42 protein-coding genes and 3 pseudogenes (1 of these 45 running past the window's edge) are annotated in these 57671 nt (G+C 69.1%); 16 read left to right on the top strand and 29 right to left on the bottom strand.

Annotated features, from left to right (window positions below; all coding sequences use genetic code 11):
• From LXN57_RS38365 to LXN57_RS38340, 6 genes are all read right to left on the bottom strand, one after another.
• Window positions 1–823, bottom strand: partial view of an MFS transporter gene (locus LXN57_RS38365; protein ID WP_251803128.1) — the 5' portion only. Its footprint begins 575 nt before the window's first position; 823 of the gene's 1398 nt are visible here — the first part of the coding sequence; it begins with the start codon at window positions 821–823; its stop codon lies beyond the left edge, outside the window.
• The gene (locus tag LXN57_RS38360) at window positions 820–1566 is read right to left on the bottom strand and encodes a YoaK family protein (protein WP_251803127.1); all 747 of its coding nucleotides are present in this window, start codon (window positions 1564–1566) and stop codon (window positions 820–822) included. The genes LXN57_RS38365 and LXN57_RS38360 overlap by 4 nt, the downstream gene beginning before the upstream one ends.
• Window positions 1563–3341 carry a gamma-glutamyltransferase family protein gene (locus LXN57_RS38355; protein WP_251803126.1) on the bottom strand — a complete coding sequence of 593 codons (1779 nt, stop codon included), beginning with the start codon at window positions 3339–3341 and terminating at the stop codon, window positions 1563–1565. The genes LXN57_RS38360 and LXN57_RS38355 overlap by 4 nt, the downstream gene beginning before the upstream one ends.
• A gap of 19 nt (window positions 3342–3360) precedes the next feature.
• Complete coding sequence (locus LXN57_RS38350) at window positions 3361–4470, bottom strand: DUF3500 domain-containing protein (RefSeq protein WP_251803125.1); 1110 nt, start codon at window positions 4468–4470, stop codon at window positions 3361–3363.
• Between the two features lie 628 nt (window positions 4471–5098).
• On the bottom strand, window positions 5099–7351 hold the full coding sequence (locus LXN57_RS38345) for an ABC transporter permease (protein ID WP_251803124.1): 2253 nt from the start codon (window positions 7349–7351) through the stop codon (window positions 5099–5101).
• Window positions 7351–8151, bottom strand: coding sequence for an ABC transporter ATP-binding protein (locus LXN57_RS38340; RefSeq protein ID WP_251803164.1), 801 nt, complete (start codon window positions 8149–8151; stop codon window positions 7351–7353). Before LXN57_RS38340 ends, LXN57_RS38345 begins: the two co-directional genes overlap by 1 nt.
• 194 nt (window positions 8152–8345) lie before the next feature.
• On the opposite strand from LXN57_RS38340, the gene LXN57_RS38335 reads away from it, so the two are divergent.
• Together LXN57_RS38335 and LXN57_RS38330 are read left to right on the top strand one after the other, a co-directional pair.
• The gene (locus LXN57_RS38335) at window positions 8346–9575 is read left to right on the top strand and encodes a sensor histidine kinase (RefSeq protein WP_251803123.1); all 1230 of its coding nucleotides are present in this window, start codon (window positions 8346–8348) and stop codon (window positions 9573–9575) included.
• Entirely contained in the window at window positions 9572–10294 is a 723-nt protein-coding gene (locus tag LXN57_RS38330; protein ID WP_251803122.1) for a response regulator, read from the top strand. The genes LXN57_RS38335 and LXN57_RS38330 overlap by 4 nt, the downstream gene beginning before the upstream one ends.
• 121 nt (window positions 10295–10415) lie before the next feature.
• Here LXN57_RS38330 and LXN57_RS38325 read toward each other — a convergent pair.
• From LXN57_RS38325 to LXN57_RS38310, 4 genes and pseudogenes are all read right to left on the bottom strand, one after another.
• A pseudogene (locus LXN57_RS38325) lies at window positions 10416–10535 on the bottom strand (IS6 family transposase); the annotation flags it as partial.
• Between the two features lie 3 nt (window positions 10536–10538).
• Window positions 10539–11156, bottom strand: a complete 618-nt coding sequence (locus LXN57_RS38320; protein WP_251803121.1) for a TetR/AcrR family transcriptional regulator — start codon at window positions 11154–11156, stop codon at window positions 10539–10541.
• A gap of 110 nt (window positions 11157–11266) precedes the next feature.
• Window positions 11267–12415, bottom strand: coding sequence for a pyridoxal phosphate-dependent aminotransferase (locus tag LXN57_RS38315; protein WP_251803120.1), 1149 nt, complete (start codon window positions 12413–12415; stop codon window positions 11267–11269).
• Window positions 12412–13053, bottom strand: coding sequence for an RraA family protein (locus tag LXN57_RS38310; protein WP_251803119.1), 642 nt, complete (start codon window positions 13051–13053; stop codon window positions 12412–12414). The genes LXN57_RS38315 and LXN57_RS38310 overlap by 4 nt, the downstream gene beginning before the upstream one ends.
• A 168-nt stretch (window positions 13054–13221) precedes the next feature.
• Here LXN57_RS38310 and LXN57_RS38305 point away from each other — a divergent pair, with 168 nt between their 5' ends.
• Window positions 13222–13722 carry a hypothetical protein gene (locus LXN57_RS38305; RefSeq protein ID WP_251803118.1) on the top strand — a complete coding sequence of 167 codons (501 nt, stop codon included), beginning with the start codon at window positions 13222–13224 and terminating at the stop codon, window positions 13720–13722.
• Window positions 13723–14109: 387 nt separating this feature from the next.
• Here the strand turns inward: LXN57_RS38305 and LXN57_RS38300 are convergent, their stop codons facing one another.
• The gene (locus tag LXN57_RS38300; RefSeq protein ID WP_285904717.1) at window positions 14110–15051 is read right to left on the bottom strand and encodes an AraC family transcriptional regulator; all 942 of its coding nucleotides are present in this window, start codon (window positions 15049–15051) and stop codon (window positions 14110–14112) included.
• A 78-nt stretch (window positions 15052–15129) separates the two neighbouring features.
• Here LXN57_RS38300 and LXN57_RS38295 point away from each other — a divergent pair, with 78 nt between their 5' ends.
• Entirely contained in the window at window positions 15130–15807 is a 678-nt protein-coding gene (locus LXN57_RS38295; RefSeq protein ID WP_251803116.1) for an NADPH-dependent F420 reductase, read from the top strand.
• Window positions 15804–16748, top strand: a complete 945-nt coding sequence (locus LXN57_RS38290) for a quinone oxidoreductase family protein (RefSeq protein WP_251803115.1) — start codon at window positions 15804–15806, stop codon at window positions 16746–16748. The genes LXN57_RS38295 and LXN57_RS38290 overlap by 4 nt, the downstream gene beginning before the upstream one ends.
• A gap of 494 nt (window positions 16749–17242) precedes the next feature.
• Here LXN57_RS38290 and LXN57_RS38285 read toward each other — a convergent pair whose 3' ends face one another.
• The 7 genes from LXN57_RS38285 to LXN57_RS38260 form a co-directional block, all read right to left on the bottom strand.
• Complete coding sequence (locus LXN57_RS38285) at window positions 17243–22954, bottom strand: NACHT domain-containing protein (RefSeq protein ID WP_251803114.1); 5712 nt, start codon at window positions 22952–22954, stop codon at window positions 17243–17245.
• Window positions 22955–23120: 166 nt separating this feature from the next.
• Window positions 23121–23816, bottom strand: a complete 696-nt coding sequence (locus LXN57_RS38280; RefSeq protein ID WP_251803113.1) for a transposase family protein — start codon at window positions 23814–23816, stop codon at window positions 23121–23123.
• A gap of 404 nt (window positions 23817–24220) precedes the next feature.
• A complete protein-coding gene (locus LXN57_RS38275) occupies window positions 24221–24442 on the bottom strand; it encodes a hypothetical protein (protein ID WP_251803112.1) in 222 nt (73 codons plus the stop codon).
• Between the two features lie 79 nt (window positions 24443–24521).
• Window positions 24522–25136, bottom strand: coding sequence for a DoxX family membrane protein (locus LXN57_RS38270; protein ID WP_251803111.1), 615 nt, complete (start codon window positions 25134–25136; stop codon window positions 24522–24524).
• A 109-nt stretch (window positions 25137–25245) separates the two neighbouring features.
• Window positions 25246–25737 (bottom strand): ANTAR domain-containing protein, encoded by a 492-nt coding sequence (locus LXN57_RS48425; RefSeq protein WP_369077298.1) that lies wholly within the window; start codon window positions 25735–25737, stop codon window positions 25246–25248.
• The gene (locus tag LXN57_RS38265) at window positions 25683–25925 is read right to left on the bottom strand and encodes a hypothetical protein (RefSeq protein ID WP_251803110.1); all 243 of its coding nucleotides are present in this window, start codon (window positions 25923–25925) and stop codon (window positions 25683–25685) included. The genes LXN57_RS48425 and LXN57_RS38265 overlap by 55 nt, the downstream gene beginning before the upstream one ends.
• Window positions 25926–26608: 683 nt before the next feature.
• A complete protein-coding gene (locus LXN57_RS38260; RefSeq protein ID WP_251803109.1) occupies window positions 26609–27268 on the bottom strand; it encodes a TetR/AcrR family transcriptional regulator in 660 nt (219 codons plus the stop codon).
• A gap of 223 nt (window positions 27269–27491) precedes the next feature.
• On the opposite strand from LXN57_RS38260, the gene LXN57_RS38255 reads away from it, so the two are divergent.
• The gene (locus tag LXN57_RS38255; RefSeq protein WP_251803108.1) at window positions 27492–30272 is read left to right on the top strand and encodes a TIM barrel protein; all 2781 of its coding nucleotides are present in this window, start codon (window positions 27492–27494) and stop codon (window positions 30270–30272) included.
• Window positions 30273–30393: 121 nt separating this feature from the next.
• Here LXN57_RS38255 and LXN57_RS38250 read toward each other — a convergent pair whose 3' ends face one another.
• Both LXN57_RS38250 and LXN57_RS38245 read right to left on the bottom strand, forming a co-directional pair.
• Complete coding sequence (locus LXN57_RS38250) at window positions 30394–31206, bottom strand: citryl-CoA lyase (RefSeq protein WP_251803107.1); 813 nt, start codon at window positions 31204–31206, stop codon at window positions 30394–30396.
• A complete protein-coding gene (locus tag LXN57_RS38245; RefSeq protein WP_251803106.1) occupies window positions 31203–32381 on the bottom strand; it encodes a CaiB/BaiF CoA transferase family protein in 1179 nt (392 codons plus the stop codon). Before LXN57_RS38245 ends, LXN57_RS38250 begins: the two co-directional genes overlap by 4 nt.
• A gap of 193 nt (window positions 32382–32574) precedes the next feature.
• Here LXN57_RS38245 and LXN57_RS38240 point away from each other — a divergent pair, with 193 nt between their 5' ends.
• From LXN57_RS38240 to LXN57_RS38225, 4 genes are read left to right on the top strand one after another with little or no spacing between them, the layout of a single operon-like run.
• Complete coding sequence (locus tag LXN57_RS38240; protein ID WP_251803105.1) at window positions 32575–34065, top strand: aldehyde dehydrogenase family protein; 1491 nt, start codon at window positions 32575–32577, stop codon at window positions 34063–34065.
• Window positions 34062–35819 carry a thiamine pyrophosphate-binding protein gene (locus tag LXN57_RS38235; RefSeq protein ID WP_251803104.1) on the top strand — a complete coding sequence of 586 codons (1758 nt, stop codon included), beginning with the start codon at window positions 34062–34064 and terminating at the stop codon, window positions 35817–35819. Before LXN57_RS38240 ends, LXN57_RS38235 begins: the two co-directional genes overlap by 4 nt.
• 50 nt (window positions 35820–35869) lie before the next feature.
• Entirely contained in the window at window positions 35870–36328 is a 459-nt protein-coding gene (locus tag LXN57_RS38230; protein WP_251803103.1) for a type II 3-dehydroquinate dehydratase, read from the top strand.
• Window positions 36319–37368 (top strand): Gfo/Idh/MocA family protein, encoded by a 1050-nt coding sequence (locus LXN57_RS38225; protein WP_251803102.1) that lies wholly within the window; start codon window positions 36319–36321, stop codon window positions 37366–37368. Before LXN57_RS38230 ends, LXN57_RS38225 begins: the two co-directional genes overlap by 10 nt.
• A 14-nt stretch (window positions 37369–37382) precedes the next feature.
• On the opposite strand, the gene LXN57_RS38220 is transcribed toward LXN57_RS38225, so the two are convergent.
• Window positions 37383–38192, bottom strand: coding sequence for an IclR family transcriptional regulator (locus LXN57_RS38220; RefSeq protein WP_251803101.1), 810 nt, complete (start codon window positions 38190–38192; stop codon window positions 37383–37385).
• A 427-nt stretch (window positions 38193–38619) separates the two neighbouring features.
• Here LXN57_RS38220 and LXN57_RS38215 point away from each other — a divergent pair, with 427 nt between their 5' ends.
• The 4 genes from LXN57_RS38215 to LXN57_RS38200 are packed head-to-tail and all read left to right on the top strand — an operon-like array spanning window position 38620 to window position 42465.
• Entirely contained in the window at window positions 38620–39180 is a 561-nt protein-coding gene (locus LXN57_RS38215) for a TRAP transporter small permease (protein ID WP_251803100.1), read from the top strand.
• On the top strand, window positions 39177–40457 hold the full coding sequence (locus tag LXN57_RS38210) for a TRAP transporter large permease (protein ID WP_251803099.1): 1281 nt from the start codon (window positions 39177–39179) through the stop codon (window positions 40455–40457). The genes LXN57_RS38215 and LXN57_RS38210 overlap by 4 nt, the downstream gene beginning before the upstream one ends.
• Before the next feature lie 38 nt (window positions 40458–40495).
• Window positions 40496–41530, top strand: coding sequence for a TRAP transporter substrate-binding protein DctP (gene dctP / locus LXN57_RS38205; RefSeq protein WP_251803098.1), 1035 nt, complete (start codon window positions 40496–40498; stop codon window positions 41528–41530).
• 59 nt (window positions 41531–41589) lie between these two features.
• On the top strand, window positions 41590–42465 hold the full coding sequence (locus LXN57_RS38200) for a shikimate dehydrogenase (protein WP_251803097.1): 876 nt from the start codon (window positions 41590–41592) through the stop codon (window positions 42463–42465).
• 28 nt (window positions 42466–42493) lie between these two features.
• Here the strand turns inward: LXN57_RS38200 and LXN57_RS38195 are convergent, their stop codons facing one another.
• The 3 genes from LXN57_RS38195 to LXN57_RS38185 all read right to left on the bottom strand — a co-directional run bounded on the left by LXN57_RS38195 (window position 42494) and on the right by LXN57_RS38185 (window position 48250).
• A complete protein-coding gene (locus LXN57_RS38195) occupies window positions 42494–44395 on the bottom strand; it encodes an alpha/beta hydrolase family protein (RefSeq protein ID WP_251803096.1) in 1902 nt (633 codons plus the stop codon).
• Window positions 44396–44490: 95 nt separating this feature from the next.
• Complete coding sequence (locus LXN57_RS38190) at window positions 44491–47166, bottom strand: outer membrane protein assembly factor BamB family protein (protein ID WP_251803095.1); 2676 nt, start codon at window positions 47164–47166, stop codon at window positions 44491–44493.
• Window positions 47167–47185: 19 nt separating this feature from the next.
• Window positions 47186–48250: a ThuA domain-containing protein gene (locus LXN57_RS38185; RefSeq protein ID WP_251803094.1), complete on the bottom strand. Its 1065-nt coding sequence runs from the start codon at window positions 48248–48250 to the stop codon at window positions 47186–47188.
• A 1572-nt stretch (window positions 48251–49822) separates the two neighbouring features.
• On the opposite strand from LXN57_RS38185, the gene LXN57_RS38180 reads away from it, so the two are divergent.
• Window positions 49823–50056: a hypothetical protein gene (locus LXN57_RS38180; protein ID WP_251803093.1), complete on the top strand. Its 234-nt coding sequence runs from the start codon at window positions 49823–49825 to the stop codon at window positions 50054–50056.
• Between the two features lie 682 nt (window positions 50057–50738).
• On the opposite strand, the gene LXN57_RS38175 is transcribed toward LXN57_RS38180, so the two are convergent.
• The 5 genes and pseudogenes from LXN57_RS38175 to LXN57_RS38155 all read right to left on the bottom strand — a co-directional run bounded on the left by LXN57_RS38175 (window position 50739) and on the right by LXN57_RS38155 (window position 56828).
• The gene (locus LXN57_RS38175) at window positions 50739–51590 is read right to left on the bottom strand and encodes a universal stress protein (RefSeq protein WP_251803092.1); all 852 of its coding nucleotides are present in this window, start codon (window positions 51588–51590) and stop codon (window positions 50739–50741) included.
• Between the two features lie 58 nt (window positions 51591–51648).
• Window positions 51649–54288: a cation-translocating P-type ATPase gene (locus LXN57_RS38170; RefSeq protein ID WP_251803091.1), complete on the bottom strand. Its 2640-nt coding sequence runs from the start codon at window positions 54286–54288 to the stop codon at window positions 51649–51651.
• Window positions 54289–54335: 47 nt separating this feature from the next.
• The gene (locus LXN57_RS38165; protein ID WP_251803090.1) at window positions 54336–55337 is read right to left on the bottom strand and encodes an Acg family FMN-binding oxidoreductase; all 1002 of its coding nucleotides are present in this window, start codon (window positions 55335–55337) and stop codon (window positions 54336–54338) included.
• A gap of 43 nt (window positions 55338–55380) precedes the next feature.
• Window positions 55381–55998, bottom strand: a pseudogene (locus LXN57_RS38160) (phosphoketolase family protein); the annotation flags it as partial.
• Window positions 55995–56828 carry a slipin family protein gene (locus tag LXN57_RS38155; protein ID WP_251803089.1) on the bottom strand — a complete coding sequence of 278 codons (834 nt, stop codon included), beginning with the start codon at window positions 56826–56828 and terminating at the stop codon, window positions 55995–55997. The gene LXN57_RS38155 and the pseudogene LXN57_RS38160, both read right to left, overlap by 4 nt.
• Window positions 56829–57270: 442 nt before the next feature.
• Here LXN57_RS38155 and LXN57_RS38150 point away from each other — a divergent pair.
• Window positions 57271–57671 (top strand): annotated as a pseudogene (locus LXN57_RS38150) (hypothetical protein); the annotation flags it as partial.

Raw genomic sequence — 57671 nt, 5'->3', positions numbered from 1 at the left:
CCACATAGGAGCGCCAAATCGTCGGCCGGGCCAGCAGGCGCAGGTCGAACATCGGCGTGGCCGTGCGGCGCTCGACGGCAACCCAGCCGGTCACGAAGACGGTCAGGAGCACGACGACGCCGATGAGCAGGAGGGGCTGGGAGCCCATGTCGGGCGCCGTCGCGAGCCCGGCCATGAAGGTCAGCACGATGCCGCTCAGCAGCAGCATGCCGGGCCAGTCGATCCTGGCGTCGGTCCGGCTCGGTTGATCGTCCGGCAACAGCCGGTGGACGAGTACGGTCGCCGCGACGATCGCCATGGTCGGGATCGCGAACATCCAGTGCCGCGACAGCCCTTCGGCGATGGGACCGGCGATCAGCGTCCCCAGCATGCCGCCGCCGACGAAGAATCCGCTGACCACGCCGATGGCCACCGGGGACCGGTCGGCTGGGAGGAGCTTGCGCATCAGGATGAAGGAGAGCGGCATCGCGCCCACCATCGCGCCCTCCAAGGCCTGTCCGGCCAGCAGCACCGGGAGGTTCGGCGCGAGTGAGGACACCAGGCCGCCGGCCGTCACCACCACCATCAGCCAGATCATCACCCGTTTCCCGCCGTGGCGGTCGCCGAGGACGCCGGCGATGGGCGCGGTGAGGGCGCCGGTGATGAGCATCGCGATGCTCAGCAGCGCGCCTTGGGCGGGATCGATCGACAGCTCGCGCTGCAACAGCGGGAGCGTCGGTGACACCACCGATTCGAGCGTGCCGACGGCGCCGGCCAGGATACCTACGGCAGCGACGGCGGAGTTGCCGACGATGCGAAGCGGAGGAGCCGCGGGTGCGGTCATGGACGTCCTGCCTTCTTTCGGGGAATCTCGGCCGTGATCACGCCGAGGCCCGGGACGGCCGACCCGGTCGTGCTCGCCGGGTGGCCGGCGGAGCGGGCGCAGGTGTGGCCGAGGACGGTCACCGCCAGCACGACCAGGGCTGCGGCTGCCACCGCGAGACCTTCGTGCACCTGGCACAGTGCCGCGCCGGTGACCGCTCCGAGGGCGATGAGGGTGACGGCGGCGCCTCGGCGCAGTGCCGGTTGACCGCGGCGGCCGCCCAGCCGCGAGTCCGCCGCGAGGCTGGTCAGCGTGGACGTGACAACCACGGTGGTGACGTCCTTGACGGCCAGATGGCGTGCCGTTGCCGCCTGTACGCCCATGGCCAGTGCCAGCAACGACGCCATCGTCGCGCGGGAGACCGCGGTGCCCGCCCCGAGCAGGGCCAGGCCGAGCGCCGTGCCGGCCAGAACCACTCCCACGACACTGAGCAGACCCGTGCATCGGCGGCTCCAGCCGGGGCTGGCGATGCGCAGCACGCGCCCGGCCACGGCGGCGCCGACCAGGAAGAACACCAGCGCCAGGACAGGCCCGAGCACGGGCAGATCTGTCTCGCCGGTGGCCGCCATGCCCAGGATGACCACGTTGCCCGTCATGTTGCCCGCGAACACCTTGTCCAAGCTCAGGTACCCGACCGCGTCGACGACGCCGGTCGTGAAGGTGAGGGCGAGCATCAGGCCCACCGGCGTGACGAGCCGTCTCATCGGCCCGCCGCGTAACCCTGGGCGCCGCGCGGGTTCGCCCCTGCCTGCAGGAGGCCGCTGTGCGGATCACGGGTGACCACGGACAGCCGGCCGAGGCTCCACGGTCCGGAGACGGTCACGTCGTGGCCGCGTTCGCGCAGTGCGTCGATGACCGCTCGGCCCGCTCGCTCCTCGATCACCAGTCCGCCCGGCGTCCAGGTCCGCGGCCAGAACGAGCTCGGCATCGCGGTGGTGTGGAACGCGGGCGCGTCGATCGCCTCCTGCGGGTCCATCCCCAGGGCGAGGGTGCGTACGAGGTAGAGCAGTTGCCATTGGTCCTGCTGGTCGCCGCCCGGTGTGCCGAGCGCGGCGACGGGACTGCCGTCCCGCAGCAGCAGCGTCGGCGACAGAGTCGTCCGCGGCCGCCGACCCGGCGCCAGGCGCGTCGGGGCGGCCGGGTCCAGCCATGTCATCTGGAGCCGCGTGCCGAGCGCGAAACCGAGTTCCGGCACCGCCGGGGAGGACTGCAGCCACCCGCCCGACGGGGTGGCGGAGATGATGTTGCCCCAGCGGTCGACGATGTCGATGTGACAGGTGTCGCCGCGGGTCTCGCCGGTCTCTTGCACGGTCGGTTCGCCCACGCCCTCGGTCCGGACCGAGGGCTGCCGGGCGATCAACGGCGGAGCGTACGGTGTGACGCCGATGTCACCGGGCCGGAACGCGGTCGATGCGGCCGGGCCGATCAGGCCGGCGCGCTCCTTGCTGTACCGGGAGGACAGCAGCCGGCGCGCCACGGCCTCCGCTTCCGCCGGATCCCGATGCCCGTAGAACGCCTCCCGGTCGGCCATCGCCAGCTTCAAAGCCTCGATGATCGTGTGGACTCCTCCGGCGGTCGACGGATCGATCTGTGCGTCGTCGAAGTGGTCGAGAATGGTGAGGGCCTGCAGCAGCACGGGACCCTGGGACCACAGACCCGCCTTCGCCACCGTGACACCCCGGAACTCCGCGGTGACCGGGGGCTCGACCGACGGCCTGAAGTCGGCGAAGTCGGCGGCGCTGAGCACGCCGGCGTGGTCGGTGCCCGAGGAGTGCCGATGCGGCGTCGCCGCGAACTCGGCCACGGTGGTGGCCACGAAGCCGGTTCGCCAGGCGCGCCGGGCGGCGTCGATCCGGGCGATCCGGGTGTCGCCGGCGCCCTCTGCGCAAAGCCGGCGCAGGGTCCGTGCGTAGACCGGGTTGACGACACTATCGTGCGGTTGCGGGACTCGCCCTTCGGGCATCCACAGCGCGTACGACGTCGGCCAGTGCGTCCGGAAAAGATCCTCGACTGTGGCCAGGACGCGTGCCAATTGGGGTACGGCCGGAACTCCGTGCTCCGCGTAGTCGATCGCGTAGGCCAGGATGTCGGTGAACTCCCAGGTACCGAACTCGGCGAGCAGCCACAGCCAGGAGTCGACGGCGCCCGGGACTGCGGCGGCCAGGGCGCCCGCGCCCGGGACATGGTCGAGTCCTTCGGCCCGGAAGTGCTCTATCGTCGCTGCCCGCGGAGCGTGGCCCTGTCCGGCCAGCACCAGCGGGGACGTTCCCGCCGCGGTTGCGAAGACGGCGACGAGATCGCCGCCCGGCCCGTTGAGATGGGGTTCGGCCACGTGCAGCACGAAGGCGCCAGCGGTCGCCGCGTCGAACGCATTGCCGCCCCGCTCCAGCACGGACTGGGCCGTGGCGGAGGCCAGCCAGTGCGTCGACGCGCACATGCCGAAGGATCCCCGCAGCGTGGGCCGGGTCTTGTCGGCCATGTACGTCACCTCCCGTTCCTCATCGCGCGTGGTGGGCGGCGTGATGGGCGGCCAGGACGTCGCCGCCGAAGTCTGTCTCCGGGTCCCGCCACACCGCGTGCGCGTGGTTGACCCCGCGATGGACGTTGGTCCACTCGATGAGGAGCCGCGGGCCCTGCAGGCGGTAGTAGTGCGGCTGGCCCGCCGTGGTCGAGCCGGCCCAGGCGAGGTGCACGGCGTCCAACGCCCCCGGGTCGTCGTAGCGGGACAATGGCGAGACCCCGTCCTGGACGCGATCGAGGTACGTGCCGAGCAGTGCCCGCAACAGTCCTCGCTGAGCGGTGTCGAGCTCGGTGCCCGGCACGCCCTTGGGCGTGGGGGCGATGGACAGCGCCCTCTGGTCGGCATCCTCGAGGCCGGTGGCCGGTTCGTCGGCACGGTCCGGGACGTGCTGGCCGGGGCGCCAGAGTTCGCGGCGCTTCACCACGTGGTCGCCGATCCGGGTGCTGTTGCCCGCCACGACATCGTTCGGGGCGCGCGCCAGCAGCACCGCCCGGGCGGGGTCGGGGCGCAGGGAGCGGACCAGCTCGCGGGCCAGGTCCTCGGCCGTCCCCAGCGGACGCAGCGTCGCCCCGCCCAGGAGCGGGGAAACGGCCGGGTCGGCACCGAGGAAGCACGGCGTGGTCGCGACGACGCGCCCGTCGACCACGAGGTAGTTGAGCGAGACGTGGTGGCCGCCGAACCGCCATCCCCACGGTTGGGTTCCGCCGGGCTCGCCGAAGACCCGCAGGTAGTACATGCCCGGGTCGCGGGTGCGTTCCCGGCCCCAGCGCACCGAGAAGCCCTCGACGCGGTCGAGTATGTTCTCCAGGCCGAGCACGGCGGCGACGGTGGTGTACCCGGCTTCGGACAGTCCACTCGCGACAAGCCGCATCACCAGCCGGTGCTGGACGGGGCGCTGCTGGTGGAAGGTGAGCCCGCCGTGATCGGTGGGCGTGTAGAACCAGCGGGTACGTTCAGCCTCGGCCACGCCGCCGGCGCCCGGCGGCGGTCCGACCGCCACCGTGCGCTGATCCGCGTCCAAGGAGTCCAGCCACGCCTGGGCTGCCTCGGCCATCCGGTTCGCGACCTCGCGGGCGGCGTCAGTCATCGCCCGAGCGCGCCTGACATCAAGGCCCGCCGGCCGTGGGCCGGCGTCGCGCTGCTCACCGCGAGGCCATTTCGAGGAACTCGCGCACCCAGCGGGCGATCGTGTCGGGGAACTCCAGCGCGATCGCGTGTCACCCACCCTCGATCGAACGCAGTCGGGCGTCGGGAATCCGTTGCTCTATCAAGATGGCGCCCCTGTATGGCGCCGGCCGGTCCGCCGTGCCGCGGTCTACCTGTTGCCCTAGCCACTGCCGACTCCTTGTCAATTAGTGAGGAATTGATCTGAGTTGAGATGACCTTGTCATATAAGCCTTGCGAGAAAACCGAACCGCAGGGCGGGGTCGGCTCGCCTGTGGGCAACACAGTCGCCCGTCTGGGAAAGGTGTGCGCGGCGGAGGCGATACACGAGCCGTCCGCGAGAGCAACGGATGAGCGGCTAGATTCCAGACAGCGAGTCTTCGCCGCTGCCGCGCGATCCCAGCCCGAAGCCATCAGCACGCTGTCCGTCGCGGCGGCGATAAATGTATTGAGTTCGATCCCAAATGCGAAAGATATCTCAGATAAGGGAAACCATAAGCCACATGGCGTTCGGGCGCAAAGATCGCTGATACGAACCGCTCCACCGAGGGCTATTCGAGGGCGAGTGCCGCCTCGGCCGGCCGGTTACGCGTCACCTGCCATGCGGGCAGGAGCATGGCTCCGAGCGTCAGCAGCGCGGCAAGTGTGGCTGTCGACAGGTAGATCCACGGGGATCCGGCGGGTAGGGCGGAGTCGAGGCGCTTGAGGCTGACCGGCACGAGGATCCCGGTCACGGCAGCGGTGCCCAGCGCGATGCCGCCGGCGGCCAGGATCGCGCCCTCCAGGCCGACCATCCGCATCACCTGGCCACGAGTCGAGCCGGCGAGCCGCTGCAGCCCGAACTCCCGACGCCTCGCCGCCGTACTCGACACCAAAGTGTTGATCACCGTGATCGCCGCGTACCCCGCGATCATGAGCACCATGATGTAGATCGCGAAGTTGGCGGTCTTCTTCTGCTCGTCAAACTCCGTCAACAGGACGTCGCGGCCAGTCACGGCCAGTCCCGCCTCGGCGGAGGTCACCTTGGTCAGCTCCGCCACCAACTGCTCGGGGGTGATGTTCCCGTCAGATTTGACCAGGATGCGCGTCGCATGTCCCTCGGTGGTGTGGGCGGCCAGGGTGTCGGCGGGGAGCAACAGGGTGTTGTAGTCGTCCGGGGCGGAGAACAGCGCGGCCACCCGCAGGTCGAGAGGGGTGTTGTCGCCCATCCGCAGCTTGATCGTGTCGCCGACGTCGACGCCGAGCTTGTCGGCGTGCTGGTCCTCGATCGCGATCGTTTCGTCGTGCAGGTCGGAGATGCGGCCCGCGGTGACCTTGACTGGCGTGGTGACGTCGGCGCCGGCGGCGGTGACGCCCTGCAAGATCCAGCCCTCGTTCATCGGCGAGCGGTCCTTCGGACTCTCGATGAAGCCGACACTGTCGATGTGCTCCGAGGCGCCGGCGACGCTCGGCAGGTCGCTGATCCGTTCCAGCAGGCCCGCGTCGAAGCGGTCCTGAGTGGTCACCACGGCGTCGGCGACCAGGTTGTCGGCGAAACTCCGCCGATCAGCCTCGTCGCTCGTCGCCTGGAGGTACAGCATGCCGGTCGACACCGCGGTGAGCAGGATGACCGGCCCCATGACGGCCGCCAGCCGGCCGCTGCGCCCACGTGCGTTGAGCACAGCGAGCTGGCCGGTCACACCACCCAACGCGCGCACGGGCCACTGCACGGCAAAGGTCGTGACCTTCGTCAGCACGGGTGCCAGTAACGCGAACCCGATAGCGAGCAGGATCACGGCGGGTGCGGCGGTGGCCGGCGAGAGCGGTCCACTCATCACGGCGATTGTCACGATGGTCAGGGCCATCCCACCGGCGAGGACGATCACCGCCAGCAGCAAGCGTCCGGCACCGATCAGCTTGCCTTCGACAGAGACCTCCGCGAGCGCCTGGGCCGGCTTGATGCGCGACGCCCTTCTGCCGGCACCCAAGGCACCGGCCACGGCCGCGAGGATCGCCACCGTCATGGCGGCCACGGTGGGGATCCAGCCCTGGTGGAAGGCCATGCCGTCCGCGGCGATCCCGCGCTCAGCGAGCTGCTCGAACACGAACTCGCCCAGGAACCGGCCCGGGAAGGAGGCTAGTGCGGTGGCTAGTAGCGACAGCAGCAGCGTCTCGCGAAGGATCAGCCGGCGCAGTTGGCGAGGTGTCGCGCCCACGGCTCGCAGCAGCGCCAGGTCCTGCTGGCGCTGGGCGATCGAGAGGGCGAGCATGGAAGCCACCCCGAAGATGGACACCAGGATCGCGAAGGCGGTGAGGATACCGGCCAGGCCCATCACCGTGACGCCGCTCTCCCTGGCCTCGCGCAGTTCGGCCTGCCCCCGTTGGTCACCGACCAGGGTGACGGTCGTGGCATCCAACTCGGCGTCGATCCGCTTCCGGAGCTCGCTGATGTCCACTCCGGGATCGGCCACCACACCGATCGCGTCGACCGTGCCCGCCCGCGGGACACCCTCGAAGACGAATCTCTCGGTCTTTCGCACACCAGGCAGCGCCCCGATCGTGTTCGCCAGCCCCGCGTCGATACGGACCCGCTCGGGCAGGATCGGAGGTTCGTCGGGGTCGCCACCGGAGTCGTGGTAGTCCTGGTCACCGGCGACGACGACGTCGGCCGAGGCCAGCTGTCGCGGAGGAACAGCTGTGCGAATGCTGGTCTCGATCAGGCCGCCACAAGCCATCATGATGGCCGCCGCGAAGAACATGGCCAAAAACGCGGCCACGAACATGCCCGCGCGAAACCGCAGGGTGCGCAATGCGAACGCCAGCATCAGCGCTCCCCTCCTCGGCTCATAGCCAACCGCGGGAGAGGGTCTTCGTCGGCGAACGCGCCCAGGTGGGTCATCCGGTCGGCCACGGATTGAGGTTTCGGCGAGCGCAGCTCACCGGCCAGCGCCCCGTCGGCGAGAAACAGGACGCGATCGGCGTACGACGCGGCGACCGGATCGTGGGTCACCATCACGATCGTCTGGCCGGCCGTCTGCGACGCCTGCCGCAGCAGCGTGAGAATGTCGCGTGCGGTCCTGGTGTCGAGCGCGCCGGTCGGCTCGTCGGCGAAGATGACCGCGGGGTCACTGACCAACGCCCGAGCGATGGCGACCCGCTGCTGCTGCCCACCGGACAGCTCCGCCGGACGGTGGTTGCTTCGATCAGCCAGGCCAACCTGTTCCAGGATGTTCGAAACCCGGCCCCGAGCCGGCTTGCGGCCGGCGAGCCGCAGCGGCAACGTCACGTTCTGCCGCACGGTCAGGACCGGCAGCAGGTTGAACGCCTGGAAGACGAAGCCGATCCGGTCCCGCCGCAGCTTCGTCAACTCGCTCTCGTTCATCTCGCTGAGCTCATGCTCCTCGATCAGAACCGAACCCGACGTCGGCTGATCCAACCCGGCCGCGCACTGCAGCAGAGTGCTTTTGCCGGAGCCCGAAGGCCCCATGATCGCCGTAAACGTTCCTCGAACGAACCGCGTCGTCACGCCATCGAGCGCCACCACCTGATTGTCGCGCCGTCCGTAGACCTTGCGCACAGCCGTCAGCCGCACCGCATCAGTGGTGTCTCCGGTGTTATCCAACATTCTTCCCGCCGGACAGCCGTCCGACCCGATGCCGGACGATTCAGTAACCACCCTGTCGTCCACCGCGGCGCCGCACATCGTTTGCCCTCACCGTCTCCGCCTGGTGCGCGCGGACCAGACCGGAACCGCTTCTGGTGCAGATGCACTACACGCATGGCCCGTGTCCGGGGGCGGCCGTCCCGTAGCCTGACCGTGTGTCGCGTGAGTGGACATCGCGGGCGAGGCGACCCGGCACGCGGTGGTGGCGGGAGGCAGAGGTCGTCGCGGTGGCGTTCGTGCTCTGCCTGCTCGGAGGTTTGCTGCACGACGACGACACCCTGGCGCCGCCGCAGACGCCGACCTACCTCATCGCCGCGGTGTCGTCGGCGATGCTCCTGGCGCGGCACCGCTTGCCCGTGGCCACCATGACGGCCACGACCGTGTGCGGCATGCTTGTGGCGCCCTTGGGCCTGTTGCCCAGCCCACTCGTCATTGCCCCCGCACTCATAAGCGCTTACTCGCTCGCCGTACGCAGCGAACTCCGGGTAATGGTCGTGATCCTGCTCCCGTCGGCCGCGCTGCTGGTCGCCTTCACCCCGTTCTTCGAGACCGACTTCTCGTGGGAGGACACAAGCAGGCTGGTGACCGTGGCCGCGTCCCCGCTCATAGCCGCCGTGCTCGGCCGCTCGGCGCAGCACCGGCGGGCCTACCTGACGGTCGTGCAGGAGCGGGCACGCCGGGCCGAGGAAACCCGGGACAGCGAGGCCCGCCGGAAGGTCGCCGAGGAGCGGGTCCGCATCGCCCGCGAACTGCACGACCTGGTAGCCCACCAGATCACCCTGGCCAACGCGCAGGCCTCCGTCGCCGCCCACCTCTTCGACACCCGCCCAGAGCAGACCCGCGTCAGCCTGGAGGAACTGGTCAAGACCACCCGCCACGCCCTGGACGACCTGCGGGCTACAGTCGGCCTGCTGCGCCAGCCCGACGACACATCCGCACCCATCGATCCGGCGCCCGGGCTATCGCAGGTCCCCGCCCTGCTGAGCGCCTTCCGCCGCGCGGGCCTGGAAGTGTGGATGCACGAGGACGGCACAGTCAGGCCGCTACCACCGGCAGTGGACCTCACCGCCTACCGCATCATCCAGGAAGCCCTGACCAACGTGACCAAGCATGCACCCACCGGTAGCGCCCAGGTACGCCTCACCTGGCACCGCGACCACCTGACCATCACCGTCACCGACGACGGCAAGGGCCCCGCTACGCCGAGGCGCCCACCCGGTTACGGTCTGATCGGCATGCATGAACGGGCGACCGCGGTCGGCGGAACCCTCACCGCGGGCGCGCGCCCCCAGGGAGGATTCCTGGTCTCCGCCGACCTGCCTCTTCGATCTGCTGAGCACACAGCACGGACGACTGAAGCGGCAGCCAGAAGTGAGGACCGATGATCCACGACGCACCAGGTCAGGGACGCGCGGTGCCGTTCCGGGTCCTCCTCGCCGATGACCAGGCGCTGCTACGCGGTGCTTTCCGCACCCTCCTCGACAGCGCCGACGACATCACCGTGGTTGGCGAGGCAAGCCACGGCGGGCAGGCGGTGGCCCTGACCCGCGAGCTACACCCAGACGTCGTGATCATGGACATCCGGATGCCCGACATGGACGGCCTCACCGCCACCGTGATGATCTGCGCCGACCCGGACCTGCGTGCCACCCGCGTACTGATTCTCACCACGTACGAGACCGACGAGTACATCGCTCAAGCCCTGCGCGCCGGGGCCAGCGGCTTCATCGGCAAGGGCATCGCGGCCCCGGACCTGCTGAACGCCGTACGCACGGTAGCCGCCGGCGACACCCTCTTATCCCCAGCCGCGACCCGCTCTCTGGTCGCCCGTTTCCTCGCCACACCGGCCGAAACCCCACCACGCCATCCGCAACAACTCGCCGCACTCACCCCGCGCGAACGCGAGATGGTCGCCCTGGTGGCAACCGGCCTGTCCAACCTGGAGATCGCTGACCGGATGTACCTCAGCCCCTTCACCGTCCGCGCCCACGTGCAGCGCGCCATGACAAAGCTCGAGGCACGCGACCGCGCGCAACTCGTTGTCATCGCGTATCAGACCGGGCTGGCCGGCGCCAACCACGACGGCAGCACCGACGGGGTGTGACGGCCTCTACCATGGCAGTCGGTCTTCGACGTCGAAGCAACGTCCCGTCGTCGCCTCGCCCGGTAGTGCGGATCGATCGGATCGTCGGCGAGCCGGCGCGTTGGTCACACCGAGGTGAGCAATCTTCGACATCGCGGTAGGAGAGCCCGTAGCGCAGGTACCACCGGATCGCCACCTCGATCGCCTCGGCCGGGAGGCGGAACCCTGCGAACGTGGCCGGCGTCCGCCGATCGCCCGGCAGCCGTCAGCCGGCGCGCGCCCACCCGCGCAGGGCGCCGCCGTACGCCTCGGTCAGCCGCGTGATGATTTCCTGGCGCGACATCTCCGTCTGCCGCAGCAGGTCCTGGATCTCCCGCGGATCGAACATCATGTTGGCCAGGAACAGCGCGTATTCGACCATCGTGTCCGGGAGGCCGATGTCGTCGAGCAGCCCCCGCACCGGCTCACTCCAGGCATCCCGCAGGGCCACGATGATCGCGTTCCCGCTCCTGAGCCGCTCCAGGTAGCCCAGCCTGGACCGAAGCTGCACCAACGCCGGGCCGTGCTCGGCCAGCAGCTTCACCCACTCGTTCACGACCGAGTCGAACAGCGGCCGCCCTTTCGCGGTCGACGTCGCGCTGAAGTCGCGGAGCTGCTCGACGACGCTGAGCACGTAAGCCGCGAGCACGTCGTCCAGCGAGGAGTAGTAGCGGTAGGCGGTGGCCGGCCCGATCTCCGCCCGGGACGCGACGGCCTGCATGGTGAGCTGATCGGGATCCTCCCGGGCAAGCTCACCGACGGCCTTCAGCAGCTGCCGATGGTTGCGGCGGGTGTCACTCCGTAGCTTGCGTCCCCCATGTGGCGAGACCTGCTGGTCGGACATCGGCCCCCTCCGCCCTGTGCAAGAACAGCCGAAGGATATCGCCCCCTCAGCGACCCGGATGAGGCCGAGTGTGCCGGCGCGGTACACATTACCCTCATCTGACCTCGCCTTTAGACGCGTGCACCGCGGAGATGGGAGACGATACGGTCCAACCCGATGCGCAGGTCGTCGTCGGATGCCGCGAACGAGATCCGGACGTACCCCTCGCCCGACGGGCCGTACTCGACGCCGGCCCGCACCATCACCTTCCGCTCAGCGAGCTCCCGGGCGACCACCTCGGAGGGCAGGTCGGCGTCGTAGCGGAGGAACCCGTAGAACGCTCCCTCCGGCGGGACGAGGTGCACGCTGGGAACGTCGGAGAGCTTCGCCAATACGGTCGCGCGGCGCCGCCCGTACGTGTCGACCATGGCATCGACGACGGTGTCGGGCAGCTCGAGTGCGGCGAGGGCCGCATGCTGGACCGCCGTGTTCACCGAGCCGTTGTAGGTGCGGTGCACGTGCGCCGCCGCGTCCACCACCTCCCGCGGCCCCGCCAGGTACCCCACCCGCCAGCCCGTCATCGCGTACGTCTTGGAGAACGTCTGCACGTACGCCGTCCGGTCCCGCAGCGAGGCGATCTCCAGCGCGGAGGTCTGCGCATGCCCGGGGTAGACCAGCCGGTGGTACGCCTCGTCGCTGACGACCAGGGTGTCCGAGCCGTCGAGGAGCTTCCCGAGGGCTTCGAGCTCATCCTCGCGGTGCACGATGCCGGTCGGGTTGGACGGATTCGAGAAGACAATCATCGCGGCGCCGGGAAGCGCGGAGGCCAGCGCGTCCAGGTCCCAGTGCAGGTCCGGAGCAAGCGGGACGAAATCCACGGTTCCCCCGGCAAGGACGACCAGGTCGGCGTAGAGCGAGTAGGCAGGCTCCGGTATGACGACGCGGTCGCCGGGGCCGATCATCGCCAGCACGACGGCCGCCAGCGCCGCAGTGGCGCCATGGGTGACCACGACGTCCTCCGCGGCCCACGTCCGGCCCGGATGCGCCGGCAGCCTGGAAGCGAGCGCGGCTCGCAGCTGCCGCAGGCCGCGCTGGTCGGCGTAGTGGGTCTCGCCGCGGCGTAGAGCGGTCATCGCGGCCTCGATCACCGGTGCCGGCGTTGGGAGATCGGGCTCACCCATGGCCAGCGATACGGCGCCCGCCGGCGCCGGTGTGAGGGCCGGGCGTCGCGAGCAGCGGCGCAGCTCCGTGATCCGGAAGGCGGGCGGCATGGTGGTCATCGGTTCAACGCCGGACGGCTGGTGCGCGCCGAGAGGATGCGCTGCCGGAGCTCCTTCTCCTTCTCGCCTATCCGGTCGACCGCGTCCACGACCTCCTGGACGCGGTGCCGAGGAACAACGACGACACCGTCGGCGTCGCCGACGAGCACATCACCCGCGGCTACGACCACGCCGCCGACTGCCACCGGGACACCGATGGCGCCAGGTCCCTCCTTGAAGGGTCCGGCCGGGGTAACCGCACGCGCGTAGACGGCCAGGCTCATCCCGGACAGCGCCTGGACGTCGCGGACGGCGCCGTCGATCACCGCCCCGACCACGCCGGTGTTCACCATGATCTCGCCGATGAGGTCGCCTATCAGCGCACGGGTCATGTCCCCGTGGCCGTTGACGACCAGGACGTCGCCCGGGCGGGCTTCGTCGAGCGCCCGGTGGATGGCTAGGTTGTCACCCGACCGGACGTCCACCGTCAGAGCGTTCCCCAACAGGGCGGGACCCTCGGTGAGCAGCCGGATGCCGCCGTCCATGACGGTCATCCGCTGCAGCGCATCGCCGACGTTGGCCGCCGGCACCTCCCTCAGGCGGCGGGACTTCGCCTCTGCAGCACGCTCCCAGGCCGGAGTGATGCGCACGCTGTCCACTGCCGCAATGATGAACACTGTGAATTCCGATCTCAAGTAAGAGACGCGTCTCATATCATGGACCACTCTAGCCATCGATGTGCCCGTTTACAACCATCCGATCGATACGACATTCTCATATGAGATGCCGCTATGATGATGGAGTTCACCGACCCGGGAGGAGCCCCCGTGCTGTCCGACACCCATCCCAACGCCCTGTGGCTGGCCGAGCTGTATCGGGGAGGCGCGGCGATTACCTCCGACCTCAGCCTGAGCGAGGACGAGCGCATTCGGCGGCAGGAAGAGCGCGTCAAGGAAGTGATGGAGCGCATGTCATCAGACTTCGTGATCCACACCGGTGGCGTTCGCCTGGCGGCGACTGGGGGGATGGACTTCATGCGCCGTTACACGAAGCGGCGAGCGAGCCTGGCCGACGCCAACGTCGAACCCCTCGAGTTCGACCAGATCTTGGCCGACGACCACTACGGCATCGTCCATGGGACTTTCCGCACGTCGCGTGACGAATGGAAATGGACCCGCGTCGGCATGGGCGCATGGCGCTTCAAGGACGGCGTAGCCGTCGAGCACTGGGAGCTCTCCGATGGACCAACGTGGGACAAGTTCTTCCTCGCCGGCGACCCTGCGTCGTTCACGGGCTCGGCCGAGGAGTTCTGGACCCACGGCGTTTGACCCCTTCGGGCGACGCCAGGCGGCTGGATGACGCGGCTCAGCCATCCGGCGACCTCATCCGAAGGGCAGCAGCGCGGAGAGCCACTCGTACTGCGATCTCTGACCTCCGCAGTTCGAACCCATCGCGATCCACCGGCCACCTTCGCGGAGCTAAACGGCGGTGGCGCGCCACGGTGGCGGGGCAAAGTGCATAGATGTCGGCACGGCCAGCGCGCGAACTCGCGCGCCGGCTCAGCTCGGATGCGCATGGTCAACGTACTGCGGTGGAAGGGCGTCCAGGGTGGCGAGGTTGGCGAGCGCGTCTGATGACGTGTGGTGCTACCGCCGATTTCCCTCATAGTGCGATGTCGTTCCCCACCACAGCGTCGTGCTGGTACTGCCACAGCGCTAAGGCGGAGGCGCGTTATCGGCGGGGCCGTTCTGGCTGACGGATCCGGCGTAGCGTCGCGGGGGCATACCCATGATGCGTTTGAATGCGGTGTTGAAGGCGTGTTCGGACTCGTATCCCAGGGAGCCGGCGATCCGGGCGATGGTGTCGTTGCCCTGTTGGAGGCGCTCGGCGGCGAGCATCATCCGCCACCGGGCCAGGTAGGCGATCGGGGTCTCACCGGCGCGGGCCCGGAAGCGCTCGGCGAAGGTGGTGCGGGACATGCCGGCGGTCGTGGCGAGTTCCCGTACGGTCCAGGAGTGGGCGGGGTCGGCATGCATCGCGGCGAGGGCGGCATGCACCTGTGGGTCGGCGAGTGCGGCGAACCAGCCGACGTCGTCACGTCCCGGCGCGGCCAGGTAGAGGCGCAGCGCCTGGATCAGCATCATGTGCGCGAGGTGCTGGGCTATCAGGGCCGAGCCGGGACGGGGCTCGCGGAACTCCTCCATCATCAGCTCGATCGACCAGCGCAACCGGGCGCGGTCGTCGGATGTCGTGACCACCATGAGCGGGGGCAGGTTGTGCATTAGCAGTTCGACGTGCGGGCTACCGGCTTCGAAGCGGCTGCCGACCAGATAGACGTCCCCGCCACCGTTGTAGGTGACGACCTTCCCGCTGCGGTCGGGGTCGAGCACCACGGAGGAGCGCACCGGCTCGACGCCCGCTGCGCTGCCGATGACGGCGGTCCGGCCGGTGGGCAGCACGAAACAGGCGCCTTCCGGGACCGGCGCCGGCGCGGTGCCATCGATCGTCAGCCAGCAGGAGCCCTTGACGACCGCGTAGCACTTGATCCGGCCGGTCAGGTCGTCGAGTTCCAGCGCCCAGTCGCCCCCGGCGTCGAATCCGGCGGTGATGTAGCTGCGTGGCTTCAGCATTGCCAGTACCTCGCTCAGCGGATCCATCATGCCTCCGGACGATCGCGAACAAACGACGGATTTTCTAGCATAGAAGGTACGGCCTGGGCGGCTTAGATTCGGATCATGACAACGATTGGCTTCATCGGCAGCGGACGGATCGGCGGCGCGCTCGCGCAGCTGGCCCTCGCTGCCGGGCACGACATCGTGCTGAGCAACAGCCGCGGACCGCAGAGCCTGCGGGAGATGGCGGCCCGGCTGGGCTCCCAGGCCCGCGCGGCGACCACCACCGAGGCTGCGGCCGCCGGTGACCTGGTGGTGGTGACCATCCCCATCCGCGCATACCGGCAGGTGCCGGTCGAAGCGCTGCGCGGCCGGGTCCTCATCGACACCCTCAACTACGACTCGGCACGCCAGGGCGCTGTCCCCGAGATCGAGGCCGGTGACATCCCGCCGCACCTGCTGTTGCAGGCACACCTGAAAGACGCGTACGTGGTCAAGGCGTTCAGCACCGTGTTCTTCCGGCACCTGCCGCAACTCGCGCGGCCGGTCGGGGCGGCCGACCGCAGTGCCGTGCCCATCGCGGGCGACTCCGCAGCGGCCAAGGCGGCGGTGGCCACCCTGATCGACTCGTTCGGCTTCGACGCCTACGACGTGGGACCGCTCGCCGAGAGCCGCCGGTTCGCGCCGGGCACGCCCGCGCAACTGGCCTATCTCGATCCGGACGGCATGTTCGCCGCCCCCGGCCGCCCCGCCTCCGCCGTCGATCTGGCCGCGCTCCTTCAGAAGGCGGACCGGTCATGAAAGCAGCGGTCGTCACTGCATACGGCGCAGCCCCCCGATACCTGGAGTTCCCCGACCCGAAGCCGGTCGGCGAGCACGAGATCGTCGTCGAGGTGCTGGCTGCCGGCCTACATCCTCGGGTCCGCATGCAGGCCAGCGGGTCGCACTACACCAGTGCCGGCTCCGGCCTGCCGCTGGTGCCGGGCATCGACGGCGTCGGCCGTGACGCCGACGGCCGGCTCTGGTACTTCATGTCGCTGAACGGCAAGTACGGCTCGATGGCCGAACGCGCGGTCATCGACACACGGCACAGCGTCGTCCTGCCCGCCCACATTGACCCGTTGACCATCGCTGCGACGCTGAACTGCGTGATCGCCTCCTGGCTGGCACTCACCCAGCGGATCACGATGCGGTCCGGACAGAATGTGCTGGTCCTTGGCGCTACCGGCGCCACCGGGCGCATGGCGGTGCAGGTAGCCCGCCGCCTTGGCGCCGATCAGGTGGTTGCCGTGGGCCGGGACCCCGAACGGCTCGCCGCGCTCCCCGGCGCTACCGCGACCGCCCTAACCGGTGACGCAGAGATGATCGCTCGCATCGGCGCCGAGATCGACATCGTGCTGGACTTCCTCTGGGCAGAACCAGCAGCCGAGACGATGGCCGTGATGGTCGTCAACCGGGCCGACCCGACACGCCCGCTTACCTGGGTGAACCTCGGCGAGATGGCCGGATCACGAGCGACGCTGCCCGCTGGCGCGCTGCGCTCGACAAGGCTCCAAGTCCTTGGCAGTGGTCAGGGATCGCTGACTGGCACCACCATGACTGCCGAGATCCCCGCCGTTGCCGCCGCCATCGTCGACGGCGCCTATGCCGTGGAGCCCGACCCCGTCCCGCTGCACGATGTCGAGCATGCGTGGTCGCTCCCAGCCGACAGCAGCAAGCGCATCGTCATCCATCGCCTCTGACCGGACATCGACGAGCGACGGGTGGTGCGCGGATTCCGCTCAGATTGATGGCCGCTCTCGTGACACCACCCGTCCAAGCCACATGCAAGAGGCCCCGTCGAGAGAGGACGGAATTCGATATCGGCTCCGTGACACAGAATCCCGTCTTCTCTGTCACAGAGCCGATGATCTGGAAACTACGGGCGGCCCTAAAACCTGCCGCTGTGCCGCATGCGCCACGCGGGCTACGGCTCGGATGCCTCAGAGCCCGTCCGGAATCTGTGCCTGCTGTGGATAGCTGTCGGTGGGCGCGCGGCGTGGTGTGCTGACAACAGGTAGGGCCTTGAGGTACGAGCACTGGTAACCACACCAAACACGCTCGACCCCAAGGCCCTATATGACGTTCTACCTTGTCGCCGGCACCAGCGCATCCACCACCCCCGCCACTGGTCCTCGCTCGGCCTTCGGTCGAGGCTGACGAGAACCCGGGCGGCCACGCCCGCCGTCGAGCCGGGTCAGTCGACCCGCTCGATGAGTAGCTGCGCCAACCGGCTGGCGGCATCCCAGTCGCCGGCGTCGGCCCGCTTCCGCAGCTCCTGGACGCGCCCGAGCCGCGCCAGTTGGTCGGCAAGCCTCCAGCCGGCCCCCGAGGCGTCGGCATCGGCGAGCGCTCGCAGCTCATCGATGTCACCGCGCTCGGCGAGATGGGTCGCCACCCGGGCGCTGGCGCCGACGCGACCCGCGGCGGCCAGTGCCCGCAGAACCTCCAGTGCATCCCCGATGCGACCCTGGCCGGCGAGTGAGTCTGCCACCCTCTCGGCTGCCTTATTAAGGGACATCTCGGCAAGCCCGTCGCCGGCCCTGGTCCGCAGAATCGTGACGATATCGTGTATCCGGTCCTCCCGGGCCAGTGTTGCCACCAGCAGTTCGGCGGCATACGAGTCGCCGGAATCGCTGAGTCCCCGCAACTCGTCGGTACGGCCAAGGCGAGCGAGCAGGGCCGCAAGTTGCCGCCTGGCGTACCAGTCACTGGCAGCGGCCAGGACAGCCAAGTCGTCGATCCGATCCTGCTCACTTAGCAGATCCACCAACTCGTTCCTGGCCTCGCGGAAGCTCGGGGGCGCCGGTGACGAGACCCGCACGCCGTCATCGGCGACCAGGTCGAGCGGCCTAAACTCGAGACCCCACGACGCCGAGTCCCCGATGGTCGGGGCTCCATCCCAGAGGAGGTCGCGCCGGTGCGGCTCGGTGTTCGATCGCCGGTTCTTGGCCCATACCAGCAGAAGTTCGATGGCCCGATCGGTGTCGCCCCGCCGGTGGAGCACGGTGATGAGTTGCTCGGCGGCGTAGGGATCACTCGCGTCGGCACGCGTTCGCAGTTCGTCAACGTGGCCGAGTCGGGCGAGCAGACCGGCCAGGCGGGCACGCGCGTACTCGTTGTCGGTCTCCGCTAGTGTCCGTAGGTCGTCAACCCGTTCGTGGAGGGCGAGCAGATCAGCCAGGCGCCTCATCGCACTCCGCCGCACGCCGACATTGACGGATTCGACATCCACGCCCGAGCCGTGGGCGTCCGCGCCATCCAGCAGAGTTCGCAGGATCTCGATGGCCTCATCGGCGCCGCCGTGGCCGTCCAAGGTAGCGAGGAGTTGTTCGGCGGCGGGCCAGTCGCCGGTCACGGCGCGGGCCCGCAGTTCGTCGACCCGGCCGAGCCGGGTGAGGAGGGCGGCTAGCCGTGTGCGTGCATAAGGATCGCCGGCATCCGCAGCGGCCCGCAGCACGTCTACCCGGCCCCCTTCGGCCAGCAGGTCGATCAGACACCGCTCCCAGTCACGTACGTCTCCGCCACCGAGGTACAGCCCTTCGCCGCCGAACTCGACATTCGAGTCTTCCTCCAGACCCTCCAAGCCCGACTCGGCAGCCGAGCCCTCTGGGTCAGACTCGACATCCACAACAGGTTCGACGTCCGCATACTCCAAGTTGAGCACCTGCAGGACAACCTCGATGGCCTCGTCGAGACGGCCCTGTCGCGCGAGCAGGTCGACCAGTCGCCGGGATGCCGAGCGGTCCTCGACGTTGGTGAACGCTTGGAGGACGTCGATAGCCTCGTCAACCCGCTCCCGGTTGGCGAGCAAGTAAGCCAATGAACGGGCCGCTTCGCTCCGGGCGTCGGCATTACTGGTGCTCCGCACCACCCGGATCGCCTCGTCAAGTCGATCCTGTTCGGCGTAGCGCGCAACCAGCCCGCAGAGCGCCGACAGATTGCCGGTCTCGGCCCATTCACGCAATGCCTGCTCATCATCGTTCGCGACGAGCAGATCAACCAGGAGCCGCTCGGCCCACCAGTCGTCGGCGTCAGCGCGCCTGCGCAACTCGTCGATCCGGCCGTGCCTGGCGAGGAACTCGGCCAAACAGAGGGATGCGTGCCAGCCACCAGCGTCAGCCCGCTGCTCTAGCTCCCGGACGCGACCACGCCCGGCTAGCAGCTCGGCCAGTTCCTTGTCCGCGTCGTCGTTTCCATCGTCGGCGTAGGGGCGCAACACCTCGATCGCGGCCTGGACCGCCTTTAGGCTGGCGAGTTGGTGGGCCGCTTCGAAGTCGTACCTGTCCGCCAGCGCCTGCAGGATTCTGGCGGCGTCGCTGATGTGCCCTTGCTCGGCGAGCAGGCGCGCCAACCGCTTCGGTAGGTCGCCGTTGCCATTGCTGTCACCGATCGTGACGTCGATATCAACCTGTGTCCACAGGAACTCGATCGCCTCGTCGCCGCGGCCGCGCTTGACGAGCAGGTCGACCAGAGGTTCGACTGCCTGCCGGTCGCCGACGTCGGCTCGGGCCCGCAACTCGTCGAGCTCCCCCCGGCCGGTCAGCAGCGCCACCAGCCGCTCGCCGGCCGCCTGGTCACCGTCGTCTGCGCGAGCGCGTAGCTCGTCAACGTGTCCCTGCTTCATGAGCAGCTCCGCGAGCCGCTCGCCGGCCGCCTGGTCACCGGTATCTGCGCGAGCCCGCAGCTCTATAACACGTCCCTGCCTGGCGAGCAGGTCGGCGAGGCGACCGCTAGCGCTCTTGTCTCCCGTCCGGGCTCGTGCGCGCAGAGACGCGATCTCGTCGTGGACCAGATGGAGGTCGGCAGTCAGTTCTTCAAGCTGACGCGCGGCACCCGGGCCGCCGGATTCGACACTGGCGCGCAGCACTTCGACCGCCGCGTTGACCACGGCCGGATCGGCGATCAGATCGATCAACTCTGCTTCGGCGCCGAACCGGCCAGCTTTGGCACCCGCGCGCAGCGTCTCGATGGCCTCGACAACCCGGCCCCGCGCGATCAGCATGGGGGTCAGCCGTTCGGACGCCCGCCAGCCACCTGCCTCGGCCAGCACCCGCAACTCCTCGACACGACCGCGTTCGGCTAGAAAATCGGCAACCTTCGTTGCATAGAAAGAGCTCGGAAACCGTTCATCATCGACCGCTACCCGCAGCAGGTCGGCGATGGCGTCCCAACGCTCCTGTTCGGCAAGCAATTCGATCAAGTCTAAGACGACAGAGGAGTCACCGCGGTCCACCCGCACCCGAAGCATGGTGATCGCATCCTCGACGCGCCCCTGCTCGCGTAGCAATCGCACCAAGCGCCAGGTGGCAAAATGGTCCCCGCCATCGGCTCGCGCCCGCAGCTCTTCAACCCGGCCCCGCGAGGCGAGCAGACCCGCCAACTCCAGCGCCGCACTGTTGTTGCCCCGGTCGGCCAGGTCGGTCAGCTCCTGCTCATGACCATGTGCGGCGAGCACCTCGGCGAGCCCTCGCTCGACCCCCTCGTCCCGCTGACCGGAACCAATGCGAGATGAAGCCACATCGGTCCTGGACAGCAGTTCCATAACCTCGGCGACCTGACCGTTTTCGGCCGCATGCAGCGCCACGCGCCACACCGCTGCCCCGACTCCCCGGTCGGCTAGCACCCTCAGCTCGCCGACCTGTCCGCGGGTCGCCAGCAGATCGATCAACTGTCCCTGATCGATCCAGCTGCTACTTGCGTCACGCACGCGCAGCAACTCGATCGCCTCGTCTACCGCACCCTGCTCCACAAGAAGTTCGACCAGTTTCTCGGCGGAATACCTGTTGCCCCGCACGGCGTCCTCGCGCAGGCGCTCCTTTCGGAGACGGTTAGCTAGGTGGTCCTGCAACAGCGCGTGACGGAACTGGTAGACGGAACCGGCTTGGCGGAGGACGCCGTTTCGGTGCGCGTCGTCGAGGAACGCGCCCAGCCGCCATGGCAACCAGTGATCCCAGGCCAGCCGCGCATGAGCCAACCGGAACTGGATCCACGTCCAGCCCCCGGCAGCCAGGCCCGCCGTCGTGGCGTAGACGGCCGCCGCGGCAACCGCCGTCGACCCAATCGGCGTGGACCCGACCAGCCATGCCAGCACGGCAAACACGGCGGCGGCGGTAATGCTGTGCTGCACGACGGCGTTGGCGACCCTGCGCCGGTTGATCAGAAACGATGCGGCTGGATCGTTGCGTGGCAGCCGCCGACGTGGCCGCCAGGTGGGCAGGCTCATCGCAAGCAGACCGCACAGGATCCCGGCCGGAAGCGTCGTACGCAGGTCCGCGACAAGCAGGCCGGTGAGCAGCCCGCCTCCGATCCCATACCCGAGGCGCAGCCGCCAGGTGGCGGGGCGCCGCACACGCCGCGCCTGTTGTAGCCGCCGCGCGAACGAGGGGTAACCCTCGGGCCACATTGCCTGGTAGACGTCGCAGACGGCCAGTACGCCGATGATGAAGCCCGTTGCGGCGGCTCTGGCCCCGGGCCACCAGCCCTGCGTGGCACCCACGATGCCGCCCCAGATCGCGGCGACGCCGAGGACCGCGGCGACCAGAGGAATGATCAGCGCACGTATCCGATGTCGCGCCAGCAACGCGGGATCGATCTGCCACCACCGCAGGTCACGGAGCCCGGTCTGGTTCAGGTGATGAGCGAGGCAGGCCAGCCACCGTTCCGCCCGCTCGAGCTTGTACGCACTGCCTGGGCGGATCCCGTACGGGTGCGGGTCGGGCGGCAGAGAGTAGACGCTCGTGAGGAACGCCTGCATAAGGTGATTCTCGACAGCACGCCGCGTCGGGAGGTCGAGCAGCTCGGCGGGTGAGGTGGACGGCTCCGTATACGCCACCCGCGTCAGTGCCACCAGCAGCGGAGTGGACAGGGCAGCTGCCAGGTGCCCTTTGGGGCGCTCCCGCATCCGGCGGAAGACCTGCTGCCAACGCGGGCTCCCCAGCTCCGGGTAGGACAGAAACGTGATCGCCGCTTCCACCCCAACTGGATCAATCTCGATGACTGCGGCCCGGGAGAGGATCGTCTGCTGGCGACGTACCGCGCGGTCGTACTCGCGACCCCGGCAAGTGACGACGAACGGCCGCTCCTCAGCGCCGAATCGATCAAGAGCGTCGAGAGCCTCGCCATGCCTCTCGCTCGGCAGCTCATCGAGGCCATCGAGGATCGGCAACAGCCGCCGCTGCCCGAGCAGCCGCCAGGCAAGCGTCGCGGGCTCGCCGTGCTCGGCCAGGACGGCGGCGAAGTCCTCTACCAGGCGACGAACGATGAACTCACCGATGGGCTCGCCGGTGTCCCACGAACTGATGGAAAGGAGTACCGGAACCGGTTCGCCCGGTTCCGGGCGACGCAGAAGCCCTAGTGTCAGCAGCATCGCGAGGATCGTCTTGCCCGCACCGGGGTCACCAAGTACCAGCAGTTGTCGGTGGGGCAGGGCGCGGAACGCGGCTACGATCTGACCAACATCACCCTCCAGCGGCAACTCCCGCCAGCCAGGGCTCTCCGATTCGTCCAGGACCACGTTGCGGCTTGCCGCCGGCCTACCGGTGGACGACCAACGCACCATGACGGGGGCGGGCGGCCCGACCTGGCGGATTACCGCCTCACGCGACCACGCCTGCTCGATCGCGGATCCGAACTCGGCTAGACAGCGCTCCGCAACCTCACCCGATCTGTCAGGAGCGGAGTAGTCCCGACGCCGCCCCGCCTTGTCGAACGCCACGAGTGCCGTTCCCACCGCGCCGACCACCAGCGCGAGGATGTTGGCCCACCCCACCCAGCGGTTGAACTCGTCCGTGGTCCGGGCATGCATGGCGGATACGACCACCCACGAGCCGACAACCAGCAGGGCGGCCCCGATAAGGGTCCAGCCCAACCGTGACACCCACGCCCGCCGTCCGTACACGATATCCATAATCGCCCTCAGCGACCGGGCCGGCACCGCCACGTCGGTCAGAACTGAGAACCCCGGCCGGACAGTCGGGCGACGATCCGGTCCGCTGACGCCCTGCCGGACCCGTCCGCGCACTGGCACGCCGTGCCGCGAGGCGGCGGCGCACAAATGTCAATCGGACGGCCCTCTACCAGGGGCTGGTGCCCCCTGAAGAACAGGTACTCGACGTGCCCGCCATGTACGGTGCCATAACCCCGTACATGGCCGTGAGCTGGCACTTTGAAGATCGCGTCAGGCTGCCCGATGGTATTCGTTGATCACGCCGCCGAGGCGTTGCCGGCGTCGTACCGGGGCGTCCATCGCGATGACGACGGCCGGGTCGTGGTTTGGTGGCAACTGCTGCCGGCCTTGATGCGGTCGGTGGTCGTTGAAGTGGTCCACGTGCTCGCTGACCACCGTGAGGGCGTGTCGTTTCGTTGTAGATCAGTAGCCGGTCGGTGCACTCCTGGCGCAGGCTGCGGCCCCAGCGTTCGATGTTGCAGTTCGCCCGCGGCGTGCGTGGCGGGATCTTAACCACGGTGATGCCCTCGGAGGTGAAGACCTCGTCGAATGCGGCGCTGTACTTGCCGTCCCGGTCGCGGATCAGGAACCGGAACCGGCCGGCACGGTCGCAGAGGTCCATGACGAGGTTGCGGGCCTGCTGCACGACCCAGGCGTGATCCGGGTTGGTGGTGACCCCGAGTAGATGGACGCGGCGGGTGGCCACCTCCATCACCACCAGCACGTACGAGCGTCGCAGCAGGATCGTGTCGACGTGGAAGAAATCGATCGCCAGCAGGCCGTGCGCTTGGGCACGCAGGAAGGTTCGCCAACTGGTGTCCACGGTTCGCGGTGCCGGGCCGGGCCGCCGGGCGAGGATGCGGCGGATTGTGCCCGCGCCGACATGATGGCCCAGCCGTAGCAACTCGCCCTGGACGCGCCGATGCTCCCATCGGAGGATTCTCCCGGGCGAGGCGTCGTACCAGGTCGCGGATCTCGTCGCTGACCGGTGGCCGGCCGGCCTTACGTGGGTGAGTCCAGTGGCGGCGCAGTAGCCGCCGGTGCCAGCCGAGCAGCGTGGCCGGGGCGACCAGCCGGTGGGCTCGGACAGCAGGGGGTAGCAGGCGGGCCAGGGCCGACAGAATGGCCCGGTCCGGCCAGGACAACCGGGGCCGACCGTTCAACTGCCGCCGCAGTACCGCGACCTCGTGACGAAGCACGAGAACCTCCGCGACCACCGCGGTCTTGCTACGAACCAGCAATCCGAGAGCACTGACCAGCCGGATCATCGTCAAGTACACCAGCCGAACCAACATACTGATGATCCTCGACACAAACCGGGAAATCACAGCTCACAGCATGTGCGACGAGTTCTGGCACGGTACAGGTCATCCGGTTGAGGATGCGAGCCGGCCGGTTCGGCCGGCCATGCTGGTGCATCCATTGCGCGAAATGATCGCGGATCGCCATCAGCAGGTCTCCCTATCGGCGCCGGACTGCTGCCCGTGGCGTGCGCCTCCGGAGCCCGGAAACGCACGCGCGCTCGGGTCTACGTGAGCCAGGTGTTGCGTCGCACAAGCGGGGTAGCCGCCCACCGGCGGCCGAAGCCCCACGTGGTTCCGGCGCCCAGCAGGGCCAGCAGGACCAGGACGGCGGCGTAGACGAGGTGGTCGTCCATGAACGGGTTGGTTTCCGGCGGCAGCACGGCGGTCCACATCAGGACCGTCAGTAGCGCACCTGATGCGGCGGCGATGCGCATGCCGATGCCCAGAAGCAGGGCCACGCCGATGCCGAGCAGTGCGGTCATGAACAGCACGTCGACGACGACGTTGCCGGCGATGGAGTGGTAGATGCCCGAGAACGGACCGGTGGCGGCCTTGCCGAGGAACCCGGCGGTGGGGCTGCCGCCGTCCAGCCATGCGTTGGCGGCGGGGGTGCTGCGGCCGAGGCCGAACAGTTTGTCGAGGAACGCCCACAGGAACACCCAGCCCAGCGCGAGCCGGATGCCGGCGAGCAGGTACCGCGTCGCGGTGGCCGTCCTGCCGTTGACCGAGAACGCGGTGTCCGGTGCGGCAGCGGTGCCGACGTGGTGGCTCGGACTCTGTTCTCGCCGTTCCGTGGTGGTGACGGGGGAGGCTTCGTGATCGTTGGCGATGTTGACCATCGCACTCACATTCCTTCAAGTGTTCGTGACACATGTTCCGCGGCGCGTCCAGCGCACCAACGGATGATTCGGAGAGCGGTGCCACCTACTCAGGGCGGCCGCCGTACTCCTATCCGGACTCCGGGGCCGGTCGAGGACGTGTCAAGCACGGCGAGATCCACGAATGGTGGGAGATGTCGGCGGCGACGGCGGGCTCTACGGCCACCGGGGTCCCGAGCGACAGTCTGACCGTACGCGCATTTCGCCGAGCCCGCTGACGTCGCCCTGCCAGATGCTGTGAGCAGGCGTGGGGTTGAGGTGTCGCCCTGGACCCCGCATCCAGCCGAAGCAAGCCCTCCCTCGTCCTGCACGGCCGGGTCCGCCTGGGCGCCGGCGAAACGTCCTGGGAGGGTGCAAACGGAGACCTGCTGATAGTGCCGGACCGTCGGCACACGCTGGAGGCGCTCGAAGACGCCGCAGTGCTGCTCACCGTCTCGAAGAGCCCGGCACCGATCTTGCCGGGACCAGTCTCGAACAACCACCGGAAGGCAGACCGGAAGGCCTGTTCTACATCGACCTGCAGCCGCTCGGCCAGCAGACCTTTCGCCTGCTCGACCAGCACCCTGCTGTTGAGTGCAGCCTGGAGTTGTTCGTCAACACGTCGCGGGTGTGGATGGCGCGTTGCTGCAGCAGGCCGACGGTCGCGATGTCTGCCAGCGCCTGCCCGACGCGTAGCTTCTCCTGACCGTAGGTTGCCGGCTCGGCCTCGAACAGGTTCAGGGCACCGATGACCTCGGAACGCAGTCTCATCGGCAACGCGTGTACCGCTGCGAAGCCCAGCTCGGACGCTCGACATCAATGTGTTCGTGGCGGCTGACACGTATTTTTGCACGTACGCGCGTACGGTTTGCACCAGGACTCCGGCTGATCTTCGTGGCCGACTCGTACTTAACGGCTCTTTAGTCTTCGATCTGCATCGATATGGGTCATGGTTGAGCAGGGCGTTTCATGGTCTGAGTGATCGAATTTCGACCTGACGGGTCTCCTTGTCGGTGATGCCGAATGTCGATGCGCGACTGATTCCTACATGGACGTTCACGACACCTCGATGACACGAACGCGCGTACGGTGATCTTCGCTGGGTTTGCCGGTCAGGTCCGGGCCGGTAAATCCATGATCGTGGTTGGTGGCGCGGCGCGAAAGTTGGCTGCGGTTGTCTCAGGTTGTCCGCGGTGGTCCCGGGCAAACCGTCTGGTACGACGATCTCAGCATCACCGTGCCGCCGCCGGTCGCCGCCGAACCCGTCGCGCGCCGCACGGCGTACCGGAAATGCTGGTCGCCGGCCACGAGGTGCGGTCAGCCCTCGGCTAGTGATGGTGTCGTGTGCCGACGAGTTGTCCGGGAGCTCGACAATACGGGCGGGCCCTGCGGGCAGGGCGACGCCGAGGACGAGGCGGCGCTGATCGCCTACGAACGCGCGCTGGTCCGACCCGTCATCGGCCGGCGGTCAGGTACTCCAGCACGAGGTCACTGATCATGGTCCGGTAGTGGTCCCTTCGGGCGGGGTCGAGCATGTCCCGTTTGAAGATCGCGTTGAAGGTGTACCGGTTGGCGGTCCGGAAGACGCAGAACGCGCTGATCATCATGTGTACGTCGATCGGGTCGACGTCGTCACGGAACCGGCCGGCCGTACGACCGCGCTCGAGGATTCGGGTCAGCGCGTCCAGCGCCGGATTGGCCAGGCCCGCCAGGATCTCGGACCGGGCAATGTGCCGGGCGTAGTGAATGTTCTCGATGCTCACCAGCCGGATGAAGTCCGGGTGCGACTCGTGATGGTCGAACGTGAGGGCGGCGAGCCGCCGGATCGCTTCGGCCGGGTCGAGGTGCTCCACGTCGACCTGCTGTTCGAGGGCGCGAATCCCGGTATACGCCTGCTCGAGCGCCGAGATGTAGAGACCTTCTTTGCCGCCGAAATAGTAGTAGATCATCCGCTTGGTGGTGCGGGTCTTCGCCGCGATCTCGTCGACGCGGGCGCCGGCGAAGCCCTTGTCGGCGAATTCGCGGGTCGCGACGGCGAGGATCTCGGATCGGGTCCGTTCAGCGTCTCGTGCGGCGGGGGCCGCAGCTGGCGAGTCCGGCGTCTGCGTGGCCACATGGCCCTCCTTCGATCGAAGATTCACCTTAGTCACGGGTTCGGGGCCCTTCCTCCTCCGCCACGCGACGCGTATAACTAACGAACTAACTAGTACATACATTGTGGCCGGCGGCAACGCCTGTGGTTCGGAACCGTCGGCGGCGCACCCTGTGTCGTCCCATCGGCGCATCGCTGAGCCCGTCCTCGACGCCGGGCGAAGCCATCGAGGAAGGCAGTGCACCATGCTCATCGCCGATCATGATGCTGCTCGAAGCGCGGCCGTCGCACCGCGCGCCGAACCACGCCTGACGATCGCCACCGCCTGCCTGTCCGGGACCCTGGAGGACAAGCTCGCGGCCGCCGCGGCAGCCGGCTTCCATGGGATCGAGATATTCGAGAGCGACCTCATCGCGTCGGCATGGTCACCGGCGAGAGTCCGGCAGGAGTGCGCCCGTCGTGGCCTGACCATCGACCTCTACCAGCCCTTCCGCGACTTCGAGGCGGTCGCCCCCGACGCCTTCCGGGCCAACCTGCGCCGTGCGGACCACAAGCTCAGCGTGCTGGAACAACTGGGCGCCGTCACGATGCTGGTCGCGTCGTCGGAGTCGGCCGACGCCGTCGACGACGACGATCTGGCCGCCGACCACCTGCGGGAGCTGGCCGAGAGGGCCGCGGTCCGCGGGCTGCGCATCGCGTACGAGCCGCTGGCCTGGGGCCGCTTCGTGAACACGTACGCTCACGCGTGGCGGATCGTGCGGCGCGCCGACCACCCCGCCCTCGGCCTGTGCCTGGACAGCTTTCACGTGCTGTCCCGAGGCGACGACCCGGCCGGAATCCGGGTGGTGCCCGGCTCGAAGGTGTTCCACCTGCAACTGGCCGACGCGCCCCGGTTGAAGATGGACACGGTGGAGTGGAGCCGGCACCATCGGCTCTTTCCCGGCCTCGGCTCGTTCGACCTGGCCGGGTTCCTGAGCCAGGTCCTGGCCACCGGCTACGACGGGCCGCTCTCGCTCGAGGTGTTCAACGACGTCTACCGGCAAGCCGATCCCCGGCACGCCGCCATCGACGGTATGCGGTCGCTGCTCGCCCTGCAGGAGTCGGTCAGCGTCGGCGGCCCACCCGTCGCGCGGCGCCGGCTGCGATCACCCGGCCTGACCCCCGCGCCGCGTCTCGGCGGCCACATGTTCACCGAACTCGCCGTCGACGAGGTGTCCGGCCCGGTCATCGCCCGGACCCTGACCGCTCTGGGCTTCGCCCGGACGGGGGCGCACCGCTCCAAGCCGGTGCAATTGTGGCAGCAGGGCGCCGCCCGGATCCTGCTCAACTTCGCGTCGCAGCGGACGGTCGCGCCCGGCACGGCAGCCATCTGCGCCCTCGGGCTGGAGAGCAGCGATCCCGCGGGTTCGGCCGAGCGTGCGGATCGGCTGCTCGCTCCGGTGCTGCCTCGCGTGCGTCAACCGGAGGAGGCCGACCTCAGTTCGGTGGCCGCTCCCGACGGGACTGCGGTCTTCTTCTGCCGTGCGGGCGCGGACGGCAACGGCTGGCTGGCCGACTTCGAGGCGACCGACGCCGAGACGTGCACCGGGGGCCTGGTGACCGCGACAGACCACATCGCTCTCACCGAGCCGGTGGACGACTTCGATCAGGTCACCCTCTTCTACCGCACGGTTCTGGGCCTGCAGTCGGGCCAGACGATCGAGCTCACCGCACCCTTCGGTCTGCTGCGCAGCCGGTCTGCCACCGACGCCGGGCACACCGTCCGGATCACGCTCAACACGGCGCCGCTGCGCCGCGGTTCCTGGGCACCGGCCGTGCCGAGCCCTCAGCACATCGCGTTCGCCAGCGACGACGTGATCTCCGCGGCCAGGGCCATGCGCGAGCTCGGCGCGCCGGTGCTGCGCATCCCGCACAACTACTACGACGACCTCGACGCCCGCCTGGCCCCGGAGCCGGAGCTGCTCGCGACCCTGCGCGAGCACTCGATTCTCTACGACTGCGACGAGGGTGGCGAGTACCTGCACTTCTACACCGAGATGCTGGGCTCGCGGCTGTTCTTCGAGGTGGTGCAACGCATCGGTGACTACGCCGGCTATGGCGCCGCGAGCAGCGCTCCGGTGCGGATGGCCGCACACCGGCAACGTCGCCTGCGGCGACTCCGGGAGACACCACAGCAGTCGTACGGTCGTGAGCACGACTATTCCCTGGCCCACCTGACGGCGCTGAGCCTGTCCCCACCGGAACTGGTCGAGGCTGCCGCGGACGCCGGATACCGGTATGTGGGCCTGCGCCTGACCCGGGTGACACCGGTCGAGCCGCACTATCCGCTGGCCACCGATCCCGCGCTGATGCGCACGACGAAGGTGCGCCTGGCGGCCACCGGGGTCGAGGTCCTCGACATCGAGTTGGCCAGGATCGGTCCCGACGAGGATCCGCGGGATTTTCAGCGTTTCCTGGAGGCCGGCGCGGAACTCGGTGCGCGCCACGTCATCGTCCAGCTGCCCGATCCGGACCGCAACCGCAAGATCGACCGGTACGCGCAGTTGTGCCAGATGGCCCGCCCGCTCGGCCTGACCATGGATCTGGAGTTCCCCTCGTGGACCGAGACACCGGATCTCACCGAGGCGACCCGGGTTCTGCGATCGGCGGATCAGCCGAACGCCGGCATTCTGATCGACCTGCTGCACTTCGCCCGCTCCGGCTCCAGTGTGGCCGATCTGCGTGAGTTGCCGGCCGAGTGGTTCCACTTCGCCCACGTCTGCGACGCGCCGCCTGGGGTGCCACCCACCCGGGAGGAACTCATCCACACCGCGCGGTTCGAACGGCTCTACCCGGGCGAGGGCGGCATCGACGTCGACGCGATCCTGGCAGCCCTGCCGTCCGGTATCCCGTACGCCCTGGAGATTCCCCGTGCGCAGCTGGTGGCGCAAATCGGGGCGAAGGAGCATGCCCGCCTGGCGGTCGCGGCGGCGCGCCGCCGCCTCGACGGCGTGCCGGCGAACCGGAAACCGGCCGACGCGGCATAGCCGCACCAGCCGGTGTCAACGCCAGAGGGGAGAGCGTCCAATGGCCGATGCGATGCCGTGGGCCGCGGGCGGCGGTGGAAGCGTCGCGGTGGCCGGCCGTCTCGACGGCACCGCACCCCTGTCAGGTGTCCTGCGTGAAGGTCGGCAGGATCCACGGCGGCATCGGGCCCTTGTTGCGGCGGCCCTGGCCAGTCTCCTCCCAGGCGTGGGCGAGGATGCCGACACTGCGGCTCAGGACGAACAGTCCCCGGGCCAGCGGCGGCGGGAAGCCCAGCTCGGCGTAGACGACGGCGGTGCAGCCGTCGATGTTGATCGGCACGGGCCGGCTGCGGCCCTCGGCGAGGACGTGCTCGATGGCGTGGGCCGCGCGCAGGTAGGAACCGTCGACTACGCCACCGGCGACGGCGTGTTCCACCTGAGCGAGCAGCGGGTCGCGGCGGGGGTCGACGGAGTGGAAGCGGTGCCCGAAGCCGGGCAGGTATTTCGAGCGGATCCGCCACGAGTCCACGGTCGTCTCGGCGGCGACGACGAGGTCGGCGCCATCCTGGTGCAGGCGCCGGACGTCGTCCAGCAGGGCCATGCACTGTTCGCCGGCGCCGCCGTGCACGTCGCCCAGCAGGTTGACGCCGGTCGCCACGGCGTTGTTGAGGCCGATTCCGCAGGTCGCCGCCATCCGGGCCACCGCGATGGACGGCGCGTGCGGGCCGTGGTCCACCGAGGAGACCAGGGCCGCCTCGAGCAGTCGCTCCTGACCCGGCGTGGCGGTCTCGCCGCGCAGCATGAGCCAGATGATCCCGGCGAAGCTGATCGAGCCGATCAGGTCCTGGACGGGGTGACCGCGCAGTTCGATGCGGTTGGGTTCGATGCGCGAGACGCTCGTCGCCCACCAGTCGGACACGTCTCGGACGGTCGGCTCGGGCCGGTCCTGGCTCATGGTGCGGTCACCTCGTCCGTGATGGTCTTGAACTCGTCGTTGTGCTCACCGAGCAGTGGCGGCGGTGCCTGGGGGTGCAGGGCCTCGCCGTTGACGAGCACCCCGCTGCCGGTGACCCGCAGCGTCCGGTCCGGGTCGCCAGGGAACTCCAGGTCGGTGAAGAAGCCGCGGGCCTTCAGCTGGTCGAGTTCCATCGCCTGCGGGACGGTCAGGATGCGGGCCGCCGGCACGCCGGCCGCCGAGAGCGTGCGCTCCCACTCGATGGCCGGGCGTTCGCGCAGCGCTGTGTTGATCGCATCGCTGAGCGCGGACCGGTGGTGTTTACGCGCCTCGCGGTCGGCGAATCGCTCGTCGGTGAGCAGTTCGGGGCGCTCGATGAGTCGGCAGAGAGTCTCGAACTGCTCCTGCCGATTGGCGGCGATGTTGAGCGGCCCGTCCGCGGCGTGGAAGGTGCCCGAGGGCGCGGCGGTGGCGTTCTGGTCGCCCATCGGTTCCGGGGGGATGCCGCTGACCAGGAAGTTCGACGCGGCCCATCCCATCGCGGACAGGGAGGTCTCCAGCATGGAGACGTCGAGGCACACACCTTTGCCGGTTCTGGCCCGCCCGGCCAGCGAGGCGGCGATCGTCATGGCGGCGACGAGGCCACCGATGGTGTCGGAGACCGGGAACCCGACCCGTAGCGGCGCGGTCTCCGGTGTGCCGGTGACGCTCATCATGCCGGACAGGCCCTGGATGATCTGGTCGTACGCGGGCGCTTGGCGCATCGGCCCGGTCTGCCCGAACCCGGAGATCGCGCAGTACACCAGGCGCGGGTTGATCCGGTGCAGCACCTCCCAGCCGTACCCGATCCGGCTCAGGACACCGGCCCGGAAGTTCTCCAGCAGGACGTCGGTGCCGGTGAGCAGGGCCTCGAAGGTCGCCCGGTCGGCGGTGTCCTTGAGGTCGAGTTCGACGGACTTCTTTCCCGCGTTCTGCGCGAGGAAGGACGCGCCGATCGCCGCCCGGTTCAACCCGGGTTCCGGACCCAGCTTGCGGGCCAGATCCCCGTCACCGGGCCTCTCGATCTTGACGACCTCTGCGCCGAGAAGCATCAGGTGGTAGCTGCAGTACGGGCCGGCCAGGACATTCGTCAGGTCCAGAACCCGGACGCCGTGCAACGGTCGGTCGTCATCCATGAGACGTGCCCCTCGGTCGTCATCGGGCGAGAAGCCCGGCATGGCGGTCAGGCGGCGGAGCAGTGCGGCTTTCACTTCCCCGAAACAAACCGCGGAGCCAGCCATTGCCAGGGGTCTCCGCGGCCCGTACGTTACACCTAGTCCACAGGGTGGTCCATATGGACTGCTAAGCGGTTCGCTCGGAGGAGTGCCGATGATTGACAACCCTGGCCGTGCCGTCCCGGAGGACGCGCCGACCACGGTCGGATGCCTGATCGCCGGCGAGTGGGTGAGCGACGGACAGCGGGCGGACCGCGTCGGTCCCTGGACCCGCGCCGTCGTCAGCACCACCCGGCAGGCCACCGATCACGACGTCGAGGCCGCTCTTCGGTACGCACGTCGTGGTGCCAAGGCGGTCGCCCGGATGTCGCCCGCCGCCCGCGCCGGTGTGCTGGAACGGGCCGCCGCCGAGGCGCTGGCCAGGCGCGACGACATCGCCACGCTGCTCGCCCGGGAACTCGGCAAACCCGTCAAGGACGGCCGCGGTGAGATCGACCGGGTGGCCGACACCTTCGCCGTCTCCGCCGCCGAAGCCCGCCGCATCGGCGGGGAGGTCCTGCCGGTGGCGGGCTGGGCCCGCGGCGTGGGCAACACCGCGCTGACCCACCGCGCCCCGGTCGGTGTCGCCCTCGCGATCACCCCGTTCAACGCGCCGGCCAACCTGCTCGCACACAAGCTCGCCGCCTCGTTCGCCGCCGGCAACACCACGATCGTGAAACCGCCGCCGCAGGCCCCCGCGTCGTCCGCGGCGGTGGTACGGCTGCTGCTCGACGCCGGGATGCCACCCGAGGCGGTCCAGGTGCTGCACGGCGGCGGACCGGTCGGCGCGGCCCTGAGCGCCGCGCCTGAAGTCGGGGTCATCAGCTTCACCGGCAGCCCGGAGACGGGCGCCGCGGTGGCTCGGTCGGCCGGCGCCAAACGCCTGGTCATGGAACTCGGCGGTAACGCCGCGACCATCGTCTGCGAGGACGCCGACATCGCCGCGGCCGCCCGGATCTGCGCGGCCACCGGCTACAGCAACTCCGGGCAGAGCTGCATCTCGGTGCAGCGGGTCTATGTGCACCGCAGCCGGTACGACGAATTCCTCGCGGCGTTCACCCTCGCGGTCGAGAAGCTCACCGTCGGCGACCCTCTCGATGCGGCCACCGACATCGGCTCGATGGTCGACAACGACGCGGCCGAACGCGTCGTCTCGTGGGCGCACGAGGCGGCGGCCGCTGGCGCGACCATCACCACCGGCGGCCGCCGGAACGGAGCGACGGTGATCCCGACAGTCGTCGCGTCCCCGCCGCCGGATGCCCGCCTCATCCGCGAGGAGGTGTTCGGCGCCGCCGTGGCCGTCCAGCCGTTCGACGACTTCGACGACGTGCTGGCGACCTGCAACGACAGCCGCTACGGCCTGCAGGCCGGACTGTTCACCCACGACGTGCGGCGCATCGTCACCGCGTGGCGCGAGCTCGAGGTCGGCGGACTCATCGTGAACGGGTCCTCGAACTACCGGCTCGATCACATCCCGTTCGGCGGGGTCAAGGACTCCGGCTTCGGCCGCGAAGCACCGCGCTGGATGATCGACGACTACACGGTCGTCAAGACCTTGATGATGCGCGGCATCTCCCTCTTCGGCGACCAGGAGGACGCCCGATGACCATCGGATCGGACGAGAAGACCGTGACCGCCGCCGAAGCGCTGGTCACCCAGCTTGAGTCGTACGGCGTGGAACACATCTTCGGCACCTGCGGGCACACCAATATCGCCCTGCTCGACGCGATCGGGCGCAGCAGCATCCGGTTCGTCATCGCCCGCCACGAGCAGGCCGCCGCGCACGCCGCCGACGGCTACGCCCGGGCCACCGGCCGCACCGGCGTCGTGCTGATGCACGTCGGCCCCGGCCTGACCAACGGCGTCACCGGGGTGCTCACCGCCGCGCTCGACTCGGTGCCCCTGGTCGCGATCGCCGGTGACATCCCGTCCTACTACCACGGCCGGCACCCGCACCAGGAGATGAACCTGCACGCCGACGCCGACCAGACCGCCGTCTACCGGCCGTTCGTCAAACGCGCCTGGCAGGTGCACCAGGTCGCCGACCTGGGCCGGTTCACCGAACGCGCCTTCTGGACCGCGGCGTCCGGACGCCCGGGCGCGGTGCTGCTCAGCGTGCCGATGGACCACTTCTCCCGGCCCGTCCCCGCCGAGACTGCCGGTGCCTACCCGCTCGCCGTCGCGCAGCGCCCGGGCCTGCCCGCCGATGTCGCGGACCGCATCGCCGACATGCTGCTCGCCGCCGGCAAACCTCTCGTCTACCTCGGCGGAGGACTGCGTCGCGGGCCCGGCCTGGACGCGCTGCGCTCGTTGATCGAGCATCTCGACATCCCGGTCGTGCACTCGCTGATGGCGAAGGGGACCCTGCCCGACAGCCACCCGTTGCTGCTCGGCATGCCGGGCTTCTGGGGCCTGGAGATCACCAACGAGTACACCCGTGAGGCCGACGTCGTCCTCGCCCTGGCCACCCGCTTCGCCGAGACCGACGCCAGCTCCTGGGACTCCCGCTACACCTGGCAGTTCCCGCCCGCCAAGCTGATCCAGATCGACCTCGACCCGGCCGAGATCGGCCGCAACTACCCGGTCGCCGTCGGCGCGGTCGCCGACGTCACTCACGCCGTGCAGGCGATCGACACGGCCGTGCGCGCCCGCCATCCGCAACCCCGGCACCGCGACGGGCTGCGGGAGACCATCACCGCGACGCGGCGCACCCTGTTCACCGACAGCCGCGAACGCGGCACCAGCGACAACTTCCCGCTGCGTCCGGAACGCATCCTCACCGACCTGCGCGCGATACTGCCCGCCGACGCGGTCTTGGTCACCGACGTCGGCTGGAACAAGAACGGCGTCGCCCAGTGCTACGAACTGCCGGAGGAAGGGCGGTTCATCACGCCGGGTGGCGCCTCGACGATGGGCTTCGGCCCGGCCGCGGCGGTCGGTGTCCAGATCGCCCAGCCTGGCCGCACCGTGGTCGCGCTGATCGGTGACGGCGGCATGAGCGCTCAGCTCCCGGCCCTGCCGATGGCCGTTGAACAGGGCGCCCCGGTCATTTTCGTCGTGATGAACAACCGGTCCCACGGCACCATCAGCGACCTGCAGGCCGCCAACTTCGGACAGAGCTACGGCTGCGACTTCACCGGACCGGACGGCACACCGTACAGCCCGGACTTCGCCGCTCTCGGCCGCGCCTGCGGCGCCGACGGCTACGCCCTGACCAGTGCCGGCGACCTTGGCGACGCGTTGCGTGCCGCCCTGGCCGCTCGCCGGCCGGCGGTCATCGACGTGCCGATGGTCAACGAACCGGTGCCGACTCCGGGGCACTGGAACATCAAGGACATCTACCAGGGCATCTTCGAGTGACCCCCCGAGGTGCCGGCGCCGGCCGCCGGCACCAGAAGGCGAGGCCGTCAGTGGCGGAGCGGTTGTTCATCCTCAACGGTCCCAATCTCAACATGCTCGGCCGGCGCGAACCGCACCTGTACGGCCGGGTGACGTTGCCCGCCATCGAGAAGAGATGCGGGGCGATCGCCGAGGAACTCGACTTCGACCTGTTCTTCGCTCAGTCCAACGTCGAAGGACAGCTCATCGACTGGGTTCACCAGGCATACGACCAGGCGGCGCCGGTCATCATCAACCCGGCGGGCCTGTCCACCCGCTCCGTCGCACTCTATGACGCGCTGCGGATGCTCGACCGCCCGATCGTCGAGGTGCACCTGACCAACGTATTCGGCCGGGAACCGGTCTACCGCGACCTGCTGACCGCGGCCACCGCGTGGGGATTCCTGGCGGGCTTCGGCGCAGAGGTCTACGAGATGGCGATGCGCGGCCTCGCCGCCCACCTGTCGGGAGGCGGTGAGGCGTGCGGATAGGCATCGTCGGTTGCGGCCGGATCGCCCGCAACCACGTGCACGCCCTGCGCGGTGTCGAGGGCGTCCACGTGGCCGCGGTGGCCGACATCGACTCGGGGCGGGCCCGGGCGTTCGCCGCGGAACACGGCATCGATCGGTCCTTCGGCGATCTGGAGCAGATGCTTGCCGCCGGCCTCGACGCGGTCACCATCTGCACCCCGCACGCGGAACACGAGGCCGGGGTGCTCGCCGCCGCCCGCCACGGCACCCACGTGCTCTGCGAGAAACCCATGGCCCTGCGGGTCGAACAGGGCGAGCGGATGATCGCCGCCACCGCGGCCGCCGGGGTGCGGTTCGGGGTCCTCTTCCAGCGCCGGTTCTGGCCGGCGGCGGCGCGCATCCGCGCGGCGATCGACGACGGGCGCATGGGCCTGCCGATCTGCGGTGCCGTTGTCGCCCGCCTCAACCGGGGAGCGGACTACTACCGGGCCGAGCCGTGGCGCGGTCGCCGGGCGACGGAGGGCGGCGGGGTTTTGATGACCCAGGTGATCCACCACATCGACCTGCTCCAGTGGTTCATGGGCCCCGCCAGGCGGGTGACCGGCCGGGGCGCGACCCTCGCTCACCAGGCCGTCATCGAGGTCGAGGACACCGCCGCCGCGCTCATCGAGTTCGCTTCCGGTGCCGTCGCCACGGTGCAGGCCGGCACCACCTTCCAGCCCGGTCTCGGCGTGCAGGTGTGGGTCAGCGACGCCCGGGGCCGTACGGCGAGCGTGATGGAGTTTCCCGAGGGCGTCGGCTTCACCGATGTGCGGACCCTGCCCGGTGAGGAGGCGTTCGCCACCGGGTACGCCACCGGTCGCCGGTTCGATCTCGCCTTGGCCGAGATCCACGACCACCTCGCGCCGTACCACGCCCAGCAGGTCGCCGACTTCGTCGCGGCGCTGCGGGAGGACCGTGAGCCGGCCGTCACGGGTCGCGACGCGCTGCGATCACTGGCGATCGTCGAGGCGGTCTACGAGTCGTCGCGCACCGGCTCGGCCGTGGAACTGCGATGGTGACAGCGGGGGAGCGGTCACCTTCCGCTGCCGAAGGGGCGATCGAAACCCCGGTCGGCCATCTGCGAAGCGATCTGCCGCAGGTCGGCGGCGAACGCGGTGACCTGCTCGGAGGTGAAGCGGACGGTCGGCCCACTGAGCGCCAGCGCTGCGACGACACTGCCGGACTGCCCGAGAATCGGAACGGCCACGGCCGACAGGCCGGCCTCGCGCTCGCCGTGACTCTCGCCGTACCCCTTGGCGGCCGTCTCGTCGATCCACTCGCGCATCGTCACCGCGTGCTGCGGGCCGTGCGGCGACTGCTTGGCGATCCGCTCCAGAAGCCCGTCGGAAGCGTCACGCAACAGCACTTTCGAGGAGGCGCCCGCCCACATCGGCAGCTCGTCGCCGACCTGGACGACATGCCGCAGCGGTTGCGGGCTCTCCTGCTGCGCGACGCACACCCGGTAGATGTCGCGGACCACATACATGTTCACGGTCTCGCGGCGGCGCGCGGCGAGCTCGCGCATCTCGCGTTGGGTCTCGGGCGGCAGCTCCCAGCTGCGCCGGGCGAGGTGCGCCCACCGCCAGAGTCCGGGTCCCGCCATGTATCCGCTGCCGGTGGCCCAGAGCAGGCCACTCTGCTCCAGAGTCGACACCAGCCGCAGCACGGTGGTCTTGGCCAGGCCGGTCTCCTCCACGATGGTGCGGACGGAGACGGTAGGCCGGTCATCGGTCAGCAGGCCGAGGATGCCCAGCGCGCGCTGGACGCTTCGGACGCCCTGCTGGTCGGCGGACTCCGCCGCGGACGGCTTGGCCGCGGAATTGCGGGTGAGGGGCGCGTCCACGGTTCTGCACTCTCCTTGTGTCGCCGGAATGGTCCGCTGACCATCCTTCCTGCATCGCCACCATTCTCGCTTCCGGGGCTCACCTTTCATCTATCCGTAACGGTCCGGACTCAAGCCCTTGCCAGGAACGAGGGGCGCCCGTACTTTACACATAGTCCATACAGTGGTCCATGAGGTCCGAACAGCGGTCCGCTGGTGGGGCGGCATGAGATGCCCGGTTAAATGCCATCCAGAGACCGCACGTCCGATGGTGGCCTTGGCCACATGGCCGAAGTTCGATTCCGGTCACCGCCGTGTCGGCACAACCGCGGCACCTCGTGTCGCGACAGACGTACACCTGAGAGCGAGGGCGCATTGTTGACCACCCCGTCCCGCGTCGCCGGCCCGCGCAGCCGGCGGCCGGGCCATGTGCCGGGAGCGATGGCCGATGGCAGCTGAACCCGTCGCCACCCCCGGCGGCCCGCCGTCCCGCCCCGAGCCGGAACAGCACTCGCGCGAGCCGGCAGTCCTGCGCACCTGGGCGGCCGCGGAGCTGTGGATCGCCTGCCTCGCGCTGGCGACGATCTTCCTCAGCGTCCTCTGGCAGGTGATCAGCCGCTACGTGCCCGCGCTGAACTGGCCGGGGGTCAGCGAGCTCGCGAACTACTCGCTGATCGTGCTGACCTTCAGCATGGTGGGCTACCTGATCGGCAACAACGGCCACATCACCATCCAGGTCATCGATTACCTGGTCAAAGGGCGGGCCTTCGTCGTGGTCAAAGCCGTGTCCGCCGCGGTGACCGGCCTGATCTGCGCGGTGCTCGTCTGGGAGGCGTGGGAGCTGATCCAGGCGTACCCGACCCGGACGACCGCTGCTCTGGGCATCCCGATCTGGATGTTCTACGCCGTCCCGATGCTCGGCTTCGTCTCCGGCACCGTGCGTGCCGTCATACGGGTCTTCACCGCAGCCCGCGAGGACGTCCCCTTCGACGCGGCGGAGGCGAGATGATCCTCGAACTGTGGATGGTCGGCGCGATCATCGCCCTGTTGCTGTTCATCCGGGTGCCGGTCGCCCTCGCCTTCATCGGCCCCAGCCTGTGGTACGCGATCGCCGACGGCCGCTCCTCCGGCTTCGCCCTGAAGACCACCTTCGACGGGCTCAACAGCTTCCCGCTGCTCGCCGTCCCGCTGTTCATCCTGGTCGGTGTGCTGGCCAACCGGATCGGCATCGCCGACCGGCTCTACGAGTTCTGCCTGGCCGCCCTGGGCCGGCTGCGCGGAAACCTGGCGTACGTCAACGTCGGTTCCGCGGTCGGTTTCTCCTGGATGAGCGGCTCCGCACTCGCCGACGTGGCCGGTCTCGGCAAGATGCAGATCCCGGCGATGGTCAAGGCCGGCTACCCCGCTGGATTTGCCGCCGGGCTCACGGCTTCGTCCTCGCTCATCAGCCCGGTGATGCCGCCGAGCATCCCCGCCGTCATCTACGCCGCGACCGCGACCGTCTCCACCGGTGCCCTGTTCGCCGCCTCCGTCCTACCGGCGTTCGCCATGGCAGCCGGGCTGTGCATCTACATCCTGCTGTGGACCATGCGCCGCCCGCAGTTCGCCTCGGTGCCGTTCGACCGTAGCCGGTTCACCCGGGCAGCGGTGAACGCCGTCGGCCCGCTGCTGACTCCGGTGATCCTGCTGGGCGGCATCCTCTCCGGCACGTTCACCCCCACCGAAGCGGCCGCCGTCGCCGTCCTCTACATGCTCATCCTCGGCTTGATCTACCGTTCCGCGACACCGCGGCTGCTGCTGCAGGCGCTGCGCGAGACCGCGGTCATCACCGCCGGCATCACCCTGATCCTCGGTGCCGCCGCGCTGCTGGGCCTGCTCCTCACCCGGGCCCACGTCTCCCGCAACATCGCCGAGTACCTCACGGCCGTCACGGAGAGTCCCTGGGTCTTCATGATCCTTGTCAATATCATCCTGCTGATCCTCGGCGCCCTGATCGACGCCACCGCGGTCATCCTCGTGACGGTGCCGGTCCTGCTGCCGATCGCCATGGAACTCGGTGTCGATCCCGTCTACTTCGGCGTCGTCATGATCATGAACCTGATGATCGGCCTGCTGACCCCACCCGTGGGAAGCGTTCTCTACATCACCAGCTCCGTCATCGCCAAACCGGTCGACGTCGTGTTCCGCGGTGTCGCCCCGTTCCTCATTCCCTTGGTCGCCGTGCTGATCCTGGTCACCGCACTGCCCGGCCTCGTGCTCTGGCTACCCGGCCTGCTCGGATTCTGACCCACCGCCCGTCATCCCACACCGGGAGGAGAAACGCCATGCACCAACGTCCAGCAGGGTGGCGCCGCATCACCGCGGCGCTCACCCTTCCCATCGCACTCGTGCTCGCCACAGGGTGCTCCACCTCGAACAACACCCCCGCCGCCGAAGGCGAGAACCCCACTCTGACCATCAAGATCGGCAGCTCTCAGCCGGAGAGCCAGCCGAACTTCTACTGCGGCATGAAACTACTCAAGGAACGGGTCGAGGCACAGAACCTCGGCCTCACCATCGACATGTTCCCCAACAGCCAGCTCGGCCCGGACGCCGAACGCTACGCCGGGGTGCAGAGCGGTGACATCGACATCGATCTGCAGGGCGGCTCGGCGATGTCCACCGCCTTCCCGAAGATCGGCGTGCTTGACGCGGCCTACGCCTACAACGACATCGACCACTTCTTCAAATGGGTCGACCAGAACGGCCAAGAGTTCTTCACCGAGTTCAACGCGGCGACCGACACCACCATCGTGGACGCCTGGTACTTCGGCATGCGGACCTTCACCGCGACCAAGCCGATCCGCAAACCCGAGGACCTCGCCGGCTTGAAGATCCGGTTCCCGAACACACCGCAATTCCTCGCCAACGCCAAGGCGCTCGGCGCCGATGCCGTGGCGATCGCCGTCGAGGAGCTCTACCTGGCCTTGCAACAGGGCGTCGCTCAGGGCCAGGAGAACCCGGTCGTGGCCACCAACGCGCAGAAGTTCGACGAGATCCTCAAGGTCGCCAGCCTCACCAACCACCAGGTCGGCACCCACTACGTCGTGATGTCGGACAAGACGCTGGAGAAGATGAGCCAGCCCCAGAAGGACGCGCTGTTCAAGGCCATCCACGACATCCGCGCCGAGAACCGCAAATGCGTCGACGACGAGACCGAGAAGGTCCTCGACGGATGGCGCGGCGACTCCACCCGCACCGTGGTGGAGATCGACCAGGTCGACCGGGCGGCGTTCATCAGCAAGGCGGAATCCTTCTTCAACACCCACTTCACCGGCGAGAACCTGGAGCTCTACAAGAGCATCCGGGCATCGGCCTGACCGCAGGGCTGGGGCCGGCGGTCCGCCGGCCCCACGACCGAACCTGGGAAGAGGTACGGGTGACCAGCCCTCAACAAACGCAGGTCCTGGTCGGGCTGCTCGGGGCGGGTATCGGGGCCTCGCACGCACCACTGCTGCACCAGCGGGAGGCCGACCGGCAGGGGATCCGGCTCCTCTACACAATCATCGACTCGGCCGCGTCCGGCCTCACCGCCGACGATCTGCCCGGTCTGCTCCGCTGGGCCCGCACACTGGGCTACCGGGGACTCAACGTCACCTACCCGTTCAAGCAGCAGATCGTCCGGCATCTCGACCAGCTCTCGGCGGAGGCGAGGATTCTCGGTGCGGTCAACACCGTGGTCTTCGCCGACGGTGCCACCTGCGGTTACAACACCGACGCGGTGGGCTTCGCCCGCAATTTCGAACGCAACTTCCGCGCCGAGCCCAGGAACGAGGTGGTGCAGCTGGGCGCCGGGGGAGCCGGATCCGCGGTCGCGCACGCCATGTTGACGCTGGGCGCCCGCCGTCTCACTCTCGTTGACGTCGACGCGGCCAGAGCGCGCCGGCTTGCGGGCCTGCTCGCCGCGGAATTCGGTGCCGACCGCGTCGCGGTCGGTGCGCACGCGGACCTGGCCAGACTGCTTGCGGGCGCCGACGGGCTGATCAACACGACTCCGATCGGCATGGCGCATCACCCGGGCTCACCGGTCGCGCCCGACGACCTGCGCAAAGACCTGTGGGTGGCCGACATCGTCTATCGGCCCACCGACACGGCCCTGCTCCAGGCGGCACGCGCGACCGGCGCCGTGACCTTGCACGGCGCCGGCATGAGCGTCTACCAGGCGGTTGCCGCGTTCGAGCACTTCACCGGCGTTCCCGCGGACGCGGACGCGATGCTCTCGGACTCCGAGGAACTGCTGCGGTCCGGCCGCTGACCCCAGGCGCGGTCGTCCGGCGTTCGGATCAGAGCCGCTCCGTGTCCCGGGGGTGCCGGAACGCGGAGCGGCTGTAGTAGCGGACGACGTTTCCGTCGCGGTCGACCTCGCTGCGGTAGTGCTTGAGGAAGTCCCACAACAGCGAGGTCTCCTCAGGCATGGTGTTGTGCGAGCGGTAGAGGTTCTTGGACAGCTTCAGGACGGGGATCGCGGTGTCGTCGTGCCAGGTCCAGGTCTGGAAGCGGTCCTGCCAGCCGTTGCGTCTCCCGGCGACGGTGTCCACGTCGGCGAGGGTGAGCCCGTTGGTGCCCAGGTGGTACCGCGCCCAGCTGTCGAGTGAGTTCTGCGTGTCGTCCCAGAGGTCACCGGCGAGGAAGCCGAGGTCGCCGTACCCGTAGATCTGGTAGTCAGGGATGGGCCGGCCGCTGGCCGGGACCTGGACACCGTCGATGCCGACCGTGCCGGCGGCGTCCGGGGCGGTGGTGAACGACGTCGAGGCGACCGCGGCGAAGTACTCCGGGTAGGCGATGGCGAAGTTCTGGGTCACCGCGCTGCCGGCGGACTGCCCGGTGGAGTAGAACCTCGTCGGGTCGGCCCCGAACTCGTCGGTGATCCGGTCGCGCAGCTGCCGGTAGAAGGTGTGCGAGTCGCGGTGGCTGACCGACACGGAGCTGGCGCTGTACTGCTCGCCGATGACCACGAGGATGCATCCCTCGCGTTCGGCGACCTTCCACCACTGGGCGGCATCGAAGAACACCTTGGCGGTCTGGGTGTTGCCGGGCCAGACGAACACGACCGGCGCCCGGTCACGCCACAGCCGGCGGGCGGAGCGGGGAACATGGACGAGGTATTCGCGGAGGAAGCCCTCGACCATCATGGTGCGCACCTGGACGCCCAGCTTCGCGTAGTCGGCGCGTTCGAAGAGCTGGTTGCCGTAGGCGAAGAAGTTCTCGTACCGGGTGTACCGGGTCAGGAAGTCCACGATGCGGTGCGTGCTCGCCGGGCGGTGCTGCACGGCTACCTGGGAGATGGGTCCGGCGTAGGACGTCATCCACCGCCGGGAGCCGTGGCGTTGCGGGTACACCGTACCGAGGGTCCGGTCCGGCCGGGCGCGGCGTCCGGTGTCATTGGCCCGCTTCCAGTACGACAGGCTCGCGTCGATCGAGGTCCGGTCGGGGCGGATGTACCAAGTGGGCAGGACCGTCTCGTCGTACCGGATCAGGTCGAAGCCGTCAGGGAACTCGACCGGGGTGTAGCTGCCCTCGGTCTCGCCACCGAACTCACGGCCGGCGTACGAGTTCAGGTACGCCGCGCCGAGTCCGGACGAGTCGACGTACACCTGGCTGATGACCCGCAAGGGGTGCGCGACCGCCCAGGCCTCCAACGGCGCGGCGCCGGAACCGTAGCCGACGAGGTAGTGCAGACCGAAGATGGAGAAATAGCGGTTGTTCTGGAAGAACGCCATAGCGGCTTCGACGTAGGCGGCCTCCTGCGTGGCGGTGCCCCAGCCGCCCGGGCCGGGCTCCAGGACGAAGAGGCCCTCCTCGCGCCGGTCGGCGATTCCGGCCCAGGCTGCTCGCCGGAGGAACTCGCCCGTCTCGACGCCGTCGGGAACGGCGATCACCGTGTAGTAGGAGCGGATGGGTGTCTCGGAGGAGATGTACACCTTCGCCGGACGGGTCGTGCCCGCGATGTCGAAGGACTTCGTCCAGTAGCCGGTCATCTCCCGGGGTAGCTTGCTGGCGCGGGAGTAGTCGTACTCCGGGAACGGACGGCCGTCCAGTGGTAGCGGTTCACCGAGGTCACCCGGGATCCGCCCGGCCGGGGGCGCGGCGGCGGCCGGCCGGGCGGTGGCCTGGCCCGCCAGAGTCGCGGTCACCGCGATGGCGGCGGTTCCCTGGAGCAGGCGGCGCCGATCGATCGTACTCATGACGATGGTCCTCTCGCCGGTGATGGCCGTGTGGGGCTTGGGGGGACCCGGAGCCGGCGCGGCGGCGTTGCCGCGCCGGCCCCGGTGGCCGGGTCCTACTTGCGGACCCGCACCGTCGCCGTCGACGTGAGCTGCTTCTGGTCGCCCTCGGACAAGAAGTTCGCCACCAGCGTCAGCGGCACCGCGTCACCTTCGGGCACGTTGTTGTCGAGGTCGGACTTGTCGAACGTCACGATCAAGGTGCGGCCGATCGCCGTCGCCTGCTTGGCCTCGACGGGTGACTGCGACAGCGGCGTCCGCAGCTGGACGTCGCCGTCGAGCCGGTAGCCGGCCGGCAGGCGCAGCGTCGCCGTGACCACGCCGCGGACCGTGGTGAAGATTCCGGTCCGGGAGCCGAGGTCGATGGTCGAGGGCACGAACCGCAACGCACCCGGCAGATCCTGCGGTACCGGGTACACCTCGATCTTGCCGGTCGGCCGCGGGTCGGTGCAGTCGTTGAAGTAGTACTCACCGGCCCGGTCGAACGTGAACTCGGAGCGCTCCCCGGGGTTCAGCCGGGGATTGAAGAGTCCCTCGAAGAACTGGGTCGCGCAGTGCGGCCGCTGGTTCGGGAAGTTCGGGAAGGTCTCCGCTCCGGGGTTGAGGAAGGTCACGGTGGCCCCGACCGGCACCCGCAGGTGAGTCGGGTTCATGCCGGCCTGCGAGGTGCTGTCGCGTGCCGCGGCGGTGTCCGTCGTGCGGTCCTGGCGGCCCAGGTACACGGTGTTGTTCACCGCCGATCCCTCGACCGGACCACCCTGGACGGGCCGGCGGATCGTCAGCGGAGCAGTGTCCGGGCCCTCCTGGCTGCCCGATTCGGTGGTGTAGGTGCCACCGAGCTTGAACGCCCACAGCGAGTCGCCCTGCGTGACCGACCCGCCGTACGGGTTCGTCGACCCGGCGGCGAGGACGGCGACGTACTGCTCGCCGTCGACCGTGTAGGTGATCGGGGCGCCGGCGATGCCCGACCCGGTCTGGAACTGCCACAGGACGTCGCCGTCGCGGGCGTCCATCGCGAGCAGCCGGCCGTCGATCTGCCCGACGAACAGCAGGTCGGTCGCGGTCGTCAGCGGACCCTGACCGTGCGACATGTCAGTGCCGAGGTGGTTGCGCCAGCGCACCTTGCCGGTCGAGGCGTCGTAGGCCAGGATGCCGCCGGTCTGGTACTGCCCGATCGCCCGCTGGCCGTTGGCCGAGGCGCCGTTCCAGTGCGCCACCGGGTTGGTGCCGTATGGGAAGTAGACCATGTTCGTGCTGTGGCTGTAGGAGTTGTTCGACCAGTCGCCACCGCCGTTCTGGCTGGTGGTCGACAGGATCGGCAGGTCCCACTGCGGGTCGTACATGCAGCCGCGCCGGTGGTCCGAACGGGAGCCTTGCGGGTACGTCAGGAACGGCTGGTCCGCCTTGACGTAGCTGTCCGGGTTGAAGACCAGGTTGCCGTCTGGGTCGGGTTGGTAGCCGTTGTAGTTCGGCACGGCGCGCCACGGGTCGCCCGGGACGTTGCGCGGGTCCAGCTTCTGCCAGACGACGCATTCGGGCAGCAGCCGCTCCGCCGGAAAGGGCTGGATCTCGGCGTTGTGCTGCCGGGAGTCCACGATCATCGGTTTGTCGACGACCGGGAGCACGGGCTTGCCGTTGGTCCGGTCGAGCACGAACTGGTGCCCCGACTTGCTGCCGTAGAACACCACCTTGCGCTTCTGGCCCTTGATCCTGATGTCGGCCAGGGTCGGCGGGTGGACGTTGTCCATGTCCCACACGTCGTGCCGGATCGACTGGTAGTGCCACTTGTAGGCGCCGGTCTTCATGTCGACCGCGACCATGGTGGTGGAGAACAGGTTGTCGCCCGGGCGCAGGGAGCCGTCCTGCGAGCTGCGGCAGCTGCGCGGGTTGCCGAAGGTCATGTAGTAGAAGCCGAGGCCGGGGTCGATCGAGCCGTGCATCCACGGTGTCGCGCCGCCCTCGAGGTTGCACTCGGTGCCGTCGGGCAGCACGGGTCCCCACGTGGCGCCGGCGTCGACGGAGTTGCCGTTGACGTCGGTGTAGACGGTTCCACGGTCCGGTCCGCCGAACACGTGCCACAGGTAGCCGCCGTCGCTGGCGCGGACCGCGACGACCGCGGCGCGGTTGCCGTTGGCGGCGTGGGCGTAGACCACGCCGTCGTGGTAAACGGTCGCGACCCGGTCGAGGTTGCCCAGGTCGACGACGGCCTGGACCGCCGGTTGCACGACCCAGGCCTGCTCACCGGTCTCCTGGTCGAGGGCGACGATGCGGTCGCCGTCGGCGAGGGTGTAGACCTTGCCCTCGCCGACGGAGACACCGCGTCGGGTGTCCGCCGTCGCGAAGCCCTCCGGCGCCCACTTCCACTTGGGCGCACCGGTCTTGCCGTCGACGGCGATCACTTCACCACCGGGGGTGTCGAGGTAGATGACGCCGTCGGCGACGATGGGCGTCGTCTGCTGGCCGACGTCGTCGCTGGCCGGCGCGACCGCCGAGAGGTGTGTGCGCCAGACCGGGCCGAGCTTGTCGAGGTTGCGCTGCGAGAGCTGCTTCAGCCCCGAGTGGTGCTGGTTTGCGAGGTTGCCGCCGACGGTCGGCATGTCGGCGCCGGTCGGCTCCAGGCCTGGCGGTTCCAGTCGCTCGACGCCGTCTCCGGGGCCCTGCGCGACGGCGGCCGACGGCCCGATGGCGACAGCGACGGCGAACAGGATCGGTGCGAGTATGCGCGGTTTCATCGATGTGCCTTCCCTGGTGCTACTTGCGCTTGGCCGGGGTGCAGAACGGTTCGAGGCCCATGGCGGACTTGATGCCGTGCTCGAGGTGCGCCTGGAACTGCGCTGCGCCAGGGAAGGTGGAGTTCTCCTGGAAGGCCGCCCCCTCGTGCCCAAGGGTGGTGACCCAGGACCGGCCGCCGTCGTAGTACTGGCACCAGGTGACCGGATGGAAGTCACCGTGTCCGGGGTGCGAGCCCTCTCCGCCGGCGCCGTCGGCCAGGGTTCGCTCGTCGACGGTGGCGAGGAAGTTCACGTCGGTCGGGAACGGGACGAGGTTGTACCACTCGTCGGAGAATCCCCAGCGCCGCGGAAGGCCCTTGGTCGAGGCGTCCCGGTCGTTGACGACCACGACGTCGCCCGGCTGGCTGCGTCCGTGGTTGTAGTAGTTGGCGTTGCCGAGCAGGCCTTCGTACCACTGCCAGCCGTACTCCGTGCCGAAGGCGTTGTGGACACCGACGAAGCCGCCACCGCCCTGGATGTACTTGCGCAGTGACTCCCGGGCCCAGTCGAGGCGGGTGCCGCCGGTCGCGCCGCGGGCGTGGTTCCACAGGGTGTCCCGGGTGGGGCTCATGAAGATGACGGCCTTGTAGCGGGAGTTCAGCCGCTCCACCGCCTGGACGTCCTCGGTGACGTGCACCTCGATGCCGTCGGCCTCGAGCATTCTGACCAGTCCGGCCTGCGCCACGTTGGAGCTGTCCAGGGGGCGGGGCCAGGCCGCCGGGTTGCTGTGGTCGCGCGTGATCACGTACGGGCGGGGGAGTGCCACGCCTTGGACGCTCGCGTTGTCGGGATCCAGGACCCGGCCGAGGTTCGCGTGCCGCGGTCCCGCCGTGCGGGAGTACACCAGCACCTTGTTGTCGCGCTCGGTACCCCAGTCGCTGTAGCAGTCCGGGTCCACCCCGCGGCACACGCCGTACACCGGGTCGATGCGGTCCGGCCTTCCCTGGTGCCCTTTCGTCGATCCCGTGATCGCGAGAGCCGAGGCGGGCGCGAGGATCGCGAGCGCCGCGAGGGGCGCCACCGTCTTGAGCCAATTGTTGTTCACGCTGGAAGTTCCCGTCTGGAGGTGGATTCCAGTTGCATGCGATCTCGTCCCCTCATCGATGCCACACCTCGATCGATACAGGTGGTGACGGCCTCATCGCGTCAGGCTGACCTGGGTCCGCCTGGTGGTTTCGATGTACCGCTGGACAGACCATAGTGGCGAGTGGTTCGTATCACAAGGCATGGCGGGGACGCCTTCGGCATCGAGAGCATTCGCTACGTCGGCCTTGACGGCGTCCATCGGAGGTCGTGCCGTCGCCGGCTGCCGCGTCGCCAGGTCGGAGGTGCCGGGGGCGGCGGGCGGTTGCGGCGCCGGCCCTTTCCCATGTCGCCTCGGTCGGCTATAACCAACCATCCAGTACGTATCCGGCTCTGAGTAACCACGGGCGGGACCATGCGGGATACGACTCTGATGCTGGCCCGCCTGCATTGCTCGTCGGTGGAATTGCCGCGGCCGTTTTAAGCATCGATGGATCGAGTAACGGAGAATGGTCGACATCGCGGTTGATGCCCGAGCGAATTTGACGGAAGAATCGTTCGCGAAGAAGAACGTGCGAGCATGATCGGATTCCGGGCCAAGGGGGCTCGCTCCGTTGATGGGCTAGCACGCCGCTGGGCCTTTCATATGCTGGGGGTCATGGGGTCGCAGGTTCAAATTCTGTCAGCCCGACATTGTAAAAGGCCAGCTCGGCTGGCCTTCTTCATTCCCTGCACATCGATGAATTCGTGGCGACGTGACACAGGTTTTGCACGTACATGCGTACTGTTTATGGGCGGGATTCCGGCCGATCGTGGTGGCCTGCTCGCGCTCGACGGTCTTTGAACCGTCCACCTGAATTGACCTCGCTTTCACGAACCTTGGTTGAGCAGTGCGTTCATGGCTTGAGTGATCCGATTTCGGCGTGGCAGTCTCTTGTCGACGATATCGAACGTCGATGCGCGGATCCCTCCTTTGTGGATGACCACGACACGTCGATGACACGAACGCCCGTACGGTGATCTTCTCGTGGCTCGCCGGTCCTGCCGGGCCGGTGATTCCATGATCGTGGCTAGTGGCGGGCTATGGAAGTTGGCTGCGGTTGTCCCGGGTTGTCCGCGGTAGTCCCGGCGGTCGGCTGATGTGCCCGCGACGGGCGGCAGGCTGACGGAGCAGACGGCGGTCGGGCGACCAGAATGACCTTGCTTGATCTCAACTCGGGCCAGTTGCTCTCCACCGCGCGGGCGGTCCGCAAACGCTTCGACTTCACCCGGCCGGTGCCTGACGACGCGATCCGCGAGTGCGTGGCGATGGCTCTGCAGGCGCCGTCGGGCTCGAACGTCGTGACCATGTGGTTCGTCGTGATCCGCGACGAGCGAAACGCCGGGCGGTCGGCGATGTCTAGCGCGAGGTGTACGCCGCTTACAAGGCCTACCCGGGATACCCCGGCAAGCCCACCGGTGACGACGCCCGCGACGCGGTGCAACGGCAGGTGGCGAGCTTCGCCGACTACCTGGGCAAGCGCATGCGCGACGCCCCGGTGCTGGTGCTGGCCTGCAACGGAGGGCCCCAACCGGGGAGTGGGCGGTGGCCGGCATGGGCAACGTCATTCCGGCCACTTGGAGCTTCATGCTGGCTGCCCCGGCTGGAGCGCTGGGCACCACGTGGACGTCGATGCGCCTCGCCCGCGAGCGGGACGTGGTCGACATTCTGGGACTTGACTACGAAACGCTCGCGCAGGCCGTGCTCACACCGGTGGCGTACACGAAAGGCACGGATTTCCACGCTGCCGCGCGCCCCGCCCCGGACGAGGTCGTCCGCTGGTTCTAAGGCCTGTTTCGTAGGCGATCACCTGGCCGACCTCGCGGCACGCGCACACTTCAACGGCGACGGCTTGTGTGCCAGGAGCTAGGCAGACCGGACGGGGCAGGCGCAATCCGGCTCGCCGAGGCCACCAGCAGCCGGCGGACTGCAGGCGCCGCTGCTGCCGGCGAGGGTCGCCCGCTGTTCCTCCCGGGGTCAACGGGCGCGCCCACCCTCGACGACACGGAGATACCACCATGCGTACCGCCAAGCTCGACGTCTCCCGGAACGGTCTGAGCGCGATGGGCGGCATAGGGCCTGGTCGCCTCGACGGCGGCGGTGATGGCACCGAGGCTGTCCGGGTTGACGGGTGTGCCGGTGGTGCCCGGCTCTCGAGCTGAAGTCGGACGAGTAGCTCACGGTCGGCGTTGTCGGGCATGCGGGTCACGGTGGCATGCCAGCCCTGGGCGCTCAGGGCGATGCGGGCGTGGTGCAGGGCGACGCGGGCAGCTGATTGTCGCCAGCCGTGCATCGGGGTCGATGACCTACAGGATCCGGGTGGAGGCGAGGCGCAGGTCCAGAGTGTTGCCGGTGAGCCGTCACCGCCACGGTTGGCCAGTGGCCCACGAGCCGATCGCAGCCGCTCCAGCGCCATGCGACATCGCGGGTCAGCGAACGGCTGTCCGTGGCGCCGTCGTGCAGTGGAGGGTCACCGGACGATGGCGACGGGACAGGCGGTGTGGTGCAGGACGGTGTGACTGACCGATCCGAGGCGCCGGCCGGGCAGCTGTGCATGTCCACGGGCGCCGAGGACGACGAGTTGGGCGTGCCGGCTGGCGTCGACGATGGCGTCGGCGGGACGGCCCGTGGTCAGTTCCCGGCGGATCGTGACGTTGGGGTACTTGCGGGACCAGTCCTGCATGGCATCGGTCAGCAGTTGGGCGTGTGCGGCACTTTCCGGTCCGGTGTCGTACTGAAGCAGCAACTCGGGGTTGCTCAGATGGGGCCGGTCCCACGCGTGTAGCGCTCGCAGGGTGGCGCCGCGGAGGGCTGCCTCGTGGAAGGCGAAGCCGAGTGCGGCGTCGTCGGAGGGGGAGCCGTCCACACCGACGAGAATGTCGCCGTTGTCCGGTGCCGCGCCTCGGGTGATCATGACGGGACAGGCGGCGTGCGCGGAGACCTTGATCGCGACAGAGCCCAGGAGCAGTTGGGCGAAGCCTCCCCGGCCGCGGTGTCCCATTACTACCAGGTCGGTGTGGGCGGATTCGCGGATGAGGATTGTGGCGGGGTCACCGGCCAGGATCTCCCCGTTCACCGGGACAAGCGCGGCGGCCGCACGGTCGGTGGCGTCTCGGATGGCCTGTTCTGGTTCGGACAACAGGCCGGCGTTGAGATCAGCGGCCGGGTCGTTGCCGGCCCAAGCGGGGTGATCAGCCCATGTGTCGCCGAACACGAGGCGGACTGCCCGGTCGCGTAGAGCTCCTTCACGGATGGCGAGTTCGACGGCGGCGAGACTGGGTGCGGATCCGTCGACGCCGACGAGGATCGGTGGGCCGGTCATGGCTGCCTGCTGTGCTCTGTTTCAGGGAACACGGCCGGGTCGGCCGTGCGGGTCGCGGTCATGGTGTGGGTGGCGGGCGTCTGGTGGTGTGCAGGCGGCGGTCGAGGCGGATCGCGGCGTAGCCGAGGCTCGCGACGGCGGTGACGATGAGTAGGTCGGTGATCGCCAGCGGCTGGGTGCCGAGCAGGGACTGCAGCGGCGGCAGGTAGATGCCGGCGAGTTGAAGGACGAGTGCGGCAGCGACGGCGGCGAGCAGCATCGGGTTCGCTCGGGTGCCCGGCCGGGCCCGGGAGCCCAGCGCGACGGCGAGCTGTGTGACGCCGAGGGCGAGGAAGGTCAGGGTCTGCCACGGGCGGTCGGTGGTGTGCGCCCAGATGCCGACGCCGATGGTGACGGCGGCGATGACCGCGCCGACGCGCAGGATGCGTTGCCACAGTCCGGCGCCGAGGATCGTTTCGGACGGCGGCCGTGGCGGCTTGTCCATGACGTCGGCGTCGACGGGTTCGCTGCCCAGGGCGAGTCCTGGCAGGCCGTGGGTGATCAGGTTGATCCAGAGGATCTGTGCGGGCAGCAGCGGCAGTGCCAGGCCGACGAACGGCCCAGCGAGCATCACGGCGATCTCCGCGGCGCCGCCGGACAGGGCGTACAGCAGGAAGCGGCGGACGTTGGCGTAGACGCGGCGGCCTTCTTCGGCGGCGGCGACGACGGTGCCGAGTTCGTCGTCGGCCAAGACCAGATCGGCGGCTTGGCGGGCGACTTCGGTGCCTCGTTTGCCCATGGCGACGCCGATGTCGGCGCGGTGCAGGGCGGGTCCGTCGTTGACGCCGTCGCCGGTCATCGCGACGACCTGCCCGGCGGTGCGGAGGGCGTCGATGATGGCGACCTTCTGCTGCGGGGTCGCGCGGGCGAAGACCCGCGCGCCTTGCCCGGCGTGTGCGCCCGGGTCGGCGGTACGGCAGTCGACCACGTCGTCACCGGCGCCGATGATGCCGAGTTCGGCGGCGATCGCGCCGGCGGTGGCCGGATGGTCGCCGGTGATCAGTACCGGGGTGATGCCCGCGCGTTGGCATGCGGCGATGGTGGCGGCGGCGGATGTCCGGGGCGGGTCGAGGATCGCGACGAGGCCGAGCAGGGTCAGGCCTTGTTCCAGGGAACCGGAGTCAGCTGAGGGTGTGCGGTCGGCGTGGGCCACCGCGAGGACCCGGTAGCCGTCGGCGGCGAGGGCGTCCGCCCGGGCCGTTGCCAGGGCGATCAGGCCGGCGGGGTCGGCGAGGACTGTCGGTTGCAGGACGGATTCGGGTGCGCCTTTGCAGACGACTCGTGTCGTGCCGTCGGGGAGCTGGTGGGTGGTCGACATGCGTTTGCGGACGCTGTCGAACGGTTCCTCGCCGATGCGGGGTTGTTGGGCGTGGAGGGTCTCGCGGTCGATGCCGAGTTTCGCGGCGGCGGTGAGCAGGGCGACCTCGGTGGGGTCACCGACCGGCAACCAGTCAGGGCTGTCGTCGTCTGGCGGGTGCAGTGAGCCGTCGTTGCACAACACGGCCGCTCGGAGCAGCTGCGACAGGTCGGGCACGTCGCCGTCGACCACGACCGTGCCGTCGCGTCGGATGTCACCGTGTGGTGCGTAGCCGGACCCTTCGACGAGGGCCTCTCCGGTCGGGGTCCACAGCTGTCGCAGGACCATCTGACCTTCGGTGAGGGTGCCGGTCTTGTCGGTGGCCAGGACGGTGACCGAGCCGAGCGTCTCGACCGCGGGCAGGCGCCGGATGACGGCGTTGCGGGCGGTCATGCGGCGGGCGCCGAGTGCGAGGCTGAGCGTGACGACAGCCGGCAGGGACTCGGGGACGGCCGCGACGACCAGGGTGATCGCGGTGACGATCATCAGTTGCAGTGGCTGGCCGCGGAACACTCCAAGGGCCAGGACGACGGCGCACAGCACCAGGGCGGCGGCGGCGAGGAGCCGGCCCACCCCGGCCAAGCGGCGTTGCAGAGGGGTCATGGCAGGGGCGGAGGTCATCATGGCGGCGATGCGGCCCATGGCGCTGGCCGCGCCGGTGGCGGTGATGAGAGCCTGCCCGCGCCCGCGGACGACTACCGTTCCCGCGGACACGTCCGCCGTCGGCCCGTCCGGGCCGACGGACTTGTCGACCGGCGCCGACTCACCGGTCAGTGCCGCTTCGTCGATCAGCAGGGCGCTGGCCTCGACGAGGTGGCCGTCGGCGGGCACGATGTCGCCTTCGGCAAGAACAAGCAGATCACCGACGACCAGGTCCGCTGCGGGCACCTCGCGGTGCGCGTCATCCCGGACGACTCGGGCTGAGGGTGCGGTCAGCGCGGACAGTGCGGAGATCGCCCGCTCGGCTTTGACCTCTTGGATGACGCCGACCGTGGTGTTCACGACGATCACGAACAGGATCACCGAGGCATCGGTGTAGTCGGCGGTGGCCAGCGTGAAACCGGCTGCGGCGAGCAGCACCAGGACGAGCGGGTCACGCAGTTGCGACATGACGCGGCGCCACAACGGCGGCGGCCGGCGGGCCGGCAGCACGTTGCCGCCGTCGCGGGCCAGCCGCTGCGCGGCGTCACCCGACGACAGGCCGCCCGCATCGGGCGCCGCGTGGCGCGCGACGTCGTCCCCTCCGGGTGGCCGGGTGATGCCCGACGGATCCAGAGCGACCTGGAGATTGCGTACGGTCATGTCGTTCCTGCTTTGCTGGATTGTGGTGAAAGCTCCGCGTGCCCGTTTCAGAACCGTTCGATGACCTGGTCCGCGGGCAGCCGTGGGGTGTGGGGTGCGGCGGTGCCGGCCGGATCGCCGGTGGTGAGCCGCAGCACGAGATGCGGGTGGCCGAGGTCGGCGAGCAGGTGCCGGATGCGTTCCCGGCTGATGGCGACCTCGATGGTGGCGCTGAGAGGCAGCACCGCCAGGCCCAGCTCGGTGGCGGTGAGCCAGGCGGCCGACAGCGCCTCGCCGGCGCGGAGCCAGCCGGCCTCGTCGTCCTCGGGCCCGTAGAGGATCGCGAAGGTGGCAGCGTTGTCATGCGCGGCGGAGACGGGCAGGTCGCCCTGGTGGCCGAAGTCGCGGCCCGGCACGGTCGTCTGCGTGGCCCGGTCACCGATGGCGGCGTCCGGGATGCCGCTGCCCAAGGGCCGGGTGCCGCCGGTCCAGTAGTTGACCTCCGCCTGCCAGGCGGCGTCCGCATTGTCGGCGCGTTGTGCCTGATCGGCGGCGCTGGCCAGCTCGAGGACCTGGTCGGGACGCAGGATGTGCAGGCCCGCGCCGGCGGATCCGGCGGCTTCGACGACCGCGTTCAGCTGGTCGGCGTCTGTCGGGGTGCTTGCGGTGGGCCGGCGGTCGGTGTGCCGCAGTCCGATGGTCTGCCGGTGGCGGCGCGCTTCGAAAGTGACCGGGATCCGGTGGTCGAGGCGTAGCCGCGCGAGGTGATCGGGGTGTTCGGGATCCGGCATGCGCTCGAGGACGGTGTGCCAGCCGTCGGCGGCGAGGCTGACCAGGGCGTGGTGCAGGGCGGCCCCGCAGCTCAGGACGGCGAGCCGGGAGTCGGGGTCGGTGACCTCGGCCCCGCGGCTGTGATCCAGGTAGAGGCTGAGTTCGTTGCCTGTGAGGCGCCAGCGCCAGGGTTGGGTGTTGTGGATCGACGGGGCGTGCCCGGCCGTGGTCGCGGCGGCCAACAACGCCCGGCCCTCGGCGCGGGTGTCAGCGGCTCGGATCGACGCTTCGGTGCTCATAGCGGGTTCCTTCCTGGTGTGCTGAAACGGGGGGCCGGTCGGTCAGGAACTTGTTCGAATGCCATGACGCTGCGAGGGGCCCGGTTTCGGCCTCACCGTCACCGATCACGCACGCGACGACGAGTGCGGGGTTGTCCAGGGCGGCGCCGTAGGCGTGCAACAGCGAGTAGCCGAGTTCGCCGCCCTCGTGGATCGAGCCGGGGGTTTCCGGGGCGACGTGCGACGGGATGCCACCGGGGAACGAGAACTGGGTGAACAACCGCTGCATGCCAAGGAGGTCTCGGGAAATCCGCGGGTAGATCTCGGAGTAGGTTCCTTCCAGCCAGGTGTTTGCGACCAGGCCGGGGCCGCCGTGGCCGGGGCCGGTCACGTAGATGACCTCCCGGCCGCGTGCGGCGATGATCCGCGACAGGTGGGCGTAGAGCAGGTTCAGGCCCGGGGTGGTGCCCCAATGCCCGAGCAGCCGCGGTTTGACCTGGGCGGGTTGCAGCGGCTCGCGCAACAGCGGGTTACCCATCAGATAGATCTGCCCGACGGATAGATAGTTGGCGGCCCGCCAGTAGGCGTCGATGCGGTGCAGCTCATCAACGGTCAGCGGCTCGCTCGCCGCCACGTGCAGAGTGTCGGTGGCGTCCCCGGGGATGGTTCGGATAGCGGTCATCGGGAGATCGGCGTCATCGGTGTGCCGTTGACCGGCGGCGGCGTTGCCGGTTTGGTGACGGCGGCCGCGGCGTTTTCACGCGCGAGGAACGAGCCGAGTTCGCCGATCGTGCTCATCAGCGGCGCCGGGAACACCACGGTGCTGTTCTTGTCCACGCCCAGCTCGACCAGTGTCTGCAGGTTGCGCAGCTGCAACGCGAGCGGGTGCGCCATCATGATGTCCGCGGCCGCGCCGAGCGCGTCCGCGGCAAGGGCCTCACCCTCGGCGGCGATGATCTTCGCGCGCTTCTCCCGCTCGGCTTCGGCCTGCCTGGCCATGGCCCGTTTCATGCTCTCCGGCAGCTGGATGTCCTTGAGCTCGACCAGCGTGACCTCGACACCCCACTCCTCCGTGGCGACGTCAAGGATCGTCTTGATGTCGATGTTGATCCGGTCGGTCTCGGACAGCGTTTCGTCAAGGGTGTGCTGGCCGACCACCTTGCGCAGGGTGGTCTGGGCGATCTGGTTGATCGCCGCGCCGACGTTCTCGATCGCGACGACCGACTTCTCGGCATCGACGATCCGGTAGTAGGCGACGGCGGACACGTCGACGCTGACGTTGTCGCGGGTGATGATGCCCTGCGACTGGATCGGCATGGTGACGATCCGCAGGCTCACCCGGTTCAGCACGTCGACGAACGGGATGATCACGGTGAGGCCGGCTCTCCGGACGGCGATGACTTTGCCGAGCCGGAACAGGACGCCCTGCTCGTACTGCTTGACGACCTTCACGGCGAGGAACGCCAGAGCGAGGAGCACCAGGATGATGAGAGCGATCCACAGGGACCACATGAGGAGATCCTGACTTCGGCCGTAGCCGGATATTCGTGCCCGAGAACAGTTTGTGTGCGAAACGCACCTGATCGCTGCGGCGGGCGAAGAAACGCCGAGACGCGCACAACGGCCAACTACCAGGCCACCGGGGTCCAGGGCGACATCTCGACCCTACGCCTGCTCGCGGCACCGGGGAGGAGGCCCGTCAGCGGGCTCGGCGAAATGCGCGTACGGTCAAGTCGTCGCCCGGGACCCCGGTGGCCGTTGGGCTCGCCGTCGCCGCCGACATCTCCCACCGATCGTGGATCTTGCTGTGGTTGACGCATCCTCGACCGGCTTCGGAGTCCACAGGAGTACGGCTGCCGCCCTGAGTAGGCGGCACCGCTCTCCGATTTGTCCGTGGCGCGCTTGGACGCGCCGCGGAACATGTGTCATGAACACGTGAAGGAATGTGAGTGCGATGGTCAACATCGCCAGCGATCCCGAAGCCTCCCCCGTCGCCACCACTGAACGGCGAGAACAAGGCGCCAGAAATCACGCCGGCACCGCCGCCGCCCCGGACACCGCCTTCGCGGTCACCGGCCGGACGGCTACCGCGACGCGGTATCTGCTGGCCGGCATCCGGATCGCGCTGGGCTGGGTGTTCCTGTGGGCGTTCCTCGACAAACTGTTCGGCCTCGGCCGCAGCACTCCCGCGGCGAACGCGTGGTTGGACGGCGGCAGTCCCACCGCCGGTTTCCTCGGCAAGGCCGCGACCGGCCCGTTCTCAGGCGTCTACAACGCGATCGCCGGCAACGCCTTCGTCGACGTGCTGTTCATGACCGCTCTGCTCGGCATCGGCATGGCGCTGATCCTCGGCAT

It is taken from the genome of Paractinoplanes hotanensis (assembly GCF_023717965.1).
GTDB classification, from domain to species: Bacteria; Actinomycetota; Actinomycetes; order Mycobacteriales; family Micromonosporaceae; genus Actinoplanes; species Actinoplanes polyasparticus.
The sequence above is the reverse complement of the archived record's forward strand: the minus strand, read 5'-3'. Positions and strand labels throughout refer to the sequence as shown.

Excerpts from the sequence above, each read along its gene's own strand:
- LXN57_RS38360 (WP_251803127.1), bottom strand. The coding sequence starts at position 1,566 with ATGAGACGGCTCGTCACGCCGGTGGGCCTGATGCTCGCCCTCACCTTC.
- LXN57_RS38355 (WP_251803126.1), bottom strand. The coding sequence starts at position 3,341 with ATGGCCGACAAGACCCGGCCCACGCTGCGGGGATCCTTCGGCATGTGC.
- LXN57_RS38350 (WP_251803125.1), bottom strand. The coding sequence starts at position 4,470 with ATGACTGACGCCGCCCGCGAGGTCGCGAACCGGATGGCCGAGGCAGCC.
- LXN57_RS38345 (WP_251803124.1), bottom strand. The coding sequence starts at position 7,351 with ATGCTGGCGTTCGCATTGCGCACCCTGCGGTTTCGCGCGGGCATGTTC.
- LXN57_RS38340 (WP_251803164.1), bottom strand. The coding sequence starts at position 8,151 with ATGTTGGATAACACCGGAGACACCACTGATGCGGTGCGGCTGACGGCT.
- LXN57_RS38330 (WP_251803122.1), top strand. The coding sequence starts at position 9,572 with ATGATCCACGACGCACCAGGTCAGGGACGCGCGGTGCCGTTCCGGGTC.
- LXN57_RS38320 (WP_251803121.1), bottom strand. The coding sequence starts at position 11,156 with ATGTCCGACCAGCAGGTCTCGCCACATGGGGGACGCAAGCTACGGAGT.
- LXN57_RS38315 (WP_251803120.1), bottom strand. The coding sequence starts at position 12,415 with ATGACCACCATGCCGCCCGCCTTCCGGATCACGGAGCTGCGCCGCTGC.
- LXN57_RS38300 (WP_285904717.1), bottom strand. The coding sequence starts at position 15,051 with ATGGATCCGCTGAGCGAGGTACTGGCAATGCTGAAGCCACGCAGCTAC.
- LXN57_RS38295 (WP_251803116.1), top strand. The coding sequence starts at position 15,130 with ATGACAACGATTGGCTTCATCGGCAGCGGACGGATCGGCGGCGCGCTC.
- LXN57_RS38290 (WP_251803115.1), top strand. The coding sequence starts at position 15,804 with ATGAAAGCAGCGGTCGTCACTGCATACGGCGCAGCCCCCCGATACCTG.
- LXN57_RS38285 (WP_251803114.1), bottom strand. The coding sequence starts at position 22,954 with ATGGATATCGTGTACGGACGGCGGGCGTGGGTGTCACGGTTGGGCTGG.
- LXN57_RS38275 (WP_251803112.1), bottom strand. The coding sequence starts at position 24,442 with ATGGCGATCCGCGATCATTTCGCGCAATGGATGCACCAGCATGGCCGG.
- LXN57_RS38270 (WP_251803111.1), bottom strand. The coding sequence starts at position 25,136 with ATGGTCAACATCGCCAACGATCACGAAGCCTCCCCCGTCACCACCACG.
- LXN57_RS38265 (WP_251803110.1), bottom strand. The coding sequence starts at position 25,925 with ATGAGACTGCGTTCCGAGGTCATCGGTGCCCTGAACCTGTTCGAGGCC.
- LXN57_RS38255 (WP_251803108.1), top strand. The coding sequence starts at position 27,492 with ATGCTCATCGCCGATCATGATGCTGCTCGAAGCGCGGCCGTCGCACCG.
- LXN57_RS38250 (WP_251803107.1), bottom strand. The coding sequence starts at position 31,206 with ATGAGCCAGGACCGGCCCGAGCCGACCGTCCGAGACGTGTCCGACTGG.
- LXN57_RS38245 (WP_251803106.1), bottom strand. The coding sequence starts at position 32,381 with ATGGATGACGACCGACCGTTGCACGGCGTCCGGGTTCTGGACCTGACG.
- LXN57_RS38240 (WP_251803105.1), top strand. The coding sequence starts at position 32,575 with ATGATTGACAACCCTGGCCGTGCCGTCCCGGAGGACGCGCCGACCACG.
- LXN57_RS38235 (WP_251803104.1), top strand. The coding sequence starts at position 34,062 with ATGACCATCGGATCGGACGAGAAGACCGTGACCGCCGCCGAAGCGCTG.
- LXN57_RS38215 (WP_251803100.1), top strand. The coding sequence starts at position 38,620 with ATGGCAGCTGAACCCGTCGCCACCCCCGGCGGCCCGCCGTCCCGCCCC.
- LXN57_RS38210 (WP_251803099.1), top strand. The coding sequence starts at position 39,177 with ATGATCCTCGAACTGTGGATGGTCGGCGCGATCATCGCCCTGTTGCTG.
- dctP (WP_251803098.1), top strand. The coding sequence starts at position 40,496 with ATGCACCAACGTCCAGCAGGGTGGCGCCGCATCACCGCGGCGCTCACC.
- LXN57_RS38195 (WP_251803096.1), bottom strand. The coding sequence starts at position 44,395 with ATGAGTACGATCGATCGGCGCCGCCTGCTCCAGGGAACCGCCGCCATC.
- LXN57_RS38190 (WP_251803095.1), bottom strand. The coding sequence starts at position 47,166 with ATGAAACCGCGCATACTCGCACCGATCCTGTTCGCCGTCGCTGTCGCC.
- LXN57_RS38180 (WP_251803093.1), top strand. The coding sequence starts at position 49,823 with ATGGGCAACGTCATTCCGGCCACTTGGAGCTTCATGCTGGCTGCCCCG.
- LXN57_RS38175 (WP_251803092.1), bottom strand. The coding sequence starts at position 51,590 with ATGACCGGCCCACCGATCCTCGTCGGCGTCGACGGATCCGCACCCAGT.
- LXN57_RS38170 (WP_251803091.1), bottom strand. The coding sequence starts at position 54,288 with ATGACCGTACGCAATCTCCAGGTCGCTCTGGATCCGTCGGGCATCACC.
- LXN57_RS38165 (WP_251803090.1), bottom strand. The coding sequence starts at position 55,337 with ATGAGCACCGAAGCGTCGATCCGAGCCGCTGACACCCGCGCCGAGGGC.
- LXN57_RS38155 (WP_251803089.1), bottom strand. The coding sequence starts at position 56,828 with ATGTGGTCCCTGTGGATCGCTCTCATCATCCTGGTGCTCCTCGCTCTG.